Raw genomic sequence first — 57,671 nt, 5'->3', positions numbered from 1 at the left:
ATCCGCTACGTCACCGCCGATACCTCCAGCCTGCTCCGGGTGCTGTTCGAGGTCGTCCTGCACGTGCTGGCCGTAGTGGCCACCGGGTACTGGAATTCACCTCTTGTCTTCGCCTTGATAACTGCGGTCATGGTGGCCGGCTTCGCCCGTGGATTCGGTTTTGCTCTTCGAATCGGCCTGGCATCAGCGATGGCCGTGAGCATCCCGTACCTCGTGGCCAGCGATCCCGTCGAGGAGGTTTGGCGCGAGACGGTGCAATGGACCGCCGAACTCGTCCTGGTGGCCATGATCGCCGGCTACGCCCGTCGGGTCACCGGCGAGGTCGACCGTCAGCACACCATGGCGCTGGATCGGCTGGGACGTCTCACCGACGCCAACCTGCTCCTCCATTCGCTCCACAGCGTCACCCAGACGCTGCCAGCGTCCCTCGACCTCGACGACGCGCTGGACACCACCGTCGGCCGATTGCGAGACCTCTTCGATTTCGATGGGGCCGTGGTCTTCCTTCTCGACGAGACCGACCACATGTGGGTCGTAGCCCGATGGGAAGGTCCCCGTCCAGCTCCCACCTACACCACCGAGTCGCTTCCGGCGGCTGCCGTCGAGGCCATCGAGACCCGTCTCCCGGTGCTCGTCCACCGCCTAATGCCCGACCGCCCTGGCGTCGCCGTGGAGATGGCTTCGGGCCTGTACGCCCCGCTACTGGCACGAGACACCGTGCTCGGACTCATCGCCCTCGAGCACCATGACTCGCACCACTTCGCGCCGCGGGATCACGAGCTGATGCACGGGTTCATGGAGCCGGCCGCCCTGGCCATCGACAACGCCCGATGGTTCGCCCGGCTCCGCACTGTCGGCGCCGATGAGGAGCGCACCAGGATCGCCCGCGACCTTCACGACAGGATCGGTCAGTCCCTCGCCTACCTGGCCTTCGAGCTCGACCGCATCGTCAAGACGAATAGCAAGGGTGACGACATCACCCGGCACCTCGAACGCCTCCGAACCGACGTCCGAGGGGTAATCGGCGAGGTCAGAGACACGCTCTATGACCTCCGAACCGATGTGACCGACGAGAGGGACCTGTCCCAAACCCTCCGGGAGTTTCTCGACCGCGTGCAGGCTCGCAGCGAACTGGACATCCGCCTCGACACCCAGAGCAGCGGCCGCCTTCCCCTCCTCCAGGAGCGAGAGCTGTGGCGAATGGCCCAAGAAGCCGTCACCAACGTCGAGCGCCATGCCAAGGCATCCAAGGTCGCAGTCACCTGGCGTAGTGACGGACAAAGAGCGGTGCTGATCGTTGCCGACGATGGTGTCGGTTTCCCTGCGGGCCGTGCCGGGCGCCTCGACAGCTACGGCATCATCGGCATGCGGGAACGGGCTGCCAGCATCGGGGCATCGCTGGACATCTCCAGCGAGGTTGGGGTCGGAACAACCGTACGCTGCGAGATCAAGGCCGCCTGACCACCTTTGCTTCGGTCAACCTCGGCGCTGCTGCCGTTCTGTCCAGCGCACCGGCCACAACTCGGTATCCTGTCGGCCGGAGATCCGGTTGCTCGGACCTGTGCTCGTGGGGGTCCCCCGCCCCACAGAGGAGAAGCCCCATGACAGTCCGACTGATGCTCGCCGACGACCACCGGATGCTGCGAGAAGGCCTGCGACGCAGCCTTACCGAAGACGGCTTCGACGTGGTCGGTGAGGCATCCGACGGAGAGGAGGCCGTCCGGCTCGCCGGAGACCTCCGTCCCGACGTGATCCTCATGGACGTCACCATGCCCGATGTCGACGGGGTCGAGGCCACCCGGCGGGTTCGCCGCCTCTACCCCGACATCCAGGTCGTCATGCTCACCATGCACGCCGACGAATCGGTCATCTCCGAGGCCCTCCGTGCCGGTGCCGCCGGCTACCTGGTGAAGGACTGCTCCATAGAGGAGATCGCGGCCGCCATCCGCATGGCCGCCAACGACGAGGCCGACCTCTCTCCGACGTTGGCCGGGGCCATGCTGTCGGAGGTACGCCGGATGACACCGGTCCCATCACTGGAGGACAACGAACAGATCGTCACCCGGCGAGAGATCGACGTCCTCCAGTTGATCGCGGACGGCTGCTCCACTCCCGAGGTGGCAGAGCGGCTGTTCATCAGCCAGAAGACCGTTAAGAACCATCTGGCGTCCATCTACCAGAAGCTCGACGCCAGAGACCGTACCCAGGCTGTCCTACAAGCGGTCCGAATGGGAATCGTCCGTCTGAGCTGATCCCAGCCCAAGCCTCTCGACTGTTGGCAGTTGGCAGTTGGCAGTTGGCAGTTGGCAGTTGGCAGTTGGCAGTTGGCAGAGCAAGCCTCGCATCGCATCCAATCGCCGAAAAACTGGGACGGAGGGTGGAGCCAGGCTCCACCCTCCGTCAGGTTCCCTCCACTCCCCCGAATGGACGGAATACTTCTAGAACTCACCCACCCACCCTGTTCTGGGGGGGTTGGATATGCAGATGGACCGCGTGGGCCCGGTCAGCCGTTCAGCTGCACTGAGAGTTGGTGTCACCCATGGCGGCGCCGACACAGTTGGCATTGTTCCCCATCATGCCTTTGCCTCCATTGCCGAAGAACGACACAGCCGAGAACGTCACGACGGCGATCAGAGCGAGCATCAGCGAGTACTCGACGAGCCCCGCCCCCTCTTCGTCCTTGACCTGTCGGATCTTGCTCGAGCGCTTGTGCATTGCGCCCTCCTTTCCGAGTCCTGCCAGAAGTATCGACAGTCAGGGGCGGCGACTCGATAGGTCATCAGGCCCATCGCGATGGCGAATGTCACGCCGCTCCCGGCACATACGGGCCATTAGGCCCATCCCTACTCGGGAAGAGCCACCACCCACGTTTCATCCTCGAAGGCGATCTGCCAATCGGGTGACTCGGCCAGCCACTCACCGAATCGGCTGTCCGAATCCCACAACACCGCTGTAGGCCGTGATTCCTCGAGGATCTGCTGGTAGTTCCCGTTCACATCGATGAGACCGACGTACCAACGCACGACCTCGATCGGGAACATGTCGACTCGGTCGTCTATGAACACCCGGGCCTCATCTGGCCCATAGGCGAACTCCATGTAGTTGCCCACCACGTCACGGCTGATGACCCTGGCCTCTGTCCCCAGGTACCCGTTAGCGTCCATCCAGGCCAAGGCTTCCTGAGGGTAGGGCTCGAAAGCCGTCGGCTGAGCTCTCAACTCGATGATCCCCACCACTACAAGGGCCACCGCCATTGCATGTAGCGCCGGAGCCGCCACCGCTGGGCGTTTGGCTCCGTCGATCCGGCCCAGACCGCTGAGACCCTGGGCGAGCAACGGGGTGAGAACGATGCTGGCCTGGAGGATGTTCCTGGCGCTCACAACAGCTGCGGCCCCGAAAACGAGCAGCGGCAAGACGTTGCGCCACGACCGAGCCCTGATAACCACAAGTACCGCAGTCAGGATCAGCATTGCGATGAACACTCGGTCCACTCCGGCCGTGACCCCGATCCGCTGCCACTCCTTCACGTACTGGAACGCCTCACGCCGCTCCAGCATCTGAACGGGGAACACCAAGATCCGAGGGCCTATCGGATTTACTCCCCCGGCCAGGGTGCCCACCACGACCCACAGGAGGGCGCGCAGCTCGACTCGGGGCTCTTCTCGTACGTCTAGCCAACGCCCAAATGCCAGGAGCACCAACAGGACTGGAGCGAAGGGGAACGAGCCATGTGTGTTCACCCACACCCACATCACCGGGACCAACCACCGTGGATCCAGGCGATCATTGGCCGCTAGGAGCACCAACGCCAGACCAATGGCCCCGAACAGGAATGGACGTTCGGTCCACATCCCCGTCCCCAGCGCCACCACCAACAGACCGGCCAGAAGCCGCCCGACAAGCCCCGAGGCCGCGTCTGTGAGCTTCCACAGCAGGGCTAGGAGAATTCCGACCAACATGGCGGTCAGCAGCCGAAGGCCGTTGAACCCAGCGATCTTCTCGACGGCCGCATAGATGACGCTGGCACCCCAACTCTGAACGGTCCACGGCTCGCCGAACGCGGTCCACGAGTATGGATCGACTGTCGGAACCGATCCCCGCTCGAATATGAGCCTTCCGGTCGCCAGGTGGGTCAGGAAGCTGTTGTCCTGAATGGGTGACAGGCCGATCCTCACGGCAACGAACAGCAACAACATGAACACCACACCATCCAGAGATGGGTTGGCCAACCGGTTGCCCAACGTCAGCAAGCCGACAGCCGACGAGGTCGAATTGGTCAAGTCATCCGATATGGAGCCGGGTGCCGTGGCGATACCTGTCTCGGGTTCGGACCGATCCGGACCTTCATCTGGATCAGCAGATGGCAAGGCTCTCCTCAGAGGCTGTTCATCATCGAGATGATGGCCGGGCCGATCACCACCACGAACAACGCGGGGAACACGCAGAAGACCATCGGGATCAGCATCTTCACCGGTGCCTTCTGGGCCCGTTCCTGGGCAAGCTGGCGACGCTTGATCCGCATCTCGTCGGCCTGGGCCCGAAGGACGCGGCCGATCGAGACACCGAAGGTGTCGGCCTGGAGGATCGCCAGCACGAACGACCTCAGCTCGGGCACGTCACAGCGCCGCTCCATGGCCCGCATGGCGTTGGCCCGGGATGAACCGGCGCGCACCTCACCCAGCATTCGGGCGAACTCCTCAGTCAACGGTCCCGGTACCGCGGCGACCGTCCTATCCAGCGCCTGCTCGAAGCCCAGACCTGCTTCGACGCTGATGACCAGGAGGTCCAAGACGTCGGGCAGCGCACGGCGGATTGCGTTCTGACGTTCCTCCACTCGCCGGTTGATCATGGCGTCGGGACCCAGTACGAACACCACGCTCATCAACAGCGCAGAAGCGAGGCCGGTCATTCCGCTCATGCCGGCGAAGCCGTAGATGAACCACCACACAACCGGTACCAGGGCGATGAGAACCACCCGGAGGGCGAAGAAGCGATCGACTGTGTCCTGATCGCGGTAGCCCGCGGCCATGAACCTAAGTCGAGTCTTCTCCTTGTACCCCTCAGGCGTGAAGCGGTTGCCCAACCCCGACAGCGTGTCGACCACGGGAGCTACCGTGCGCTCACGCATCGGCTTGAGGAGCTCCTGCTCCCGCACGTTGTCAACCTCGTAGCCCTCGAGCTGACGAAGAGACGCCCGCACCGTCGACCGCTCCTCGGCCGAGGAGCCGAGGACGAAGATGATGGCGCCGATACCCGCGCCCAGAAGGATGATTGCTAGGGGAAGCACAAGTTCCTCAGATCTCGATGTTGATGGTCTTCTTCATCCAGATGAAGCCGATGACGGCACTCACGAAGGCCAGCCCGAGCATGGCCTGACCAAGGCCGGTGTTACCCAGCGGGGACATGTACACCGGATTCGATGCCCACATGAACAGGCCGAGGCCGACAGGCAACAGCCCGAGGATGATGGCCGAGATCCGACCCTCTGCGGTGAGTGCGTTCACGTCGCGGCGGAGACGGTCGCGCTGGACCATGGTCTCCGACACCGTCATGAGCAGCTCTGACAGGTTGCCACCCACCTCACGCTGGATTCGGATGGCCATCACCGCCCAAGCAAAGTCAGGGCTGGACATCCGTTCGGCCACGCCGTCCATGGACTCTTCGAGCTCACGTCCGAGTCGGGCCTCGGTGACCACCCGCCGAAGCTCCTTGCCCATCGGCTCGTCCACCTCCTGGGAGACGGCCTCCACACCCTGCATGAGCGAATAGCCAGCTCGAAGAGAACCCGACAAGAGCTGAAGGGTATCGGGGAGCTGGTTCACGAAGGCCTTGGCCCGACGCCCCGCCATGAAGCTGACGATCGCCAGCGGAACGAGCGCCGCCAGCACCCCCAGGACCAAACCTGGGACCATTCCCAGACCGAACAAGCCCATGAGCGTCACCAGGGCGACGCCGGCCACATAGAAGAACAGCGCCTCTGCTGCACGCAGCGGCAGGTCGGCACGTTCCAGGAGCGAGGACACCTTCTCCAAGAAGCCCTGCTTCTCGGCGAACTCCTCGGTCATCTCGACGGCACGCTGCAAGAACGCGGTCTGCGCCAGTGCCTGTTCGTCGGCATCGGCGTCGCCCGGAGCACCTTCGGTGTATGGGCTCAGCACCGACGCCAGACCCGTGTTGCTGCTCCCCGCCAGCTGGATGGCGGCGTACACCAACAACCCGATGGCGACACCCATCACCAGCACTGGCAGGATGGGAGTGGAACGGAGCCAGTCCGGCCCGAATGCCTTCTTGACGGTGACCACCTGAGTGGCACCAGCGCCCTCGGCCTTCGCGCCAGCCACGTAGTTGCGTTCGATCGACTGGGCGCCGATCGTGACCTCGACGTCTACCGCTCCCTGGGACACCTTCGACGCGTAGGTGGCCACGAACTGGCTGTTCATCGTCTTGTCGGCGTTCTCGAACGCCTTGGCGATCTCTGCCGAGGTTCCGGCCTGGAACGAAGCTCCGCCGGCACGGTCGATGATGCTGGCTATGGCGTCTGAATCGACCTCGCCCTCCTTGTGAGTGAGCTCGACGGCGAACAGGGCCGCACCCGAGGAAGCAACCGAGGCGCGGGCACCCGACAATTCGGTTTCGGAGACATCATCTGACCCGTCGGTCACGAGCAGCAGGTTGGGTTGGAGACCGGGACGGCTCTCGAACAGGCTCGTGGCTTTACGAATGCCATCGTTCATCGCAGTACGGGCATCAGCCCTGGCGTTCATACCGTCGAGCGCAGCCTTTATCTGCTCAGGGCTACTGGTGAACGCCGACTCGACGACAACATCGCTACCGAAGCTGACCAGGGCCATCTGGTCTCCCTCGGGAAGGTCGTCGGCCATCTTCTGGATGGCGTCCTTGGCGGCAGTCAGAGCGCCGTCGTCAGCCATGGAGCCCGACAGGTCGACCACGGCCACCGTACCGAGCCGGCGACCTGTCTTTCGCAGGTCTACGAGGTCGTCAACCTTTACAGCAGCACCATTCTCACGAATGGTCAGCTCCTGCAAGGCCTTGGTATCTCCAGTCCACAGGACCGTCATCGCCACGGCCTTCTGGGAAGTGCCGTCGATCCCGCGCACGAGGAAGGTCGGCTCCGGTCCTGATTGCGCCGCCACCGAGGAGATTCCGACCAGCAGCAAGAAGCTGGCGAGCAGCGCGGCGAATACGGCCCTACGGCCGTTACGGGCCATTACCAGGCCCCCGCAGCGCGCTTGGCGAACTGCTCGGGTTGGAAGACTTCTGGTCCGAGGCGGATGCCCTGGTCGGCCAGCTTCTCAGCGAACTTCGGTCGCACACCGGTGGCCTTCAGGTGGCCACGGAAACGGCCGTGCTCATCCACGCCCATTCCGAAGTCGAACAGGAACACGTCCTGAGTGGTGATGACGTCACCTTCCATGCCTTGGATCTCGGTGATGTGGGTGATACGCCTGGTGCCATCCCGGAGTCTGGTGAGCTGCACCACACAGTCGATGGCCGAAGCCATCTGCTCACGGATCGCTCGCACAGGCAGGTCGAAACCTGCCATCAGCACCAGGGTCTCCAGGCGGGCCAGCGTGTCTCGAGGGCTGTTGGCGTGGACGGTGGTGATCGAGCCGTCGTGACCGGTGTTCATGGCCTGGAGCATGTCCAGCGCTTCACCGGCACGACACTCCCCCACCACGATCCGGTCGGGCCTCATACGAAGGGTGTTCTTCACCAGATCTCGAATGGTGATCTGGCCCTTGCCTTCGATGTTCGGTGGCCGGGCCTCGAGGGCCAGCACGTGTTCCTGGTGGAGCTGGAGCTCCTTGGCGTCCTCGACGGTGATGATGCGCTCGTCACCGGGAATGAAGGACGACAACACGTTCAGCGTTGTCGTCTTACCGGTGCCGGTACCACCGGCCACGATGATGTTCAGACGCCCCACCACCACGGCTTGGAGGAAACGGGCCGAGGCCGCGTTCAGCGTCCCGAACCGGATCAGATCGTCGATCTGGTAGGGGTCCTTGGAGAACTTACGGATGGTGAGGAACGGGCCGCCGATGGCCAACGGATGGATCACGGCGTTCACACGGGAGCCGTCGGGTAGACGGGCATCACACAACGGCTGAGCTTCGTCGATTCGCCGACCGACCTGCCCCACAATCTTGTCGATGATCCTCCGCAGGTGGGTCTCGTCCACGAAGCTGGCCCCGGTCTTCTCCACCTTGCCGGAACGTTCGATGAACACCCGGTCGGGACCGTTCACCATCACCTCGGTGATGTCTTCGTCCTTTAGGAGACGGTCGATAGGCCCATAGCCCAAGATGTCGTCAGAGACGTCCTGGATGAGCTGAGCCTTGTCGGCCGCCGACAACGGGGCGCGTTCTACCGCCAGAGCAGCGTGGAGCTGGTCCTGGACGCGGCGACGCAGATCATCCTCCGAGAGCCGCTTGTCGTAGAGGATCGGGCCGAGCTCGTCGATCAGGTGATGGTGGATCTTCTGGCGGAGCTCATCGAGGACCGGATCCCGGCGCTTGTTGACCGTTCCGGCTCCGTTGCCCTGCTGTTCGTGGAGACGCTTGTAGAGGGACACAGGTCCCTATCGGCCTCGCCTCGCCGCGCTAAAGGCAACTCGGCGAGATCCTTGCGACGCTGTCGGCCTGACCCCGGGCGCGACAGAACGTGGGCCCATCGCGGCCCACTCAAAACGCGATCAAACCCTCAGCCGAGCAGCCGCTGGACCCCAGCGATCGGCAGCGCCCGGGTTCAGCGCCAGCCGCGCTTCTTGGCCGCGGGCTCGGTCGACGGCAGGAACAGGTCTGCCACCTGCTCCAGGCTCTTGGCGATCGCCGACTTCGGAGAATCGATGACGACGGGCATACCCTTGTTGACCGACTGCGGCACCACCACATCGCTTGGTATGAGCGCCTCGGCCTTCACCTGGAGGGTGCGCTCCACTTCGCTCACCTCGAGCTTCACCTTGGAGTTGGCCCGGTTGAGGATCAGATGGATCTTCGACATCGGCGTGTTGAGCAAGCGCAGCGTTTGAAGCCCGATCTTGACGTTCTTGATGTTGGGGATGTCCATCCCCGCCACCAAGATCACGTCGTCGGACTCCTCGATCAGCGCCAACACCACCTCGTTGAAGTAGGCGGGTGTGTCGATCACCACGTAGTCACAGAAGGAGCGAAGCAGCCGGATGATCTTGGTCATCTGGTCGGCACCGATCTGATCGGCGAAGGCTGGCTCCAACGGAGCGGGTAGAACCTTCAACCCCGTCTGGGGATGGGTAGAGAGCAACGTCTCGAGGAAGCCGACGTCCAACCGATCGAACGAACCGACGGCGTCGACGATGGTGTGCTGGGGGGCCAGCTTGAGCATCACCGCGATGTCACCGAACTGGAGGTCGGCGTCGACGAGGGCCACGACGCCCTCGGACCGCTGAGCCAGGAGAACACCGAGGTTGGTGGCCATCACAGACTTTCCAGCGCCACCCTTGGTGGAGAACACAGTGATTACCCGCCCCTGTTCACCACTGTCGTCTACGCCACCGAGAGAGGACGACCCCGAGGGCCGGCTGATAACCAGCGTCTGGGCCACCCGGCTGACCGCTTCGTTGAGTTGACCGGTGTCCACCGGCGCACCCAGGACATCCCGCACCCCAGAGCGGATGGCCCGCTGGAACAGATCGGTGGATAGATCCTCTGCGATCAGGATGGCGCCGAGATCAGGCCTGCGGGCCAACATCTGCTCTGCGCCCCCGAGGTCACCGGATCGTGCGCACGTGGGGCCCAGTACCAACATGAACGGGCTCGCCCCGTACCGCTCTTCGACCCCCATCAGGGTCTCCAACGGAATCGCCTGCTCGCCGAGCTGCATCGCCAAACGGCTGCGAATGGCGGGATCGGCCTCTACCACCAGGAGGGGCACGTTCAGTTCGGTGGAGGTGAAGTTCGGCATGGCTCCGGGAGGGGCGGTTGGGTCGGTGACCGGTCGGTCGCCGACCCAACCGTACCCGCTGACAGGCGGGACTAGGACCGGGTCGACGACCTCTGGTTCAGCTAGAGCTGAATGACTGTCAGTTCTCGCCCCGGCTCTCAGGCCCCTTGGGTCCGTACGGGGTGAGCTGGGCCGGATCTTCGGCGGGGATGGTGGCGTTGAAGTCGATCACCTGCTGGGCGACGGGCTGGAAGTCACGAGCCACGAGGCTCAGGTAGAAGTTGCCCTGATCGACCGAGGCGATGTACTGAGCGGCCCGGGTCGGAACCATCACGGTGATGAGACCGGCATCCTGGGCGGCAGCAGGCGAGGCCGGGGCACCTGCGGTGGATCCGTCGGGGTTGGTGGCCACCGCTGCCGCTCCGGCCTGGGGAACGGTGTTCTGACCGACGGCGATGACCTCGACCTTCTGGTACAGGTATCGGGCCTGCTCACCGAACAAGATGTCGGCCGGGTCGACTCCCTCGGGCAGGCCCGCCTCGGGCGAAACCTCCGAGACCTTGCGGATCATGATGTTGATGAAGTCACCGGGCTGGATCAGACCAGCCACACCTCGCACCTGATCGACCTGGAGAGTGATCGCCACCTGGTCCTCGTTGTTGATCCGCGAGAGTCTCTCGGAGAAGGACTGACGGGCGTTGGGGTCCGAGGGATCCACGAACATGTCGTTGAGCACCACCGCGTTGGGCGAGAGCGCGTAGAGCGCCACCTTGCCGGAGATATCCTCAGGGCTGGTGATGGCGTTGGCCGGCACCGCCTTGCGCGGAATCTTGTCCTTCTTGATGTACGCGGCAGCTTCGGCTCCGCTCGTACCTCGGGCAATCGGCTGGCTGACCAGATAGACCGACACCAGTTGGGTGCCCTCATTGGCCTTGTCTTCTACGCCACTGACGTAGTTCCAAACGAGAAAGGCACCCATCGCACCGACGATTACCGCTGCTGCGAGGATGAGAGTCCGGCGTTGGCTCACCGTGAAACCCCTTGGGTTGAGTGGAAGCGCCGATCCCGGATGGGACCGACTGACGACGATTCCCTGTCGGCCCGACCGACCTCACAACTGAGGGTTTCGACCAGATTTCTCCGCCTCCAACCGAGCCTCCCCCGCTCCGAACACCCTTTCGGCCCCTTACATCGCCCTACACCGAAGCCGTGGCCAACCGGGCAGCGACCGAGCGATACAACGAAGATGGCCCCGCCGGAGGGCGGGGCCATCTTCAGTTCACCACCGGGTGAAGCTCCGGATCAGCCTTCCGCGACTGGCTCCTCGGAGGCTTCGACGGTGCCCGACGGGCCAGCTTCGAGGGCCTCAGGGTGTTCGGCGTAGTACTCGGCCCAGGCTTCCTGCGCCTCGGTGGACTCGCCACCGATGTAGTTGCCTTCGTCGTCGTAGGCGTGCTCACCGAAGTGTTCCTGGTACTCGGCCGACACCACGCCGCCCTCGGCAGCCTGCTTGATCGACAGGCTGATCCGCCGACGCTGGAGGTCGAGGTCGATGATCTTGACCCACAGCTCTTCGCCCGGCGTGACCACCTGTTCGGGAAGGTCGACGTGGTGTGCCGACATCTCCGAGATGTGAACCAGACCCTCGATGCCGTCGCCCACCTGGACGAACGAGCCGAACGGGACCAACTTGGTGACCCGGCCGTACACGAGCTCACCAACACGGTGACCCGACGCGAACTCCTGCCACGGATCCTGCTGGGTTGCCTTGAGCGAGAGGCTGATGCGCTCCCGGTCGAGGTCGACCTCGAGCACCTGAACGGTGATCTCGTCTCCGACGGCCACCACCGAACCGGGGTGGTCGACGTGCTTCCACGACAGCTCGGACACGTGGACGAGGCCGTCCATGCCGCCGAGGTCGACGAACGCACCGAAGTTGACGACGCTGGAGACAACGCCATTGCGGATCTCTCCGGGCTTGAGGTTCTCGAGGAACTCCTCGCGCTGTTCCTTCTGGGTCTCCTCCAGCCATGCCCGGCGGGACAGCACCACGTTGTTGCGGTTCTTGTCCAGCTCGATGATCTTGGCTTCGAGGGTGCGCCCGACGTAGGGAGCGAGGTCTCGGACCCGCCGCAGCTCCACCAGGGATGCAGGCAGGAAGCCGCGCAGCCCGATGTCGATGATCAGGCCACCCTTGACGACCTCGATCACCGGGCCGGACACGACGCCGTCCTCTTCCTTCTTCTTCTCGATGTCGCCCCAGGCCCGCTCGTACTGGGCCCGCTTCTTGGACAGGACGAGGCGGCCGTCCTTGTCTTCCTTGGTGAGGACCAGGGCCTCGATCTGGTCGCCGAGGGTCACCACCTCGGACGGGTCTACGTCGTTGCGGATCGACAGCTCACGGCTGGGGATCACACCCTCGGACTTGTAGCCGATGTCCAGCAGGACCTCGTCCTTGTCGACCTTGACGACCGTGCCTTCGACGATCTGGCCATCTTCGACGCTCACCAGCGTGCCGGAGATGGCTTCTTCGAAACTCACATCCAGATCGTTGACGGTGATCTGGCGGGGTACGTACTCCTCGCCTTCGGTGGCGGGACTGAGGGTCGACTGGTCGGACAAGGGGATCTCTTCTCGGTGGACAGGACGTCGAGGGATACAGGACGGTCGAATCGGATGGTTGATGAACCAGGGCGCGAGCGCGCACCAGGAGGAGCCAGGCTACACAGCACCCGACCGGGGTATCCACACGACGACTCCGGTCAGGGAGACACGTGATGGTGGGACGGCGCTGGCAGATCGGCTCGGAGACCGGTCAGACCGGCCGCCGGGCGACCAACAAGAACTCCTCGTGGGTCAGATCCGGAGGGTTACGCCGGTACTCACCGGGACGAACCGACCATGTCGCCTCTGGTTCCAGTCCGGCACTAACAGCCATATATCGAAGCTCTCGAGGCGTGAAACAGGTAGTCCACAGATCGACTTCGGCGTCTTTTCCGGACTCGTCCTTGATCACGGTGCGCTCGTGGTTCACTCCCCGCTCGGCGTCGAAGGATCCCCGTTCGGCGTCCAACCACTGGACCTGGAAGTAGGCGCTGAACGCGCTGAGCACCAGGCGACCACCAGGACGTAGTGCCCGGGCCATGCCGGCCAGAACGGCGGCATCTGGATCCAGCACCACCGGTACGGAACCGCCGTCGGCGAGTCCGAACGCCCCCTGGCAAAGGGAGATCACCGCGTCGAACTCACGGTCGAAGGTGAGAGATCGAGCGTCCCGTCGCTCGAAGGTCGCGCCCGGTGGGGCATCGACCCGAGCCAGGTCGATGAAGCGCTGACTGATGTCAACGCCCACGACCTCGATTCCCATTGCGGCCAAGGCCCGGCTGTGGCGACCCGGTCCGCAGCCGACGTCAAGCAGCCGCATGCCGGGCTCGAGGTTGAGAACCTCGTGGAGGAACGTCACCTCCTGATCGGTGCCCTTGGTGAACGAGTACCGGAGGTAGGCGCCTCCGAGATGGTCGGCCAGGGTCTCGAACCAGTGGTCCCGTTGCGGCTGACCGTCTGTCAACGCTTGTCGCAGTGGGTGTTGATCGACTCGTTGATCTGGGCCGCGTAGTAGTTGAGGTCGGTCCTGAACGTGTTGATGATGTGTTCGGCCAGCGCCAGGTCGTCGATTTCGGGGGTGACCGAGTCGACCAGGTTGATGTACACCCTGGTGTAGCGGTCCATGGCCATGTCGAGACGGGGTGGGGCGTTGATCGTCATGATGGTGGCGTCGGCCTTCCACTTGTCTCGGCCCTGGATGATCACGTCGCGAAGCGGGCCGATGGTCTCGGCCTGGGCTGCTTCCATGAGCTTGGTGTCGAACTCCATGGCTGCCAGCGCTCCCCGGCAGAACTCACGCTTGTCCCTGGGCAGATCGATGGGGTCCACGTCGGCCGTGGTGGTCGTCTCCAGGGCGTCGTCGGACAGGCCTCCGGCCACCGAGCACGGAGGGAGCGCCGAGCCACCGGCTCCTCCAACCGTGGCGGCTGACGTCGAGCTCTGGCCGATCGCACCGGCCCCGATGCCCGAGTTGGCGTCGCAGGGTTCGGTGGTGGTCGTGGTGGAATCCTCGGCCGCGATTTCGTTGGCCGCCACGGTGCTCCCACCGTCGTCCCCCGAGTTCGTGACCATGTAAGCGATGAGCAAGACCACGACGAGTCCGGCGCCGACCAGTGCGAGCACAGATCCGGTGCTGAAGGACCGAGCCGCCGGGTCTACGACCGGAGCCACCGTCTCGGCCACGGCCGGGGTCGGACGCTGCTTGCCGTAGGCAGCCCGCAGCTCGGCCACCTGCTCAGCGGTCAGTGGCGCAGTGGCCGTCACGTCCATGCCCAAGGCCTGAGCGCGGTCCAACAGTGCTGTGGACCGCACTCCAAGTTCCAGGGCCAGCTCGTACAGGAGCACGACGTTCCTCCAGTTCAGACCCGACCAGGATTGGCCGAATCAGGTGGCCCGACCGGTCTAGCAGGCTCCAGCCATCGACAACCGCCGGGCATCATGACGCGAGCCGAAAGGCGGGCCGACCCCCAAGCACGGCAGGCTGGTGACCGAAGTCGGACGAAGGTTCTGCCATGCGGTGTCATGGCGCCTCGTGCATGACCACCTCGGCCCTGCGTGGGGTCAGCACCGAAGCTTCAGAATCGAATCGGTAGCCCGCGGGATGGTCGAAGGACACCAGGTCCTCGGGTTGTCGGGCCCCGGTCTCGACCAGCCATCGAACCAGGGACCCCTTGAGGAGTTTGTTCCAATGGGACACGACTCGACCGCGGCGATCAACAAACCGCACGGTGGTACGACGAGTTGGTCTCGGCGTCATCCAGTCCACCGCGGCGCTGTGCTCGATGGGCAGAAGATCCCAAACCGACGCGCCACGGGCCCGCTCGGCCAGGGCCGCCGACAAGTCCGGCCGCCACCAGGGGGCGACCTTCCCGATCCCATCGACACGGGCCGACATCTTCAGCCGATATAGCGGTATCGGGTCGGTCGGTGCGACTAGGCCCCACAGCCCTGACACCACCAGTACGTCCCGATCCAGTCGGTGACGGGACTGACCCCTCAACGTCGACGCGTCCAACTCCCGGTACAGCACGCCGGTGTATCGCTCTATGGCCGCCAAGGTGGGCCCCGCCGGATCGACCGCGGCCGTGGTGGTGGAGTCGAGGAGAACCCGGCGCTTCGAGTCCAGATCAGTGAGCCTCATCATTCCCTCACGCCAGGGCGGCCCATCTCCCCCCAGTGCCTTTCCTTCCGAGGGTGGGAGGAGTATCAGGGTGCGGCCAGCCATTGGACCAAGGTAGGGAGCGGGACGGAACGCCACGGCATGCGACCGTCCGATCGTTCGTGGTGCCAGGTCGGGGCCCGACTCCCACGCCCACTGGCAACCCCGGCCCCCCGGCCCCGTACGATCACGTCTCATGGCACGGACCGCTCCCGATCAGCTACCCACCGGTGATGAGAAGGTCCAAGCGGTCCAGTCCATGTTCGATGCCATCGCCCCGCGCTATGACCTGGTGAACCGGGTCATGACCTTCCGTATGGACGTGGGATGGAGACGACGGGCGCTGGCTTCGCTTGCTCTCCCCCACGGGTCGGTCGTCTTGGACCTGGCCTGTGGGACGGGTGACCTCTGCGGGGGTCTTCGATCCGCGGGCCTCCGCCCCATCGGTGTTGACATGTCCTTCGGCATGTTGGCCGCTTCCCGCGTCGAGGCTCCGCTGGTCCAGGGTGATGCCCTGTGCCTCCCCGTGGCTGACGGAGTGGTCGACGGCGTCACCTGTGGTTTCGCCCTTCGCAACTTCCGCGAGCTCGGACCGTTCTTCGCCGAACTGGGTCGGGTCGTAAGACCTGCTGGTCGCATCGCCCTGTTAGAGGTAGCCGAGCCGGTCAACCCGGTTCTGCGCTGGGGACATGGCATCTACTTCGGCAAGGTGGTGCCGGTGATCGGTGGCCTGCTTTCGGATCCGGCGGCCTATCGGTACCTGCCTCGGTCCGTCGCCTACCTGCCGCCTGCCGATGTGATGCTCGGCCAGTTGGCGGAGCAGGGCTTCGAACGGGTGGAGCGGCACCTCCTGTCCACCGGGATCGCCCAGCTCATCACCGCCACCAGGACATGACCCGCTCCGCCCCCTTGGTGGCCGTCACCCGGTCACTTGATTTCGATGTCGACCACGTGGCCTTCGCTGGCCCGGACGGAACGCTCTTCAGCCGATCCGGCATCGGTTTCGCCGGTTGTGGTGTCGCCATTCGTGGGCCCCGGGATGCCGTGGTGGGCGAGCTTTCAGGAATGGCTGTGGACAACCCCCTCGCGCTACCTGGCACCGGACCTGTCGCCCTCGGGGCGCTGCCGTTCATGTCGGGTGAGGGTGCCGAACTGGTGGTGCCGTCACTCCTCGTCGGGACCGACGAGGACGGCAACCGCTGGGCCACCGCCGTTGGCCCCTCACCGGAGAATGGCGCCCCACCCGCTGACCCCGAGCGCCAGGTCCAAGATCGCATCCACGCCGTCGCTGAGGGTCCCCGTCCCATCGGGCCCGGGGCCTTCACCGTGTCGGCCCAACGGTCACCCGGCGAGTGGATGCAGGTGGTGGCCGATGCGGTGGCCCGGATCAAGGCCGGTGAGCTCGAGAAGGTGGTCCTTGCGCGGGCGGTCACCGTGAGTGCAGACGCCCCGATTCCGATCCAGTCGATCCTGGCCAGGCTGGCTCGCAGCTACCCCGATTGCTTCTTGTACCTCGTCGACGGCTTCTGCGGTGCAAGTCCCGAGCTGTTGGTCAGCCGGTCCGGCGATGTGGTCAGGGCCCAACCCATGGCTGGGACCGCGCCCCGGGCCGGCGAGCCCGAAGCCGACGACCGTGCCGCCGCGGCGCTTCTCGCATCGGCTGGTTACCGCCACGAACACCAGGTCACCATCGACGCGGTGCACGACACGCTCCTGCAGTTCTCGTCCTATGTGGACTACGAACCGGAGCCGTCGGTTGTAGCCCTATCCAACGTGGTCCATCTGGCCACCAACGTCGAGGGAAGGCTGTCGCACCCGCCGGCCTCGATACTCGAGCTAGTTGATGCCCTGCACCCAACACCAGCGGTCTGTGGTCGTCCAACAGCGGAAGCATTGCGCCTGATAGAGGAGGTCGAGGGCTTCGACCGAGGGCGCTACGCCGGCGCGGTCGGCTGGGTGGATGCGGCCGGCAACGGAGCCTTCGCGGTGAGCATCCGGGGCGCTTCGGTCTCGGGCAACCAGGCAGTGATCGTCGGCGGTAACGGAATCGTGGCCGATTCCGACCCGGCCACCGAACTGGTCGAAACCAGGGCCAAGATGCAAGCCATGCTCTCGGCCATGGTCAGACCCTGAGGACCAGAGCGGATAGGTCCAGTCGTCGTCGCTGTGAGGGTAATCAGACCGAGGCTTCGAGGCTGTCAGAGCACCGATGCGTGCATCGCTCGATGGAGCGCGTCGTGGTCTGCGGCGTTGACGGCCCGATCGGTCTTGATCACTACCAGGTTGGGGCCACCCCGCTCGACGTTGGCGTCCAACGCCTGGCGCAGGGCGCCAACTCCGTGATGGGCCTCGACCGTCGTGACGTGGATGCCGTGGGAGCGGGCCAGCCCCGCGATGTCGGCACCGTGGGGTGTCCCGAACAGGGACTCGAACCGATCGGCGGTCAGCTCTCGAGCTGGGGGCAGGAACGAGAAGATGGCCCCGCCGTCGTTGTCGACCACCACGATCGTGAGGTCGACCTGGCGGCGACTGAGTCCGACCAGAGCATTGGTGTCATGCACGAAAGCCAGGTCCCCCACCAACGCCATGGTCGAGGCTCCGTTGCCGTGACGGGCCAGGGCCACCCCGACCGCAGTCGACACGACTCCGTCGATCCCGTTGGCCCCGCGGTTTGCCATCACCGCCACGTTGTGGGTGGAGCCTCCATACCACTCCAGGTCCCGGATCGGCATAGACGACGACACCACGAGCACCGCGTCCTCCTTCCCGACGATGCTACGAGCAACGGCCCGGGCAACCGCGGGGTCTGTCACCCGTCGATCGTCTGACTCGAGGTGGTGGCTCAACACGTCCTGGGCTGCCACCTCGAGTTGCTGCCAGCGAGCACTCCACCGCTCGTCGCTGGCCTGGCCGAGACGGCCGGCCAGCGTGGCCAGAAACTGAGCCGGATCGGCTCGTAGCACCACGTCGGCATTTCGGTCGGGATCGAGCCATTCGCCATGGGGATGAACTGCGATCTGAGGCACAGCGACCTGAGCCAACCACGCGCCGACCACCTTCGATGCTGGTGACTCCCCCAGCCTGACCACCAGGTCGGGCTGGAGTTCCTCAGCCAGATCACTCAACCGGAGCCACGTATCGGCGGTGGTGATCACCCCAACCTGACCGGTCCGACACCCTGAGCGAGAATCGGCCAGCACCGGCCAACCCATCTCCGCGACCGTGTTCAACACCGTCTCGGGGTTACCACAGCGGGCGCCGGCCACGACCAAGACTCGTCGAGGTTGGCCGACTTCGAGCGCGTCCAGGACGGTATCGACATCCATGGAGCCCCGGACCTCCGGTGCACTGAAGTGGTGCCACACACGCCCCGACGGCCGACCCGGCGGCAACGACACCGGCTGGGCCAGCAGCGGCTCTCGGAACGCCAGGTTCAAGTGCACCGGCCCGGGGCCACGACCGCCGCAGCCCTCGGCCTCCAGCACTGCCCTGGCCCCCAACGACCGCCACGAACCACTCGTGGCCGAACTCGGAGGACCAGGATCCACGAACCACCGGACCGCCGGACCGAAGAGCCGGTTCTGGTCGACGGTCTGAGGGGCACCTACGTCGTGCAGTTCGGGCGGACGGTCTGCCGTCACCGCCACCAGCGGAACACTGGCCTGATGGGCCTCGACGACGGCCGGATGGAGCTCTACCGCCGCGGTCCCGCTGGTGGTGAGGACCACGGCTGGCCGCCCCGAGGCCATGCCGATCCCGAGACCCACGAACGCCGCCGACCGCTCGTCTATGTGGACATGGACGGTGATCTCGGGTCGATCGGCGAGCGCCATCGCCATGGGGGTGGATCGAGACCCTGGTGAGACGACGGCGTGTTCCAAACCGGCCCTGACCCACTCATCGACGAGCGTGGCGCAGAACGTGGCGTTGAGGACTGCGGAGTCTTCGGTCAAGTCGGCCATCACGGACCATCTCACCACAGCCACCTATGTCCGCTACACCACGGTCCTATCCTCAACTCGTGGGGCTGCACCAGGTGACCGAAGGCGATGGCCCGCCGGTGGTGTTGGTTCACGGCTTCACCCAGACCGGGGTGAGCTGGCGCCACGTGGCTCGAAGGCTGGCGTGTGATCACACAGTGATCAGGGTCGACGCACCCGGCCACGGAGGATCATCGGCGATCCAGGCCGACCTGTCCGCCACCGCCGACCTGTTGGCCGAGACCGGTGGACGCGCCACCTACGTTGGCTATTCGATGGGGGCCAGAGCCGTCCTTCGCCTCGCCCTCGACCACCCTGACCTGGTGGCCGGCCTGGTGCTGGTCGGGGCCACCGCCGGTATCGACGATCCCGACGAGAGAGCCGAGCGCCGAAGGCTCGACCATGTCCGGGCCGAGCGGATCGAAAAGCTCGGTGTCGCCGCGTTCCTCGAGGAATGGTTGGCGCAACCCCTGTTCGCCAACCTTCCCGATGATGTAGAGGAACGACGGGCCAGGGCCACCAACACCGCCTCGGGTCTGGCGTCATCTCTTCGGCTCTCAGGCACTGGGACAATGGACCCACCGTGGTGGAGCGCCCTGAGCGAAATCAGGGCACCGACCGTCGCCATGGCCGGCCAGTTGGACCTCAAGTTCGTCAAGCTCGGTCGACGCGTGGCCGACACCGTGCCCGGGGCGAAGCTTGTGACCGTCCCCGGCGCCGGACACGCCGCCCACCTCCACGCCCCCGAGCTGGTGGCCGACAGGGTGCGAGAGGTCTCGGCCCGTTCAGGCTGACAGAACCAGGCCGACCGACAGCAGTGCTCCGAAGAGGGCCTGAACCCGGCCGGTGTCGACCAGAACCGGAATGAGAGCACCGCCCCGGGCTCCCGAGAGGACGGCCACAACCGGACGCTGCGCCGCGAAGACAGCCAGCAACGCCAAGGCGCCGGCAGGCCTTCCCCCTCCGCCGGCCACCAGCGGAACACTGATGAAGCTACCCACCAGAAGACTCACGTAGAACCAGCGGGTGCGGGTATCACCGATTCGAACGGCCAGCGTCCGCTTTCCGACCTCGGTGTCTCCGGGGATGTCGCGAAGGTTGTTGACCACCAGAAGCGAGGTGGCCAGGAAGCCGACCGGAACCGATGCCCCCAACGACAGAGCGGTCAGCTCCCCGGTCTGGACATAGGTCGACCCGGCGGTGGCGACCACCCCGAAGAACACGAAGACGAACAGCTCGCCCATCCCGGCGTAGCCGTAGGGCCGTGGACCGCCGGTGTAGAACCAGCCAGCAGCGATGGCCAGGGCACCGACGACGAACAGCTCGGGACCCACGGCCAGGGCCAGCGCGGCCCCCACCACTGCCGCTACACCGAAGGCGGCTGCCGCCGCCCGTTTAACCGCACCGGGAGCCGCCAAACCCTGACCGACCAGGCGCACCGGGCCAACCCGAAGGTCGTCGGCATCGGTGCCACGGATCCCGTCGCTGTAGTCGTTGGCGTAGTTGGTGGCCACCTGTAGCGCCAAGGAGACGATCAATGCCGCCGCGGCCCGCCACCAGATGAGCCCGCCAGGAACCGTGCCCACCGCCACCGCCGTCCCCACCGCCACGGGCACCACCGCGGCAGGGAGGGTCCGTGGTCGCGCTCCCTGGATCCATAGCGAGGGTCCACGGGGATCAGTCGCTTGGGTCACGGGGTAGAAGTCTGGCCCATGGCGTCTGTGTCACCGGAGCCAAAGGTTGCAATCCCTATTGCCGCCCAGCCGATGCGACCCCTAGATCATGGGACCGATCGAAGGCGCTTCGGTTCGGGGCGCGAATTCGCAGGAAGAATCGGCCGACGTGCGAGCATCGGGTCGTGGCCAGACTTCTCGCACTCGACCTGCCCGCCGGTGCCGAACTGGTCGGCGCGCTGGAGGATGCGTGGGCTTCGGGCGACGCCGTCATGGTCGTGGACCAACGGTTGTCCGCCGAGGCCCGCCACGACCTGATCGACATCGTCCGACCCCATGGCGTGGTCGGACCACACCGTTGGCCCCTCGACTGGGAGCAGCTCCCTGAGCTGCGAGACGGAGATGCCCTAGTGGTCCCCTCCAGCGGAAGTACCGGTGCACCCAAGATGGTGGTGCACACCCGCGCCGGATTGCAGGCCCATGCCGTGGCTGTCCACGAGCGACTCGATGTGGACCCGGCCCGGGACCGGTGGCTGGCGTGCCTACCGCTAGCTCACCTCGGTGGTCTCGGCGTGGTGGTCCGGTCTCTGGTGACCGGCGTCGGGCTCGACCTCATGGACGGTTTCGACGCCGACGCGGTGTCCGGGGCCCCGGGCCGTCTGGGCTCAACGCTCGTCTCGGTCGTACCCACCGTGCTGGACCGCATCGACGTCGGCCGATTCCGACACGTGGTGGTGGGCGGCGCTGCCGACGATGTCGCCAGGCCAGCCAACGTGGTCCGCACCTACGGGCTCACCGGGACCGGCGGCGGCGTCGTGTACGACGGACGCCCCATCGGCGACATCGAGGTCGAAGTCGATGGTTCGGGCATGATCCGCCTGCGGGGTTCAACCCTGGCCCGTGGCGTGCGGGCGCCCAACGGGGACATCACCGCCTTGGTCGACGGTGACGGGTGGATGACCACCGGAGACCGCGGCCGGTGGAGCGGTGACCGGCTGGTGGTGGATGGGCGAGCCGATGATCTGATCATCACCGGCGGAGAGAACGTTTGGCCCGGCCCGGTCGAGTCGGCCCTAGCTGCGCACCCCGAGGTCGCCGATGTGGCGGTGATGGGAAAGGTCGACCCGCGCTGGGGGCAACGGGTGGTGGCCGTGGTGGTCGCCCGTGACCCCGCTCGACCCCCGACCTTGGAGGACCTCCGGGACCACTGCTCCCAGGTGTTGCCCCGGTGGGCGGCTCCCCGCGAGCTGCTACTTGTTCCCTCGATCGCCCGCACATCCCTGGGCAAAGTCCAACGGGACGCGCTCATGCGCTCCGCGTCAGTCGAGCGCTGACCTCTCGGACGCGGATCTCAGTAGGGGTGGGAGATGTAGTCGTGTAGAGCCCGGGCTTCGAACTCAAGCCCGGAGATCCGGTCCTTGACCACGTCACCGATGCTCACGAGGCCGACCAGTCGACCCTCGGACGTGACCGGCACATGGCGGGCACGGCGATCGGTCATGGTGGCCATAAGGTGCTCGATGGTGGTTTCGGGCCGACAGGTGACCACATCGGTGCTCATCACCTCTGAGACCGGGCGAGAAAGCACCGGTGAACCGAGGATGGAGATAGCCAGCACCACGTCTCGTTCGGCCAGAACGCCTTCGATCGACGTTCCGTCGCTGGTCACGACCACCGCCCCGATGCGGTGACGAGCCAAGGTATCGATGGCCTCAGCAGTGGTGGTGTCTGGTCTCACCGTGACCACGTCGGAGCCCTTCTGCTGGAGCAACACGCTGACCTGCATGGGAACCTCCTCGTGCTTTGGGAGTCGCCCCAATGATCGCGCACTCCGTGAGCGTCTGCTCGCCAGATACCCTTTCGCCACCCGATTCGCCGTGGTCCTGTCGAATCCAGACACCGCCTCGGTCTGATCAACCTGCTAGCGAGGACGACCGGACCTATCCGCTCAGGTCCTTGGAGGGACAACTTGCCAAGGCTTTCGAAGCGCCTCGTTTGCGTCGTTGCCGGGATGGTGGCGGTGGCGGGCTCGGTCGCCGTCACCCCCCGAGCCGAGGCGATCGACTCACCTTTGAATCTGCTGGGAACCGTGCGCCATCCGGTGTCGGGCGTCTACATGACAACAGGGACCACCGAGGCGTTCTCGACACCGGCGATCGCCGACATCACCGGCGACGGCAAGGTCGACATGGTGGTGGGCAGTGTCGACGGCCAACTGGAGGCCTACACGCTGCCCCGCCGTCGACTCATTTGGTCGATCTCGATGGGACGGACTGCTATCGAGTCGTCCCCGACCATCGTCGACCTCACCGGTGACGGTAAAAGCGACATCGTCGTGGGAACGATGGATGGGCGGGTCATGACCGTCGACGGTCCGTCGGGACGGGTGGTCCGCGTGTTCAGCGAGCAGTGGCCGCTGCACTGTCCACCGGGTACCGACTGTCGACCCCATGGGTTCTTCGCCACTCCCGCTGTGGCCGACATCGACGGTGACGGAGTCCTCGACATCGTCGCCCCCAGTTGGGATCACACCGTCTATGCGTGGTCCAGCGACGGTCGCTTCCTCTGGCGGCGCTACCTAGAGGACACGCTGTGGTCCAGCCCCGTGGTGGCCGACATCGACCGCAACGGCACTCCCGAGATCATCCTCGGTGGTGACATATGGGCTGGTAATCCGCTGGGGGCACCCGAGGGAGGTTTGGTGTGGATTCTCAACCGTGACGGGTCGACCTACCCCGGCTACCCCCGTTTCGTGCCGTTGCAGACCGTGTGGTCGACCCCGGCGGTGGCCGACATCAACCGCGATGGCTGGCTGGACGTGGTGGTGGGAACCGGAACCCACTTCCCCGATCCCGGTGGTCGATGGGTAGACGCCTTCACGGCCCGGACCGGTCGGTCACTAGCGGGCTGGCCTGTGGCGGTGGCTGGCAGGTCGATGACATCTCCGGCGTTGGGCCAACTCGATGGAGACCCCGGGCTCGAGGTGGTCACGGCATCGGAGGGCGGCTACCTGTACGCGTTCGACACCGACGGCCGCGAGATGTGGCGGAGCTGTGAGTCCGGTCACGCCAACGGATGCTTCGAGCGGTACAGCACCCATGGCGGGGTGGCCATAGCCGACGTCGACGACGACGGCGCCCAAGAGGTGATCGCCAGCCTGGACCACGAGCTGCGCGTGCACGACGGGGCAACAGGCCGCATCGAGGTCGCACGCCGGCTCAGCTCGGGCCTGGCCTTGACCCCAGCGTCGACTCCCGTTGTCGCCGATGTGGAGGGAACCACCCACATCGCCGTCACCTACTTCTTCGAACAGGCCACCCAGGTCGACCTCTTCTCCACGGGCAAGCGCTGGTGTCGGGCCGACTGGCCCACGTTCATGCGTGGATCGCGACGACTCGGCCGGTCCGACAACCTTCCGGGGGCGACGATCCCGTTCCGGTGTCCGGTCGAGTTCGTCGCCCAGCAGTACCGCGACTTCCTGGGACGAAACGCCGACCCGGCGGGGACTGCCCACTGGATGGATCGCCTCGATGCCGGTTGGGGTGGAGCCCGCGTCATCGGCTCGTTCATGAACTCCCCCGAGTACCGCCGAGTGGTGGCACCCGGGGTCAGGGCCCACCTAGCCGTCACCGGCACCTATCCGGTCTCAGCCCAGGCGGTGCGGGACGGCGCGGCCCGCATCCGTTCGGGTGAGTCAGCCTCGACGGTGGCCGACAGTGTGGTGGCGTCGACGGGTACCGACCGACTGCCACCCATCGACTTCGTGGGCCGCGTCTACTCGAACGTCTTCGGCCGAGCACCGTCGTTGGTCGAACTGACCCTTGCCGTACACCGGCTCCAGACCGGCGAGTCCCGGGGTTCGCTGGTTACAGGCTGGACCGAGAGCAGCGTCGGCGTCGGGCGCCTGTCGGCCCCGGTCGATGTGACCATGACCTATCTGGCCATGCTCGACCGGACCCCGGACCCCACTGGGTGGGCCTACTGGGTGAGTGCCACCCGACGAGGCGGGCTGGAGTCGCTCATCGGCGGGGTCCAGGCGTCAGCGGAATACCGCCGCCGGGTGGCTTGACCCGAGCCCGCTGGAGCGACGTCACGTAGCCTAGGCCCAAAGCGCTCGGCGTCTGGCGCTCGGGGCCGAGACCCCTCCGATCAGCGCAGGCCGAGTTTGCGGGAACAGGCGGGCCAGTGTCCCCAGCCTCCGCTGGCTCGAAGGCGTTCACCCATTGCGATCTGGGTCTCTCGGGAGGCTTCGTGGGGATAGCCCACACCACCGACGGCTTGCCACGACGACAACGAGAACTGGAGACCGCCGTAGTAGCCGTTGCCGGTGTTGATCGCCCAGTTCCCACCGGATTCACAACCGGCGAGCGCATCCCAGACGCTGCCGCTGTCTACCGGCGGCGCAACCTGGGGCCGGGCCTCGGCCTCGCGGGCGGCGTCACGGGAGGCCTGCCGAGCCGCTTGCTCCTGGGCCTTGGCCTCAGCTTCGCGCCGAGCCAGTTCGGCTTGGGCCGCTGCTGCCTGGCGGGCCGCTTCCTCCTCGGCGGCCAGGCGAGCCTGCTCGGCCTTGGCGGCCTGGGTGGAGGTAATCGAAGCGCTGAGCCAGCGGGCCGAAGCCTCGGCCTGTTCGGCCGATCCGGCGGCGGCGAAGCCAGCCACTCGGCCGACGACCTCGAGGGCGCCGTCCTCGGTGACCTGGTTCTGGGAGCCGGCGGCGCGCTGGCTCGCCTGCCTCGTCGACACGGGCGCCGCCGCGGGCTGGGCAGCGACCATCGGCGCCGCGAGGGCCGTGAGCGCAATGGCAAGGGCACCGATCCGGGCTGGACGCCGGGTGGCACGTTCGATGAACGTGCCGGCGGTACTCGGGGGTTGGTCAGATGACGCGGTGCGTCGCTTCATGGGGTGGGGCTCCTTCTTCGAGCGATGGAGGGCCGGGGACGTCACTCGCCCACGCCGGTTACCTCCGGGTGAAGGCAGTGTGACAGGTTGCGGAGGAAACCGTAACCCTTTTGTCATGTGGTGATCGTCACTATCGATGATCCGAATAGTTGTCATCACCACTAGCGATTCGCATCTCGCCAAGGTGGGGAGGCCATCAGGCGAGCCAACCCACAAGCACGGCATGGCTGAACCGAGGCAAAGCCTCGGTCTGATCAACCTCGCAGCGACGACGGCCGGACCTGTCCGCTCGCGTCCTAGGCCTGGATCCATCGATGGGTGGGCGGTCTACCAGTGGCCTCGGTGGAGGACCTCTCCCAATGGACTTCGCGGACGCTGCGCCGATCTCCCCCGCTCGATGTCATCGTCGGAGCGGTGGCCGATGGCGATGGTGGCTACCAGGCGGCGATCACTCGGGATGTTGAACTGGCGAGCCACCGCGGCCTCGTGTTCGAACAAGCCGAACAGACATGCCCCCAGGCTGGCGTCGACCGCGGCCAGCAACAGGTTCTGTGCCACCGCCCCGGCATCTACCCACCAATAGGGCACTGACCAGCGTTCGACACCCTCACCCAGTCCGGTGCGGGCCTTGTCTGGCTCGGAGTACCGCTCGACATAGGAGTTGGGCCGTACCACCACCACCACCAGCACCGGTGCCAACAACAGTCCGGGCCACCTGAAACCCGACCGCCGCGGTTCTGGCAGCGTCACATCCCAGTACCTTCCCACCGCAGCTTCGGAGTCGAGCACCAAGAACTCACAAGCCTGGGTGTTACCCGCTGACGGAGCCCGGCGAGCGATGTCGCAAAGATCATCGACCATCCCGTCAGCCAAGGCATCGGGTCGGAACGACCTCACCATCGACCGAGCCCGAACCGCCTGTCGCAGCTCCATCGCTACTTCACCTGACCATCAGCCCGACCGGTTCGGCACAAGACCTGACCATCGGGCCGATCTGGGACGGGAAGACGAACCAACGCCCACCCGCTCCGCCGCTGGCATGCCGCGGGTCAGGCCAACTTCAGGAGGTCGTCGGCCATGGCCCAGCCGAAAGCGATGAGAGCATCGCCTCGGTTGGCGTTCACCTTCACGAAGAAGTCGGCGTATCCGGGGTCGAGCTTCTCGGGACGCAGCGACTCATGGTCTAGCGACTCCGGATAGGCCCCATCGCCGCGAATGATGAAGGAACGCTCGTCGTAGCGGGCCGTTTCGATGCCGAAACGCTTGGCCAGACGGCGGCCCCACGCCCGCTCCTCGCCGGTGGCCACGTAGCCGGGCCTCGGCACGATGTCTGTCAGGTTGCGGAAGGCGTCGTAACCCGACACCGACGGCAGCCTCGTGCCGACCAACACGTCCTCGTCTGGGAACGCGAGCACGGCCCGACGCAGCTGGTCGGTGACCATGGCCCGCAACACCGTGTCCCGCTTGGCGGTGCGCTTGACCGAAGCCAACCCGATTATCACGCTCGGCGTACCGCCGATGCGCTCCAGGGTGCTGAACGAGAACCCCTTGATGCGGTCGTTCTCGCGAGCGAGCGTCACCAGTACCCAGGAGTCCTTGGCCTTGGAGAGCACTCCGACCTCATAACGGCTCGGCCCATCGGCACACAGGTCCGCTAGGTCAGCCAACTCGGCATCGCCTAGTGCTGTGCAGTCTTTGGTCTCGATGTCGATAGCCATGAGCCTGCCTCGACCCCCAGAAGTTGGCGGATTGGTGCCCATCAAGTCCAGTCGACCAGCCCAGCGAACGCAAACCGGGCCGCCATGACCTCGGTCCGCGCGACGAACGTGGAAGTATCGAGGTGCCACGAACCGTGTCCGACCGGAGTCTCATCGTGCCCAAACCCGCTCTCCTCCGACTTACTGCAACCGCCGTCGCCGTGCTTGCCGTTCCTGCTCTGCTCACCGGCTGCAGCGAGAAGGAGAAGACGCCGGCCGAGCAACGACGCGAGCGGGTGGAACGCCGCCTACTGCTGTCGTTCACCGATGAACAGGTGGACTGCATGCTCGACAGGTTCGACAGCCAACTTATGGCAGCTCTGGATCGTGAGTCCGGCCTGCCCGAGGGCCAGACCCTCATCGACTACACCGAGGCGGCTCGAGAGTGCGTGGTCGCCGAAGGCACAGCTACCACGACATCACAGACATCGAACGTTCCGCCGCAGACCGACTCCACCGACTCCACGCAGCCTCAGGCGTCAAACCCCACCGCCGAGGAGGGTGCCACCACTTCGGCTCCCTAAGGTCCTCACGGCTATGGACCCGAGCGGATAGGTCCAGTCGTCGTCGCTGCGAAGGTGATCAGACCGAGGCTTCGCCTCGGTTTAGCCATGCCGTGCTTATGGGTCGGTCCGCCTATCGGCGCACCTCATAAGTCTGGTCGTCGTCGCTGCATGGCTCCCCGCCCGCCTTCTCGACGACCTCAGGTGAGAGCGAAGACCACCGCAGCGGTGGCCCCGAAGACCACCACCACCCGACGCAACACGGCCTCGCTAACCAGTCCCGAGACCCGGGCTCCCACATAGCCGCCTACCAGGGTGGCTGGAGCCCCCACCGCTACCGCCCACCACTCGACCGGACCGAACAGTCCGAAGACAACGAGGCTGACGGTGGCATCGGCAACCGACAACGCCGCCTTGATCGCGTTGAGCCGATGGAAGGGAGCATCGATGGTGACGCCCAGTACCGCCAGCAGCAACACGCCGAGGCCAGCACCGAAATATCCGCCGTAGACGGTGGCCCCAAGCACGCCCGCTGGCGCGGCCCAGCGACTCCGTCCGACGACACCGGCACCAACGGAGGCAACCACCCTGGGCTGGAGTGCGATCAGAACGCTGGCAACCCCGAGAAGTACAGGGACGACGATGTCGAACGAAGCCTCCGACGTGGCAAGCAACAGGCTGCACCCGAGTGTGGAACCGGCCACCGTTGCCGCCACCAGCGGGGGGATGCGACGGCGTTCCTCGAGGACCTCGCCCCGAAATCCGACAACACCACCGACGTAACCAGGAAGGGTGATGACCGAGTTGGTGACGTTGGCCGCCAACGCACCCATGCCAGTCGCAGTCAGCGCCGGGAACAACAGAAGGGATCCGCCGCCGGCCATCGAGTTGACCACACCGCAGCCGAACGCGGCGAGCGCCACCACCACCAGGTCGACCGACATGGCGGCCCAGGCTAGGCACGTGCCGGGCGACACCAGCGACCACTGTCCGAGACCGAAAGAATGCGAGCCGATTGCGGTCTGATCAACCTGGTCGCGACGACGACTGGACCTATCCGCTCGGGTCCTAGGCCAGGATCGAGACTGGGAGACGTCTTGCGAACTCGTTGACGCACCGAGGCCGTCGGCGGGCCGGCAAGCCGTTGGAGGGCCGGACCTTCACAGGTTCCGACCCTCCAACGTGGAGGTGGCGCCGGGAATCGAACCCGGGTACAGGGCTTTGCAGGCCCTTGCCTAAGCCACTCGGCCACGCCACCGTGACCGGGACACTCTAGATGCCCGATGGGGCCCATCAGCACAATAGAAGGCGCGACCAGCGGCAGCCTTGTACGCTCTGGGATACGAGGCCCTCGTACGGAGAGTCTCAAACACAGAGAGAGAAATGCATTGGCAACTGGCACCGTGAAGTTCTTCAACGCCGAGAAGGGCTACGGATTCATCACCCGAGAAGAGGGCGCAGACGTTTTCGTCCACTTCTCCAACATCCAGGGCTCCGGCTACAAGACGCTCGAAGAGGGCCAGAACGTCAAGTTCGACATCGCCCCCGGCCGCAAGGGCGACGAGGCACAGAACGTGCGGGTCGTCTGACCGACAACGTTCGACAAGCCTGAAGTAGCCACCGGCTCCGGCCGGTGGCTACTTCACTTTTGGGCCGTGCCGACGGACCACCTCCGGTTCGCGTCACGGCCTAGCCCGATGGACACCCAACCGGCCAGGGTCGCCCCCGGCCCGGGCTCCAGCAGGCAAACTGTTTCCCGTCCGAGCCGTCGAGGAGGCCCCAGTGACTGAGACCACCACCTGCCCCACCTGCGCGGCGTCGCTGCCTGCAGCGGCGGCGTTCTGCACCAACTGCGGCACGAAGCTCACGCCTGCTCCGCCGCCACTACCCGATCCGACCGTGGTCGGCGGACCGATGCCAACCGACCCCACTCAGGCGTTCCAAGCTCCTCCTACGTCGGTCACACCTCCGCCGCCACCCGCAGAACCGTCACCGACCGGTTCGATGCCATGGCAACCCGCCGACGACCCGAACAGCCCTTGGGCCCAGACACCGACCGAGCCCGCCACCCCGACGCAAGCCCAGACCCCAGGTGGGCCACCCACCGAGACCAACGTGCCCGCGTGGGTTCACGCCGCCCAGGCACTCACGACAACACCGCCTGCCCCGCCGGCGCCGCCCACCGCCGTGACCGGGGCTGGTTTCCCGCCCCCTGCGACCGCACCAGCCTCGTCACCAAATGCGGGAGGTTCTCCGGCCGGCGCGATCCTGGCTCTTATTGGGGGCGTCCTCACGCTCGTCGGCACCTTCCTTCCTTGGGTCACGAACAACCTCTCCGATGCTGGACTCAGTGGGTGGGACCTCACCAGCGGCAGCAAGGGCTTCCTGCTACCAGACGGCAGTCTGTTGACCTTTGATTCTCCAGATCCGTATGCACTCCTCGCACTAGGAGCCCTGGCCCTATTCGTGGGTGTCATGTCGTTCGGGCCTGCTACACGAAAGGTGGCCAGGGTCCTGGCCGTCGTGTCAGGCCTGGTGGTGATCGCACTCCTGGTACGAGACTGGATGTCTCTGGCCCAGGTGGTCACAGACCAGGCTCCGACCAGCTTCGAGGTCTCCAGCGCTTTCGGCTTCTATGTGACGATCGCCGGCGGTGCAATCACCGCGCTGAGCGCCCTGATGCCATCCAAACGCTGAACCCGATCAGCCCGGGGCCTAGGTTCCTGCACACCTCGAACCAACATGGGCCTTTCGGCCCAGATGGATGAAAATCCCTCAAAACGACTTCAGGTAGGCCGAACCCAACGATCGGGAACAGTCCGAGAACGCTCCTCGCCAAGGAAGGCTGAGAAATGGGTCGTATCGCCAGGTCCGCTTTCGGGGTCATCGCCGTCGTACCTCTGCTTCTTACGTCCTGCGGTGGTGGAGGATCAGACGGGGCCAATGTCGACGTTCCCGACCTGAGCGCAGATCCGGTGGAGAGCGGCTTCAACCCCGACGTCAAGCCGACCCGTGGCGGACAGCTCGTATACGGCCTCGAGGCCGACACCACCACCTTCTGTCTGCCAGAGGCCCAATTGGCCATCTCTGGCATCCAGATCGCCAGGGCGATCTTCGACCCCTTAGTGGTACCGGATGGCGACGGGCGCTACTCCCCCTACCTGGCCAAATCTGTCGAGGCCAGCGACGACTTCAAGACCTGGACCATCGAGCTTCGCCCAGGCATCACCTTCCACGACGGAAGCAAGCTCACCGCCGAGGTCCTGAAGAACAACCTCGACGCGTACCGCGGAAAGTACTCCTCGCGGGCCGCGCTCCTCATCGCCTTCGTGTTCGAGGACATCGAGTCGGTCGAAGTCGTCGGCGACCTGTCTGTGCAGGTCAAGACGAAGGTTCCATGGGTGGCATTCCCCGCCGCCCTGTACAGCTCAGGCCGCATCGGAATCGTTGCCCAGGCTCAACTCGATGCCAGCAAGGAAGACTGTGGCCTCAAGCCCATCGGCACCGGGCCGTTCAAGCTCAACGATTGGCAGCAGGGCCAGAGCGTCAAGCTGATCCGCAACGACAAGTACTGGTTGAAGGCCCCTGATGGCAAGCCATACCCCTACGTGGATTCGATCGACTTCCGACCCATCTCCAGCGACGGAAGTCGAGTGGCAGCGCTGCGGAGCGGCGAAATCAACATCATGCACTCCAGTGCATCGGCTGACATCGCCCGCAACCTGACCCGTTTGAGCTCGGACCGAGCGGCCAACATGATCGTCAGCGATGAATACACCGAGACCGCGTACTTCATGCTCAACACCACCCGAGGGCCCTTCAGCGAGCAGGCAACTCGGGTCGCAGCCGCACAGGCGATCGACCGAGAGAAGCTCAACGAGATATCGAACTTTGGTTTCCCCGAACTGGCCAGCGGACCGTTCGCCAGCGAGGTCCTCGGCCACCTGAAGGACAACGGGTTTCCCAAATACGACCCCGCAGCGGCCAAGGCCTACGTCGACAAGCTCAAGGCCTCCGGAGGCGACACCGCCTTCACGCTGGTGTCGACCAACAACCCCTCGACCCTTGGGATCTCGATCCTGGCCAAGGAGATGCTCGAAAAGGCGGGGTTCACGGTCACAGTCGAGGTGGAGGAACAGGTCGACCTGATCCAGAGGGCCATCGACAAGGACTTCGACATGATGTACTTCCGCAACCAACCCGGAGATGACCCCGATTCCAACCAGATCTGGTGGAGCGGGGCCAGCATCGTCAACTTCAACGGCTTCCAAGATCAAGCGATCGACGACAACCTGAACGAAGGACGAACGGTCTCATCAGAGAAGGCTCGGCGTGAAGCCTACGAGGCGGTCAACCGCCGATTGGGTGAACAGGCCTACAACATCTACCTGTTCTTCCAACCCTGGGCCGTTGCCATGGCTCCCAACATCCACGGCGTCCTCGGGCCGGACCTACCCGCCGGCGATCCCCCATCTCAGCGCCTGGTCACCGGCCACCCGCTGATCGGTCTGTGGATCGAAGGCGCGAGCCAGGCGAGCACCGCCGAGTAGCGCCGATTAGCGCCGAGTAGCGCCGAGTAGCGCCGACGCTCATGCCTCGCCTGCATCGACACGACGAGGTGGACCGCATTCGAACAGTCGAGGGATGTCGACGACACGAAACCCGCGCTCGGTTAGGCCTTGAAGTAGAGCAGGCAAAGCCGCGATGGTCCTGGATCGGTCGCTGCGCTTGCTCTCGGGAAGATCGACGGCTCCGCTGCCGTCGTGGGCCAACAGGACATCGCCCGGCATGGCGCCCGCCACCATCCGAGCGACGGCGCGGTCCGGGCTCTGATCTCTCAAGTGTCGCTCCACCGAGGTCGTCCAGAACACGCTTTGGTAGTCCTGAGCGGTGATGAACGCGCCCACGACCTCGTCGGTCATCCCATAGGGCGGTCTGACCAGCGACGGCACCGGTGCCCCCGCGGCACGCAGGTCAGCCGCGCCCCGCAGGATCTCCTCGAAGGCTTCCTCGGCGGCCAACAGGTCGAGCGCCCGATGACTCCGTGTGTGGTTGCCGATCGAGTGGCCACCGCTTTGCACCGCCATGACGAGCTCGGGGTGGGCCAAAGCGTTCAACCCAACCTGAAAGAAGGTGCCGTGGCTGCGGTGTAGGGCCAACACGTCCAAGACATCGGTGGTGTACCGAGCGTCTGGACCATCATCGAAGCTGATTGCCACCACCTTCTCGTCGGTGTCCACCCCGAACACGGCGTTCGGTTCTACTGCCATGCGTCGGCCAAGGTTGGTGGTGCGTGGTCTCCGCCCGAGCACCTTGTCCACCGGCGACCCGGGGCCATCAGACCCGAGTCGTTCCAGAACCACTCCCCCGCCGAACGCACAGGCAGCAACCCCGCCGCACAGGGCCAAAACCTGACGCCGTGAAAACGCGGTCCTCCCCTGTGGCTCGGGTTGTGCAACAGGAGTTGACATCGCCGAGAAAGGGTAACGACCTCGGCGACACCATCAACTCTGCGAACGCGTCCGCTACGAGCGCCTGAGTCGCGACCCCGTTGAGCTCAGCTCGTCGGAGCACGGAAGCCACCTCGACGAAGTAGTGCTCGGGTACCCACCCACGCATCGACACCCTTGGCCAGACCTTGTCGAGCCTCGCTACCTGCCGGCACCCGCGAACACGTAGGCGTCCGGTCCGAGCTTTACCTCCGCCCGGACAGCTCGCTCAACCTCGGACCGGTAGAGCAGCCCGAAGGCCGAAACGGCGAAAGGCCCCCGAAGGGGCCTTCCACCAGCACTTCTATGGAGCGGACGACCGGATTCGAACCGGCGACCCTCACCTTGGCAAGGTGCTCGGGAACAGGGTCGTTCAGGCCCGGTAACCGTTGTGCCACAAGGGTTCACCGGCGACTCCTCCCTGGTTGGGCACAATTCTGGGCACAATTCCGCTGGATCGGGCCTTCCGGTGCGTCCCGTACCCACGGGTGTCGAGCTGTGGTGGCGTGTAGCTTGTCGGGCTTCTCGCAACACCCTTCGCTGAAGCTCGCAGCGGTCCTACCGTGGTCACCATGGCGTTCGAGCGCATCACGACCGACCCGGCCCGCATGGGCGGTGTTCCCTGCATCCGCGACCTCCGCTTCCCGGTCGCGACCGTGGTCGCCATGGTCGCCGACGGAATGACCGTCGAGGAGATCCTCGCCGAGCACCCTGACCTCGAGGCCGAAGACGTGACCGAGAGCCTCCGCTACGCCGCCGTCGCTTGAGAGGCCGTCGAGTCCGGGATCAGTCTGAGAGAACCTACCCGGCCAACCCACCCACACCGCTCCGCCCCACGCGCTCCCGTTGCGTATCCTCGTGAGATGGAACTCCGGCCGGGCGTGGCCATCGACGATGAGGTGTTGGCCGACTTCGCCGCTCGTCACGGCATCCAACGCCTCTCCGCCTTCGGATCGGTTTTGCGCACCGACTTCAACGCCAAGAGCGACGTAGACCTCCTGGTCGAGTTCGAACCCAACCGGACGCCCGGCCTGTTTGGCATAGCCGCGATGGAGCTGGAGCTGGGTGCCGCGCTCGGCAGGGAGGTCGAGCTCCGCACCTACGGGGACCTGAGTCGTCACTTCCGCGACCAGGTGCGCGAGACGGCCGTCGATCTCTATGCGGCCTGACGACACCATCCGGCTGCTCCACCTTCGCGAGGCTGCCACCACTGCGCTCCGTTTCACCGAGGGCCGTACCAGATCCGACCTCGACGACGACGAGATGCTTCGGCTCGCCTTGACCAAGCTCATCGAGATCGTGGGAGAAGCCGCCAAGCAGGTGAGCATCGAAGGCAAGGCGGAGTACCCCGCTGTGCCATGGTCCGCCGCCTCCCGGATGCGCGATCGGCTCGTCCACCACTACTTCGACATCGACATCGATGTCTTGTGGGCCACGATCAGCCACGACCTTCCCGCAGTCCTCGCCGCCTTGGACGAACCACGCCCCTGACAGCCCACCGCGATCCGACCCCGCCCGCTCAACAACCACTGGTCGCTCGCTCCATCGTGATCGACGTTCCCGATCGGCCGACCGGCTCGAACCCGAGCCGCTCATAGAGCCGGACAGCCGGTGATCTTGGGTCGACACTGAGACTGACGCGCAGGACCCCTCGTGCAGCTGCGTGGTCCAGCACCATCTCGATCAGGGTCGTCCCCAAGCCCCTCCCTCTCGCTGGATCCGTCACTGCGACTGTCAGCTCAGGCACGTCGTCGTCGACCCAGCCGTAGCCAGGAGCGTCGCGGGGAAAGACCCGTACCCAGCAAGCGCCGACCGGGACCTCACCGTCGAGAGCTACAACACCAAAGTCTCCACAGGCGGCTCCGAACCCTCGAAGTAGTGCCCGAGCTGGGGTTCGTCGAGGATGGACTCGGGGAAAGGATCCTCGCCCTCGTGCACGTAGAGCGCCTTGTAGAGGCATCGATCGACTTCGACTTCGACAGTCGCCAGTTGGCTGGCGAAGGACTCGATGCGTGCTTCGCGTTCCTTCGAACCGTGGGACGAGCGCTCGAGAAGCCGGTCCTGTTGAAGCACGAAGGCGTCGATGCCTGGGCGCTCGCGAAGTATGACCCTGAAGTCGACGACATCGTCGCCGAGGACCGCCGCCCCGGATAGCGATGGTCAACGCGTCAGAGCAGCGGGAGCACTGTGCCGATGACGAGTTCCCCGGCTTCATCGATGTCGTAACCCTCGGGCCACGCGCCGACGAGCGGGATCAGGTCTCGGCGGAACCCTTCGTCGTCCAGCTTCTCGCGCAGGTTGAGTTCGGCTCGGCGAGCGGTGTAGCCGTCCGGTCGGTAGGGACCGAAGCAAGCGACGAGATCCTCCGGGGTGACGCCGAGTCGGGTGATGGCCAGCCAGAGGTCGAAGAGGTCACGGCCCTTCGAGCGTTGGAACAGGGCGCGGATCTTTGTGGCGACGAGCTCGGCCAGATCGAAGGTCTGCACCTCGGCGTTACCGTTGAACCACGGCGACTCGAGCCCGTACGGCACGCGCGTCAGCGGCCGGGCCGGGGCCCGTTCGAAGGTGTTCACCTCGACCTTGACGCGCATCGTCCCTGCCCCTGACTCGAACGGTGCCCGCAGGAAAATCTTGGGGTGGCGGCCAATCTTGGTCCGAACCTCCATGCCCAGCCGCTCGCCGATCGCCGACACAGCACGCGTGAGATCACCGATGCCCCCACCGCTTCGCCGGACGTAGTCGAGATCCTCGCTGTAGCGGGCCAATCCGGTGTCGTAGAGCTTGTGCAGACAGGTGCCTCCTCGGAACACCAACTCGTCACCGAGGTAGGGGGTCCTGTGCGATCTCGACGATGAGGCGCGAGAGAACTAGGTCCTGCTCGACCTGGTCGCCGCCGATCCAGGGGACGACGGTGGACCAGTACGTGAGCTGCGTCGAGGTGATCACACGTCCGGCTCGATCTCTCGGTTCACGATGAGGCGCCACCGCTGATCGATGGTGCCCCGTCGACCAGCCTGCGAATCGAGCGCCGTGACCGACCCTGAGCCCACCAACGCCGCGAGGGGCCCCGAGTCGAAGTCCTCGGTGAAGGTGTCGAGCAGCCAACCCAGCCGATGCACGGTCGCCACGGGAAAGTGCTCGGCGACCTTCGCCAGTTCGATGGGGTCGAGCATCTGGTCCTCGACCAGTTCGACGAGGATGGTGGCGACGTTGTCGAGGCCCGCAGAATCGAGCGGTCGAGTGACCAAGTCGAGGGCGGTGGCCTCGGGCGTGGAAACAAGGATGTCGCCGGTGCGGGTGCGACTCGTCACCGTGGGGATGTCGTCGATTCGTCGGTTCACGAAGAAGCGGAGACGCGCCCTCCCGTGATCACGATTGCGGAGCATCTTGTCGACCATCACCTGGAACACCTGAGGCCGCTGGTGGGCAGCACCATGGATCTCAGCCGCCGACAACAGGCCGACGTAATAGCGGCGGTCGAGGTGGCGCATCATCTGGTCAATGAACTCGGCGGCCGGGATCGACCCACCCCACACCCAATACTCAAGCGGAATCGGTACGTAGAACCCCTGGGCCGGCGAGAACACCTCGCCCTTTCGAATCAGCCGCTGTAGCCCCTGGTGCGCCGCAGGGCGCGAGCCACCGACGAGATCCGCGGCCTCCTCGGTGGTGAACGACGTCGTCCCACGAGAGAGCAGGTAGTCAGGCAGTTCGTGCCAGGTCAGCGTCTGCATGCGCAAAACAGGCTCCCCCATTCGGCCTTCCGCTGTCAAATGATTGCGGGATCCCTTGCTTTTCATCAGTTCTAGCAACTGACCGACACCTCGCACCCCAGCCGCGGTGTCCCCGTCCCGCATCGCGAGTCTCGACGCTACGAGCCTGCGGCCTTCATCCCCCGCTCCACCCTCCCCACCGACCAGCAGTGCGCCGACCTGTTCACCGCCATGGCCGACCAGGGCAACGAACGGTGGGCGATCGTCATGGCCCTCATCCACCGATCCGGACTCCGCTGGGGCGAACTCACCGGCCTCCAAGCCGGCGACCTCTAGTTCGAACCGAACCGCATCGTCCACGTCCGCCGAGCCGTCGAGCAGACCTCCGCCGGACCGCCCACGCTCAAGACCGCGAAGAACGGCAAGACCCGCACCACCTTCTTCCCGAAGAGCCTCGCCGTCGACCTCGCTCAACTCGTCGACGCCGTCCACAACGAGCACGGCCCGACCGGCCCCCTCCTCCCGAACCACCGCGGCGGCATCGCCCGCCGGTCCTCGTTCCAACAGGTCTGGATCAAGGCCGCCGAGAACGCCGGCTGGCCCATGAACGCTCCCCCACGCCGCACCGCCGGCTACGGGACAAAGGACAAGGGTTGGCGCTGGACCGGCTCGGCCAAGTGGACCGTCCACGACCTCCGCCACGTCGCAGCCTGCTGGATGCTCTTCGACCTCGGCCTCAACCCCGCCATCGTCGCCGAGAAGCTCGGCCACGCCGACCCCGCCTTCACCGTCAAGCGCTACGTAGGCATCCGAGGCAACCCCGACGCACGAGCCACCGCCCTCACCGACAACTGGTGACGCGCTGAGCAGGCGAGCACCATGTCGGGCGTGCTGCCCCGCACTCGTGGTTCACTTCGCGGGTGGAAGTTGACCTCGCTCAGGCCTTCGCCGTGTTCGGTGAGCAGGACTCAGCCTGCCGCTCCTACTGCGTCGCCGTAGAAGGTGCTCGCCTATTCGTGAAGGTGGCAACGACGGCTGTTGCCGCGGAGTCGCTGCGGCGCGCGATCACCTTCCACCGATCGGTGACGCACCCGGTCATCGTCGCTCCGATCCACATGCAGGATCGAGGTGACAACGACGTTCGCTTGGTCTAGCCGTGGCACGACGGAGAGGTGCTCAACGCCGCCACCCGCCACGGCAGCGACCGGTCCGGGCTGGTTCGATTCCAGACCCAACCGCTTGATGTCGTGCTCGGCGCCGCGGCGTCGATCCTCGATGCCCACCTGGCGGTGGCAGCGGCCGGGTTCGTGGCCGTCGATCTCTACGACGGCACCCTTCTCTGGGACGAAGCTACGGAGACCATGCGGCTCATCGACCTCGACGAATACCGACCTGGGCCATTCGCGGTCTCCGGTGAGCGGCTCCCCGGATCGCTGCACTACATGGCCCCCGAGGAGCTACGCCAAGGCGGGCTCACCGATGAGCGCACCACGGTTTTCGGGCTCGGCCGGGCGCTTCACCATCTACTCGCCGGGCCCGACCGTTGGCGGGGATCATTTCACCAACGAGACGTCATCGCCGGTGCGACCCGCACCGACCCAGACCTCCGCTTCGCCTCCGTCGCCGAGTTCGTGGCCGCTTGGACAGAGAGCTCGGCACCGCCCGTCGCGTAGCCGCAACAGCAGGGGACCACCGCGATCAAGTGCAGTGCGCCCAGGAGCCGTCTCTCACCGACACGGCCTTGTCTATCGCATGTCGGTTGGCACGCCACGCCGAAAAGGTCCTATGACGCTCGTCACATTTCTGCACAAATCCTGGCACAGAACGCACGGGTACTGGAAGGAACGCCCTGGTACGGGAGGTGACCATCGGGACGCTCGAACCGTCCGCCCAGGCCCCCAAACCGCTTGTCGAACGACGAAACCCCCTGCCTGAGCAGGGGGTTTCGCTCCGGAGCGGACGACCGGATTCGAACCGGCGACCCTCACCTTGGCAAGGTGCGGCTTCGGTCGTTTGTCGGACGACGAACGCCCAGGTCAGCAGTGGTATCGGCCCGCCGACCGGGCACCTCTGGCACAACTTCTGGCACAGACGCCGCCAGTCGACGGATCCGTACCTGTGCATCCCATCGTATCCTGCTCCGTCGGCGACCTCGCCCGATGGTGATCAGAAGGAGCCGACCCACAGGTCGTGATCGCCGATGGTCGTGACCGCGCTCCAGCCGACGGTCGTGAGGAGCCGTTGGCTGCGGACGTTCTCGACGTGAACCAACCCGGCGATGCGGTCGCCGCTTCGGTCCACCGTGCCCAGGTGATCCAGCGTGAGGTCGAAGATCTGCCGACCTACGCCGGAGTGCTGATAGTCGATGGCTACAGCGAGGACCTCGAGCCAGATCCCTTCGAGGTCCACGCGAACGATGTCCTGCCATGCGACCACGGCGACGAGATCGTCACTGTCCTCCACGAGCGCCAGCGCGCGCCGTTGGAAGGTGGTTCTGGGAACGTCGTTCATCCAGCCGATGGCACGAGTCGTGATCCACGCTTCGACCTCGTCCTCGTACGACTGCCCGCTCGAGCAGGAGAAGCCGGCGAGACGACTCGCGTCTCCTGCCGTCGTGTCGAGCAGCCGCAGTATCACCCGGCCGCGGCGACCGGGCGCGACAGCCGCTCCCGCTCCGCCGGCGTCAGGAGGTGCGGCCCACCGGGCACCCGCTCGTTCAGATCTGCCTCCGGATCGAACGCGGCACGAACCCACACGGTCGTGGCGCCACCCGACAACTCCTCGGTATCCACGACCACGAGGGCACCCGCCCACGCCATCGGCGAACCGGACGGAGCCGGGATCGGCAGCGACCGCCCCTCCTCGTCGACAACGAAGGCGACCCGACCGGATACGTCAGCGACCCGACCAGCGAACGTGTCGATGCGGAGATCCGGCAAGAGCCGAGCGCGCGCCGATGCAGTCAGCGTGGCCAACCGGGTGAGTGCCCCACCCGTTCCGAGATCGATCTCGGCCGGATCTGGATCGGGTCCGCCGTGTTCGGCCAGCCACTCCGCGACGAACCTGGCCGCTCGGTGGCCGGCGAGCTTGGTGGCCGCCGCGTGAACGGCCCCTGCCGCCGCCAGGTCGCCCACCCTGACGAGCCGGGCCACATCGACCATGAGCGACGAGTACCAGACGACCCGACCATCGGCGCCCCGAACCGAACGCGGAACGACGGTGATGGGCTCGGCGGCCAAGCCCTTGTCTCGAAGCGAGCGCAGCGACGAGTCCGCACGAAGGTGCCCTCCAGGACGGAGCACACCAGCAAGCTCCGTGGAGGTCGTGAGCGGCCAAGCGAGGATCATCCCAAGATCATAGCCTCTGAATCAGCGAATTGCAGGGTCAGAAGGAGAGGGGGAACAGCGATGGACACCCGAACCGACCCACCATCGTTGCGGTGGAGGCCGACGGGCGCTTCACCTACGAGGTGATAGGCGAGCACGACGGCCTGCAGGTCGGGACCTGGTCGGTCGACGGTTTGCAGCTCGAGCTGGCGATCCCCTGGGATGACGACGGCCGAAAACGGCTTCTATAGGTGGGTCCACGATGGGGACGCCATCCCGCCAACCCTTGTCCGAGGCCGGAGAACGAACAGGCGCTCGATGTCGAGATCAGCGAAGATCGAGTCACGATCGTGCAGCGAGACGACCACAGGCCGGGCGGCCCGAGCTACGACTGGCGGGTCGTCTGCACCCGGGAGTCGACCGACCCGGGGAACATCCCATGACGCCGGCGTCTGAACCCTGCTGAGCCACGACGCATTGGCTCCCAACACAGGTCGACGTCGACCTCAGCCTCGCCCCCAGCCTCTGGATCTGCTCGGCGTCTCAAGGCGACAAGGCGTACCAGATGGCGTATGCGGCAGGTTCTTCGGGGGTGGCGACGCACACGGTGAGAGCGACGTCGCCATCGGTTCCTGCGGGGATCTCGATGGTCAGGGTGTTCGTTCGGAAGTCAAGCGTTGACGGCACCTCCGAGCCGTTGATGAATGCCCGAACACCTCCCTCGACGGGAGTTGCGGCCAACGTGACCGACTGACCGGGTTCGACAGTGGAGCCCCCAGCCGGCGTGACCCGTTTCGCCGGACTCGGCAGGCGAATGATGATCGGGGAACCGTCGTCGGCACGACCCGTGACAAAGGCCGTTGCTCGGGGTCGACCGTCCCTTCCTTCGGCGAGGAGGGTCACGATCGGTGCCGCAACCTCGAAACCGGTCGAAGGAGAGACGAACACCAATGGGGCAGGATCATCGATGAGCCAGCCGTGCTCCTCGCGGAAGCGATCCAGCAGTGCACTGATCTCTGCGCTCTCGTCGGCATCTGGGTAGCCCGACCACAACTCCGCAGCGCCCGCCAGATCATCGGTCCGAAGCCGGTCGAGGAACCGAAGAACCACTTCCTGTGCACCCTCAGCGTCCCCTGGGGCCAGCGTCGGACCACCTGGAACAGCGAAACCGGACGACTGTGCGGGATCTGGCTCGGCTGGGGAAAGGTCGTCGGGCGGCGTGTATGCCATGCCGATGTCCACCGGTTCAGGGTTTCCCGATTCCCGTTGAATCGTTCCGCCCCATGTGACGATCTCCGAGCCCGTCCAAACCGCAACAGCCGGCACGATGGAGTCGCCTCGGTCCTCGACGCGATGCCATGTACCGGCTGCGGGATCCAGGAGTCGGTCGTCGTCGACGACCCATCGTCCGGCGGTGCCGGCGTAGCTGGTGCGACCCCCGATGCCCGGGCGGGCCTCGGCCGGCAGGGCTGTCCAGGTCCCCGAGCCCACGTCGAGGACGCCGCCCGTGGCGAATCCGTTCGATCGACCGGTGCCCAGGTTGACGACCAAGCCCTCTAGCGCGACCCACGAGCCGCCGTTGTTGTCGATTTCGGAGCGGGAGAGCTGACGCCATCCGTCGGAGCCGAGCACTGCTGCCTGCCACAAGCCGTTGGGGGGTTGGCCGGGCTGGTCGTAACGACTTCCGAGGAGCACCAGCTCGCTTCCGGTCCACACCAACGCACGGTCGCTGAGACGGCCGATCGGATCGGGATCCACGGGAATCCAGGAGTCCGTGTTGGGTTGATAGCGCCACGCGGTCAGATCCGAGCCGCCGTTGGGCGCGATACCGACCCACGAATCCCCGGTCCACGCCATGCTCCGAAGTTCGTTGTCGGGCGGGCTCGCTCGGCGGGTCCACCGGTCAGCGGCCGGGTCGTAGGAGAGCAGTGCGTCGGGCGCGTTTGTCACGTCTGCGAGCACGAGCATCTCGCTTCCGGTCCATGTGGCGACGCCCCTGACGAAGGGGACTGGTGCGTCGGCCATCGGTCGCCAGAGATCCGCCCCAGGGTCGTAGGCCGCGCCGTCCGCTCGGGGCTCCAGCGCACGCAGGCAGTCAGCGCTCGCCGAGCATGGCGGCGTGCTCGATCCTCCGGCAATGAGAACCTCCTCGCCGGTCCATGCGGCCACGCCCTGGTCACGCTGCTCCAGCGGCGAGCTGGCGATGGGACGCCAAGACCCCGAGGTCGGGTCGTCGATGGTCGGTCCGACATCCGCGATCCGAATCGTCGGCGGTCGGTCCGGCCACCACGTGATCTGGGTCGTCGTCGCCGGTGATGCTCAGCAGCCCGCCGACGAGACCAACGATGACGATCGCTGCGGCCGCACCCCCGAACCGACGGCGGCGTCTCACATGCTCACGCCCACGGCGGACCGTTCGGTCCAGCGCCTCCGCCGTGCGAACCGAGACCTCGGGCAGACCTGTCGAGTCGAGGACGTCGTCAACGCTCATCGGTCACCTCCTCGCGCTCACCGAGCGCTGCAGCAAGCGTGGACTTGGCACGGTGGAGGTGGACCCGCACGGTCGCTGCGCTACACCCGAGCGACTCCGCCACCTCAGCGGTTGACCAACTGGCCAGGTGGTACAGCACGACGCAGGCGCGCTGCCTGGCCGGCAGGTCCTGCAGCAGCCGGACCAGATCGACGTTCTTGGCTGCGGTGTCCGCAGGATCGGCACCCGGCGATGGTTCGGGAACCGGGCGACGGTTGCGCTCAGCGAGGCGTACCGCGTCACGAATGGCAACCCTTCGTACCCAGGCTCCCGGTTGGTCGTATCCACCGATGCGGCGCCAACGGGTGAACGCCTTGAGGAACGCCTCCTGGGCAACGGCTTCTGCGTCCTCGACCGACCCGACGATCGGCGCCACGACCCGGACCACGCGCGCGTAGTCGGCAAGGAACACCTCCTCGAAGTCCGATCGCAGTCCATCCACTGATCTACACAGTCGCAGGCTGACCAGGACGTTTACCGCGTCCGGAAGAAATTCAGCCGCAACACGCGGTTCAAGCCGCCTTTCTCGGCCTACAAGGGCATGGAGCAGCAGACGAGTGCATTCGCGCAAACGGGTGGGCGAACACGACCTCTGGCACGACCGTTCGCACGACCCCGGTGTGGATGGTGGTCGTCGTGATGCGGGTGACGACGCTCAAGGTGCCAGCCGCGAAGGTGGGCCGGCTGCTCGCCTACTACGCGGGGCTCGCCGAGGACCCGGAGCGGCCGGGCCCGGCGCGTGGGCCGGTGGACTACTACCTGGATCCGGATGAGCCGCCGGGCCGCTGGTGGGGTGATGGCTGTGCCGCTCTCGGACTGGCCGGCCCGGTGGACGGGGCGGACCTGCGGTCCTTGCTCGAGGCCGAGGACCCCCGAACCGGTGACCGGCTGGGTCGCCGGTTCGGGAACGCATCTGCCCGGGGGTTCGATGCGACGTTCTCGGCACCCAAGTCGGTGTCGGTGCTGTGGGCCCTGTCGCCGGACCCGTGGGTGCGGGCCGAGGTGCTCGCCGCCCACGACGCGGCCGTCGATGCAGCGATGGGCTGGTTCCAACGCCATGGGGCGGTGACCCGCCGGGGCACCGATGGGTTGTTCCAGGTCGACACGCTCGGGGTCACCGCGGCGCTGTTCCGCCAGCACACGTCGCGGACCGTCGATCCTCAACTCCACACCCATGCGGTGATCTCATCGAAGGTGCAGGACGAGAGCGGCGGCTGGTTCGCTCTTGATGCCCGGTTCCTGAAGCGTCAGCAGCGCACCATCGGCTGGATCTACGACGCCGCCCTTCGGGGTGAGCTGACCGCTCGGCTCGGGGTCGAGTGGCGTGAGCACGACGGGATGGTCGAGGACCTGGCCTGCATCTCGGCCGATCTCCGTGACGGGTTCTCCAAGCGCAGCAACCAGGTCGCCGAGAAGCACAGCGAGCTCATCCGCCGGTGGAGCGCCAGCCATGACGGCGCCGATCCAGATACGAGGACCATCGCGTCCCTGGAACGAGACGCTGCAAAGAAGTCCAGGCCCGACAAGGAGCACGGGATCGACGCGGCCGTGCTCCGGGCTGAGTGGGTCGACGAGGCTCGACGGCTCGGTCACGACCCGGAACACCTCATCGCCAAGGCGATCACCTTCCAGGGGTGGCCCGACGGTCGAGTCCACGACGAGGACCTGATCGACGAAGCACTGCTTCATGCCAGCGATGAGGCGTCGACGTGGCTGCGAGCCGATCTGGCTCGTCACCTCGCCACGATCATCGAACCCTACCGGTGCCCGACCGCCGTAGCGGTCGTCGAGGAGATCGACCGCCTGGCCACCCTGGCCGAGAAGCGCTGCACCGCCCTCGGCCCCGAACGCAACGACACCAGCCGACACAGGAGGGACGGGCGACCCCTCACCGAGCACGTCACCGACCGACGGTTCACCAACCCGGGGGTCTTCCGACAGGAGGAAGAGCTTCAAGCTTGGGCCGCCAGCCATACCCGCCCGGTCGGATCGACCGCTGATCCTCAGCGAGCTGCGGCCCTGGCCATCGCCGGGCACGATCAGCTCGTGGTCGTGGTGGGACCGGCAGGCACGGGCAAGACCCACACGACCGCGGTCGCGGTCGGGGTGCTGCAGGCACGTGGCCGACCGGTGGTCGGGCTCGCGCCCTCGGGCAAGGCCGCCGACGTCCTCGCCACCGAAGCCCACTGCCCCACCGACACCGTCGCCGGGTTCCTCACCCGCAACCGGGGCCGGCCGACACCCTGGCCTGCGGGCACCACGGTTCTCCTCGACGAAGCGGGCATGGCCGCGACCGCGGATCTGGCTCGGCTCGTCGACCTCGTGCGCCTCAACCGATGGCGGCTCGTCGCCGTGGGCGACCCGGCAGCTCGCGTGCGCCCGGGGGCGCCCCTGGGCGACCCCCCACCCGCCCACCCCCCGGCCCCACTGGGAAGCGCCCAGCCTCGGCTCCGCCCGGCGACCCCGCAGCCCCCCCCCCCCTCGCCCACCCAGCTGGTCGCCACCCCGTCGCCCGAGCACACCAGAACCATGGGGCCGCCGGCCGACCGGATCACCACGAACACCGCCGAGACTGCGGCCCATAACCTCCGGCTCCGCCATCCCCGGCCAGGGCCGCGGCACCACCGGGCGACCCGCCACCCGCGCAACGATCCACAGCCCCCCCCAGGGCGAGAAGGTGCGACCGCCAGCCTGGACCGTCGCCGCCACCCCCCGACGGGCGATCACCGCCCCACGGGCGCCCCCCCCCCGGCCCGCCACGCGACGGCTGGGCGGTCACCGGGTACGGCAACCAGGGCGACACCGTCGACATCGGAATCGCCGTCCTCGAAGGCTCCGCCAGCCGCAACCATGCGTACGTAGCCATGACCCGAGGTCGTCAAGCCAACCATGCGCTCGTCGTCGACGCCGACGACACCACCGACCCCGCCGATCGTCTCACCGACATCATCACCAGGCCCAGCACCGTCGAGTCCGCGCTCGCCGTCCAAGCACGTCTCCACCGTGAAGCCGGCATCGAGCCGTCCGCCGACCAACGTCGGGTCCAGCGCCCCAGCCGGCCCGAGACTTCCCCACCCGAGCCGTCCCCGCAGAGTGAAGCCGACCGACTCCACCAAGAGAAGGTCGACGCCGCCCGAGCGCGCCTCGACCGCGCTCAACACCGACTCACCCACTCCAGCCCCGACCGCGGGCTCGGCCTGTGACCGGTCGACCCGCCCACAGACACTCAGCGCTACCCTTGGATCGTCACCGGCTCGCTGCCCGCATGGTGACGACCGGCGAACCAAGGGCGGCCTCCTGACACCCAGCACCGACGTGCTGCCGTCCGAGGGGGTCGCCCCGTGGCGAAACGCACCCGCAAGCCCATTGCCGTGTTCGAGCACGGCACCCGCATCTACGCACCCGTGGAAGGCGAACGACGACACCGCATCGTCGCCCGCGACGCCGCCACCGGCGAGCGCCTGTTCATCGCCGCCGGGTCCGAACAGGCGGCCCGGCTCCGCGCCCGCGAGATCGAGGAGCGACTCGAAGCAGCCGCGTCGATCCGTGAACCCGACCGGTGGTCTCGCACCGTCGAGGACCTCGCCTGCCGCTACGTCGACGACCACCTCACCACGAAGTCGAACCGGTACCGGGAGAAGCACGAGTACCTCCTCCGAGCGTGGATCCTCCCCACCATCGGCAGCCGGCCGGTGATCGAGTGGAACTCCGCCGAGAGCGACCGAGTCCTCGCCTCGGTCCGCAGGGCCGGACGCTCCGACGCGCTCGTCCAGGACGTCGGCAGCGCCATGCGCGCTCTCGTCACCTACGCCCGGCGCCTCCGCTGGCTCACCGCCGCGACGACGACCCCATGTGGCTCGTCAGCTACTCCCCAAGTCCGCCCGCCAAGGCGAGACCGCAGCCTTCATCCCCCGCTCCACCCTCCCCACCGACGATCAATGCGCTGCGTTGTTCGCGGCCATGGCCGAACAGGGACACGGACGCTGGGCCCTCGCCATGCGACTCACCCATCGAGCGGGGCTCCGCTGGGGCGAGCTCACCGGCCTCCTAGCCGGCGACATCGAGTTCGAGCCGAACCGGATCGTGCACGTCCACCGAGCTGTCGAGCAGACCTCCGCCGGCCCACCGACGCTCAAGACCCCGAAGAACGGCAAGACCCGAACGACGATCTTCCCCAAGAGCCTCGCCGACGACCTCGCCCAACTCGTCGCCGACGTCACCGCCGAACACGGCCCCACCGGCCTGCTGTTCCCGAACCGCCGCAGTGGCATCGCCCGCCGGTCGTCGTTCCAACAGGTCTGGATCAAGGCCGCCGACGCCGCAGGCTGGCCGATGACCGCGCCCCTACGCCGCACCACCGGCTACGGCGAGCACGACAAGGGCTGGCGGTGGACCGGCTCGGCCAGGTGGACCGTCCACGACCTCCGCCACGTCGCCGCCTGTTGGATGCTCTTCGACCTCGGCCTCGACCCCGCCATCGTCGCCGAGAAGCTCGGCCACGCCGACCCCGCCTTCACGGTCAAGCGCTACGTAGGCGTGAGGGGCAACCCCGACCAACGGGCGACCGAGGTCACCGAGGGCTGGTGACTGGTGGACAACCGCCGCTTCCCCAATACGCCCGGAACTGGCGTCCGGGGGCAGTCGACTTAGGAGGCGAGCCGATAGGCGAGCCGACCAGACAAGCACGGTGGGTGAACCGAGGCGCCAGCCGAGGTCCGACAACATCGACGCGACGACGGGCGGACCTATCCGCTCGAGTTCTTAGGCTCCGGTACGTGGCGCGGATCGAGACGAGCGACGCACGGGCTCTTGGGGTGAGCGGAGGAGCCAGAAGCGTCCGTCTGACCTTCGCCGTCGCTCTCGGACTTGTCGCCATGGTGTTGGTTGCGCTTGGGATCCAAGCGGCGCAGCGGGAGCCGACATGTGGTGGGGTGACCATGGGGCCTGGGGATACCTGCGAAGTCGGAGTTCAGCAGGACGGGTCGTTCACGACATACCCCGAAGGCCGCGCGGAGGACCAAGACGCCAGCCAGAGATTCCTCGTTGTCGGCGGTCTGTCGGCGGTATGCGCGGCCGGTCTTGTCGCAGCGGGAGGCACTCGACGGCCCAGTGTTTCCCAGCGGACTTCCGACTAGCGCCTCCGATCGGGTGCCACGAAAGTGCCGGTCTCCACAGGACCGCAAGCCATCGGTAGGACCCCCCTGTGAACGCGAGTTCTCAGGGGCTCACTACTCCCTCGGGGTCAACGTGCGGGCGGATCAGATCGGGCAACCTGGACGGATGCGACCTGACCGCTCCCGCAACGCCGAGGAACCGATGTCCCCTGGCAATCGTCGAACCAGCGTGTGCCACAGAACCTTGCTCGTCGGCATCGCCATCACCGTCGCCCTCGCCGCTTGCTCGAAAGATGACACCGCAGATCCGCTGAGCGGGTGCGATCCAGGACGGCTGAGAATTTCGCCGCCAGAGGTCATCGTCGATGAGCGAGCCTCCCAGATGGGATTGCTGTTCATCTCGCATCGGTCTTGTGGCTTCTCCGCTGACGGGTCCGGCTACCTGGGCGGAGACCCACCTGTCGTCCCTGTGGCTTCCGCTCTCGAGGTCCGCGTGCCCTCCGGCTTCGAGACCAGCTACTCCCTCGAGGCCTACGACGAGCACCGCGCGGCGCTCACGGATGTGGCGACCGACGATGATCAGACTTTCGCTATCGGTCGCCCAGATCCCGGCTGCTACGACCTGGTCGTCGACGTACTCAAAGGCGACCACCAGGGCCGGTGGGAGACCCGGCTCGATGTTGCGGGCGGAGGGTGCCCGTCAGAGAACCGGTGAACTTCTCGCGCTCTGCGCCGGTTGGCCGTGAGCACCAGCCCGGGTAGGGGACGCCGTGGCTGAGCTCTGTGAGAATGCCGACGTGCGCCGAATCCTGCTTGTGATCGCCCTTTCATTGCTGGTCGGGTGTGGTGACGAGACTCCGAGCGCCTCAATCGAGGATTTCTGTTCCATCGTGCGGGAGCTTGAGGGCGCCTCGGATGCATCGCTCGCCGCCGTCTTCGGTCAGGGGTTTGATGCACCAGTGCTGACGCCTTCGCAGGTCGAAGAGGCGTTCGATCGCCTGCGAGGCATCCAGGGCCGCCTGAGCGAGGCGGCACCCGACGATGCACCGGAGGCGATCGACCGCTACGTCGACATTCGTTCCGACTACATGGATGCAGTAGCGGAGCGCGGTTTCGACCCCGACCCCGCCACCCTCGACGGGGACGATCCCCGAGTTCTGGCCTGGCAGGACGAATCGACACGGGTCCTCGAGGAGGAGATCGGCAGCTACGCCGAGTCGACCTGCCAGCCTGATTGAGGGCCTCGTCGGCGAGGATCACTCAGGTGACGACGCCTCGGGGATCGTCGAGCCGACGACCGGCCGCGCGCCCGGCATTCCTGATGTGCCGGACGGTGATGGCGATGCTGTTCTGTCGAGCCAATGTTGCGCCTCGCGTGACGCTCGACACATTTCTGGCACAAGTTCTGGCACAGATCGCATCGGTACGGGAGAGAACTCGCTGGTACGGGAGGTGCCTGGAGAGACGGCTCCGCTCCCCTGTCAGTCCACGGAACGGCAGGTCAGAACGACGAAACCCCCTGCCTGAGCAGGGGGTTTCGCTCCGAGCGGACGACCGGATTCGAACCGGCGACCCTCACCTTGGCAAGGTGATGCTCTACCAACTGAGCCACGTCCGCGTGGGTTGGTCACCCTAGCAAAGGGCTTCCTGGCACCCAAAACACGCTGGGGTTCACCCGCCGGATCGAGCTCTGATCCTCTGAGCCATCTCCACGGCCAGCGGGCGATCGGCGATCTTGTCGACCACGATCTGACGGCCCTGGTTGATCAGGGTGAGGCTGGCGGTCTTGTCGTCCTGCCATCCCTGAACTTGAAGCGCCGAGTCGAGGGCGAAACGCTCCACCACCGGACGCCACTGGCGCTCATCGGCCAGGACCAGAGCCCGATCCGTGAGCACCAGTACCGCGACGTTGGCATCGAGCTTGCCGACCACCACCGACTCGACCACCTCGTCTGGTTCCAGGACCGCTCCCGCCACCGCAAATGCGACACGAGCGTGCTTCCGCGGTGTGTTCCCAACGCGGGATGCTGCCGTGCCCAGCCCGTTGGGGTCGCTCGGCCCGGTGGGCATCGGTACCGCCGGGGGTGGCATTGGCGCCGGGATGGCGCCGGGCTGGGGACCCGCCTGACGGCACGCCGACAAGCGCGGGCGGAGCAAAGCCAGCAGGTGGAGGCGGGGTCGAACCCGATGGTGACGGCGGGACCGAGCCTCCCGGAGGCGGGGGTGGAACCGAGCCTCCCGGAGGAGGTGGGGCCAGCCCTGGAGGCGGCGGAACCAGGCCCGGCGCCGGAGGGGGCGCCATGCCGGGCGCCGGAGGGGGCGCCATGCCCGGGGCTGGAGGCGCAAATGCCCCGGGGGGAGGTGGAGGAACTGCACCGACTGGCGGGGGCGGAACCATTCCCGAGGGAGGAGGTGGAGCAACCCAGCCACCCGATGGTGGTGGCGGCACCGGCGCAGGGGGCGGCGGATCCAGGCCCGGAACGGGAGGTACGACTCGGACGGCGGCGGCGTCACCGAGGCCTCGAACGGTGGTGGCGGCACCGACGCCGGAGGCGGCGGAACCACATCCGGTGGCAAAGCCGTTGTTGAGGTAGGCGTGAAATCCGTCGGCAGCGCTTGTGACAAGGCAGGCTCGGGCTGGGCCGCTTCCGCCTCGGCCGTTGGAGGGGTCCATGTCACAGGCTCGGCCTCAGTTCCTTCCGGGCCAGCGGAACCAAGGGAGCCAGCATCCACCGGGCCAGACTGGTCCGGTTGTGAAGGCGGAATCATCTCGTCGGCAGATCCCGGGGATGGGACGTCGCCCACCGGCGACGGTTCGCCGAGGGTCGTGGGCGTGACCTCGGCAGCGGTCACCTCCTCCACCGCGGTCGGGGCCGCAGCCGCGTTCTCCGCGAGACCCCCGTCGGTCTCCGGTGCCAACTCATCATCGAACTGGACTGGGGCCGGGAACGTAGGGGACCCAGGTTCGCCGAACACGGGGGCAGCGTCTGACACTGGAGGGGGCACCGGCACCGGGACCGGTTCGGAGGGAATCTCGATGTCGATCTCCGCCTCACCGAGGAGCACCGAATCCATCGGCGGTGGAGGCGGAATCACGGGGTCGCTAATCACCGGCGGGGGTGGCATCGGCGGTGCCGGAGGAACAAGCCCACCCGTCGTGGGCGGGGGCGGCGGCAATGCGAAATCGGGAAGGGGCGGGGGTACGGCCCCTACGCCACCAGGCAGAGGAGGCACCGCTGCGCTCGAGGGCGGCGGCAGCACCTCACCGGTGGGCGGCGGCGGCGGAGGGGCCACCGCACTCGGCGGTGGCGGGGGTGGCACGACACCACCGACGGGAGGAGGCGGTGGGGGCGCCACGCCGGCGGGGGGCGGAGGAGGTGCCAGACCAGCGGGCGGCGGAGGCGGCGTGCCGAACCCTGGCGGGGGTGGCGGTGCCACCCCCGATGCGGCCGGCGGCGGTGGTGCCGCTGCCGGCTGTAGCGGCGAACCGCAACCCATGCAGAACTTCGAGGTTTCCTCGTTCTCTACTGCACACGTGGGACAGATCATGTGGTGAGCCCTCTCGCCTCCGGCACCGTTGGGCGCAGCGTAGGTGACGGGCCGCACCGTCGTGACCAGAACTGCGGTCTGACAACCGCGATCGTCGGACCCCAGGTCCAGACCATTCGAGCCGAATCCAGTCGTCCTCGCTGCGAGGCTGTGAAGACCGAGGCTCTGCCTCGATTCGCCATGCCGTGCTTCTGGGTCGGCCCGCCTACCGGCTCGCCTCCTAGAGACTTTCGTCGGCGGAAAGTGCCTTGGTGATCAGCTGCTTCCCTTCAGCCGACAGCGAGATCATCTTGACTGCTTCGAGGGCTTGCTCGCTCATCTTGGCTGCGGTCCGGCGCAGAACCTCGATGATCTTGGCCTCACCAAGCTGTAGGGCCAGCTCGTCGAACTGGAGCTCCATAAACACCAGGCACAGAGCGTCCTCGTGAAGCTGAGCTCGCGGATCATCGCTGCGCAGCCGTTCCTTGGCGACGATCGCCACCGCCTCGGCCACCACCGGATCTGGACATCTGGCGTCGGTCAAGATCGCCCGGAGCTCCTCGGCCTGTCGGACCTTTTGGGCCGATCGCCACTTCAGGTAACCGGCCCTGCCTTCTGGGTAGTCGGTGCGGGGTGACACCCACCGGCGCAGGTGATGGGCTCGGGCTGCGATCAACTGCGCAGGTGTGGCATCAGGGTCGAGTACCAGCGCCCAATGCCCCATGCGATCGGCGTGCACCAGCTCCTTGGCCCGCAGCTCCCCGTCAAAGTTCACGGTGACCGGATCCGCGCTGTTCGCCGCATCGATCGCTTCGATCGCATCCCTGAACCACTGGGGCTGTGACAGAGCCATCGACGACACGGTCATCGGGCCTTCACCGGTCCCCGAACAGCCGATCAAGGTCGAGCACCAGATCCGGGTCCTCCACAGGCTCCGATTCGGGCACAGCCGCCGTCAGAGCATCCACGGGTTCAGCCGCCTCATCGAGGAGGTGCGTCGGCGGGGCAGCGACGAGTTCGGGCTCCGGTGGCGAGACCTCGATCAGACGAGCGTCCATGGGCTCGGGTTCCGGGAAGGCTTCGAGGTGTTCGGGGAGGGGCTCGGGTTCCGGGAAGGCTTCGAGGAGTTCGGGGAGGGGCTCAGGTTCGGGCTCGGGTCGTGGAGGTTCCAGGTCAGCCGCAGGCTTCCTCGGCTCTGGGGTTTCGGAGGCGGAGGGTTCGACGATCGGGGTCCCCGTCGGCTCGGATTCGGGTTCGAGTTCACTCTGATCGTCAACTCCAGACGCGCCTGTCTCGGGCTGGTCGAGGGAGGTTCCCAAGCGGTTGGGCGTGTCGTGTTGGGCGACCATGCCTCCCCGTTCGCGTCGCCCCCCGCTCGAGCGACGGACCTCGGCCCTTCGGTGACCGACACCGGTCTGCACCGGTCGAGTCTGGCGCCAGTATCTGATCGTCAGGACGCTCAGCGCCACCGCCACTGCCACCAAGCCGGCCACGACCGCCCACACCTTTCGGTTCTCGGCCTCGGAGCTACCCAACTCCTCCTCTACCACTGGGACAGATGTGGACCCGACCGTCGTGGTCGCACTCGTCTGGGCCTGCTGCTCGGCGACCAAGACCGAGAGGGGAAGCGACGAGGCCGGAGCCGGCGACATCACCGTGAGCGTCGTCGCCAGGACCAAACCGGAGGCCAGAGTCACCAACGACCATCGCGTGTGCCGGTCACGACCGACCCGGGCTCCGGGCTGATGACGAGGTGCGGTGCGGTCGGCGGTCACGGGAACTGGATCGTACCGGCGGTGGCCCAGACCTCGTGAACCCGGGACGCCGCTCAACGTTGGTGATGCGGACACCAGTAGGTGGTTCGCCCGCCGATGGTCTGGCGGCGCAACGGGGTGGCGTCGCTGGGGCAGGTGCCGTCGCGATGGCGCTGTGGGTGTAGGTCCCCCTGGTTCGAACCACCCCGTGAACCGAGCACCGCAACCGTTGATCGCACCGTCTCGGCCAGGTGATCGACCTCGTTGGAGCGGAGACCGCCAGCCGGGCGGTCAGGGCGGAGACCAGCTCGCCACAACGACTCGTCCACCAGCAGGTTTCCCAGCCCCGCCAGTCGGGACTGATCGAGGAGGCGGGCCTTGAGCGGACTGGACGAACCGGCAAGCGCACGCTGGAGCTGGGCGGCTGTCACCGATGCTGCGTCGGGACCGAGGCGCCGCACGTCTGGGTCGAGCTCGACACCACCCAATCGACGAGGATCGGTGACGCGCAGACGACGTCGGTCGTCGAGAACCAGCGCAGAACCGATCCCAGGCTGGGTCGTCCCGACCGGGCGCGTACTCCAGTCGATCGATCGGCCCGTCGTCGTCGAGGAGCAGCCGTCCCGTCATCCCGAACCTGAGACCCAGCAACGGTCGGGTCTCACCTACCGATACGGTCAGCAGCTTGCCTATCCGTCTCGTGCCCGCAACGGTGGCCCCGGTGAGAGCATCGGTCACCTCCAGCGCTGTGACCCCCTTCAAGAACCACTCGTCGGGGGTCTCGACGTGTTCGATGCGACACCCGACGACGGTCTCGGCCAGCAGCCGGTAGGCCTCAACCTCCAACAGCTCGGGCATCGACCTGGCTCAGCTCGTCGCTCGGTCGAGGGCCTGCGCGAAGTCGGCCACCACGTCGTCTGGATGCTCCAGCCCCACCGACACGCGAATGGTGCCCTGACCGATGCCATTTGCTGCCAGCTCATCGGGCAGGAGGTTCACATGGGTAGTCGAGGCCGGGTGGGTCACCAGCGTCTCGGGTCCCCCCAGAGAGGTGGCGTGCTGGGCGATCCTCACGGCCTCCACGAACCGCCGTCCCCCCTCCAGGCCGCCAGCCACATCGAAGGTGACGAGGCTTCCCCCCGACTCCATCTGACGGCAGGCCAGATCGTATTGAGGGTGAGACGGCAGGCCGGGGTAGCGAACCTCGGACACGTCCTGGCGTTGTTCCAACGTCGAGGACAGGGCCAGAGCTGTATCGCACTGCTGTCGGAGCCGGACCGGCAAGGTTCGGATTCCACGAGTGGCGTTGAGCGCATCGAAGGGTGATGCGCACGCTCCTTGGAGTACCGCGAATCCCCAGAGCCAGTCGATCAGCTCCCGACTTCCGGCCACCACCCCGATGGTGGCGTCGTTGTGCCCGGCAATTCCCTTGGTGGCCGAGTGCACCACCAAGTCGACGCCGTGCTCCAGGGGGCGCTGCAACAACGGTGTGGCGAACGTACTGTCGACAACGGTGACCGGGCCCCGAATCGCACCCACTGCGCTCAGGTCGACCAGATCGAGGCGAGGATTGGCCGGTGTCTCGGCGAACACCATCGTGGTCTTGCCCGGGCGAATCGCAGCGGCAAAGGCGTCGGGGTCGGTGCCATCCACGAACGTCACGTCGATACCGAACCGGGGGCAGACCGCCTGGAATAGGAGCTGAGTGGCGGCATAGAGCTGGCGTTGGGCCACGATGTGGTCCCCCGCTGAACACAGGCCGAGCACCACACCGCTCACCGCGCCCATGCCAGAAGCGAAGGCACGAGCGGCTTCAGCACCTTCGAGGTTCGCCACCAGTTCCTCGAAGCCACTGACGGTCGGATTTCCGTAGCGGCCATAGAAGCGGTCGGGCCCCACCGTGGTGGCCATCGCCCGTGCCTCGTCGACGGTTGCCGCCGAGAAGGTCGACGTGGCCCACAGGACCGGGGCCAGGGAGCGGTCATCACCGACACGCCCAGCCCTGATGGCTCGGGTCTGGGCATGGAGGGCTTGAGGCTCGGTGGGGTCAGTGGGCTCGGTGACGGTCATTTCGGGTCGGACTCCAGGAATGGGACGAGGGCGGTGGCCACCTGTTGGTGGTCGATGAGGAAGGCGTCGTGGCCGTGAGGGCTGTCGATCTCGTGGAACTGGGCGCGTCCGCCCGCGGCCACCACCCCCTGGGCCAGCTCCCGTTGTTGGTATTCGGGGTAGAGGATGTCCGAGGTGATGCCCATGGAAAGTACCGGGGCCGTGATCCGGGCCAACGCTGCTCGCATGCTGCCCCGACCCCTGGACAGGTCGTGAAGGTCCATGGCCTTGGTGAGAAGCAGGTACGAATTGGCGTCGAACCGACGAGCCAACTTGGCTCCGTGGTAGTCGAGGTAACGCTCGACCTCGAAGCGTTGCCACAGCTCTATGCGGTCGGCGAGAGGGTCGACCGGCGCCCGGCCGAAGCGGTCGGTGAACACGTCGTCGCTCCGGAAGGTCACCTGGGACACCATGCGGGCCAGCGACAACCCGGCATGGGGACCGTCGCCGGGCTTGGCGTCGTAGTACCAACCGTTGCGCCACTTGGGATCGAGAGCGATGGCCCGACGCCCGGTGCTCCACCACGCGATCTGCTGGGCCGAGGCGGCCGCACACGAAGCGATAGCCACCAGCCGACCAACCCGGTCGGGGTACATGACGCCCCACTCCAACACCTGCATTCCCCCCATCGACCCTCCGATGACCGCGTGCCATTGACCGATGCCCAAAGCGTCGGCCAGCCGCGCTTGGGTTCGGACGATGTCACGCATGGTGACCACCGGGAAGTCCGGCCCGTAGCAGTGCGGCTCGTCGGGACGCGGAGATGCCGGGCCAGAGGTCCCCTGGCATCCCCCGAGCACGTTGGCACAGACCACGAACCACCGTTGCGTGTCGATGGCCTGGCCCGGTCCGATCAGGTCGTCCCACCAACCCGGTGTGGGATGCCCGTTGCCCGCTGGCCCCGACGCATGGGAGTCACCGGTCAACGCATGGCACACCAGGATGGCGTTGGTGCCATCGGGGTCTAGGTTGCCAAAGGTCTCGAACGCGACCGTGACGTCGCGGAGCTGACCGCCCCCTTCCAGCACGAAGGGTCGGTCGACCGCCATCCGCATGAACTGGCGCTGACCGAGCGGATCGCCTGGCCGCCACGCCCCGGTGGCGGGCAGGGTGGATGCGTGGGGCTGGATCCACGGTGGGGGCGACAACGGGGACCCGTCGGCCCAGTGGGCGACGCTGTGGTCCATCGACTCATCCTCCTGCTCGGGGGGCGGGTCACCGGGTGCCTGCGCCGGGCGAACCCGGACACTTCGTTGCCGACCTGCGCCGACCACATCCCCACCCGAGGGTGGGAGGGCACCTTGGGTGTCCGTCCCAGGTTGCCGGACCCGGTCTCCCGGGCCGCTCATGATGACGACCTAGAGCGTAGGTCAAAGCCGAGACCATCGATGCAACGAGTTGTCGCGCGCTCCTAACGGCTGGTTCTGGTCATCCGTTCCGGAAGGCGCGACCGCCACCAACGCTCGAGTTCGGTGTCGGGTCGCCGCCCGAAAGCGGCCGCCATGGACGAAGCGAACAAGTCGATGTGACCGGCGCTCAACGCCCGAGCACCGGCATCCCACGACTCCTCGTCAATCGGTGTGGGTAGGGCCAGCAGCGACGCAACGGTTGCCCGGATAGCACAGGCCGACCTGCCGGCCCCCGCGCCCCAACCCATTAGGACCGATGTGGCCACCGGGGAGCAGACGACTGCCGCCACCCTCCACAAGAAGACTTCGTCGGTTTCCGGATCTACCTCCTCGGTTTTGACCATGCCGTGCGCAAGGGTCGGCTCGCCTATCTGCTCGCCTCCCAGGAGTCCCATTCCTTCGTTGACCCGACGACGGAGGACGACGGTGGGCGTCGATGGCAGCCACGAACCGATCAGATCCACCGCCGCTTCGCCTACCCGGGTCTGGCTGGCCACCACTACCTTCGGGCCCCGGGTCGACGCCGCCCACACCGCGGCCCGCCCGCCAGCTGCGGCCAACGCCGCCCGATCCACCACGGGTCGAGACCACGACTGGCCCCCGAATCGGGTCGCACGCTCACCCCACCACAGCCCCGGATCGACCAGGCCCGAGGTGACTAGGGGTGCCAGCGTCGCGGCAGGTC

54 protein-coding genes, 2 tRNA genes, 3 pseudogenes and 1 riboswitch (1 of these 60 running past the window's edge) are annotated in these 57,671 nt (G+C 66.4%); of the genes and pseudogenes, 23 read left to right on the top strand and 36 right to left on the bottom strand.

The features are described 5' to 3' along the window. Window positions 1-1,461, top strand: partial view of a GAF domain-containing sensor histidine kinase gene (locus IPG97_08915; GenBank protein ID MBK6856648.1) — the 3' portion only. Its footprint begins 249 nt before the window's first position; 1,461 of the gene's 1,710 nt are visible here — the last part of the coding sequence; its start codon lies beyond the left edge, outside the window; its stop codon occupies window positions 1,459-1,461. 140 nt (window positions 1,462-1,601) lie between these two features. Next, on the top strand, window positions 1,602-2,252 hold the full coding sequence (locus IPG97_08910; protein MBK6856647.1) for a response regulator transcription factor: 651 nt from the start codon (window positions 1,602-1,604) through the stop codon (window positions 2,250-2,252). 349 nt (window positions 2,253-2,601) lie between these two features. On the opposite strand, the pseudogene IPG97_08905 reads toward IPG97_08910, so the two are convergent. The 11 genes and pseudogenes from IPG97_08905 to IPG97_08855 form a co-directional block, all read right to left on the bottom strand. Next, window positions 2,602-2,715, bottom strand: a pseudogene (locus tag IPG97_08905) (Flp family type IVb pilin). Window positions 2,716-2,843: 128 nt separating this feature from the next. Next, a complete protein-coding gene (locus tag IPG97_08900; protein MBK6856646.1) occupies window positions 2,844-4,280 on the bottom strand; it encodes a hypothetical protein in 1,437 nt (478 codons plus the stop codon). Between the two features lie 95 nt (window positions 4,281-4,375). Next, window positions 4,376-5,287, bottom strand: a complete 912-nt coding sequence (locus tag IPG97_08895) for a type II secretion system F family protein (GenBank protein ID MBK6856645.1) — start codon at window positions 5,285-5,287, stop codon at window positions 4,376-4,378. A 7-nt stretch (window positions 5,288-5,294) separates the two neighbouring features. Then, on the bottom strand, window positions 5,295-7,229 hold the full coding sequence (locus IPG97_08890; GenBank protein MBK6856644.1) for a type II secretion system F family protein: 1,935 nt from the start codon (window positions 7,227-7,229) through the stop codon (window positions 5,295-5,297). Further along, window positions 7,229-8,593 carry a CpaF family protein gene (locus IPG97_08885; protein MBK6856643.1) on the bottom strand — a complete coding sequence of 455 codons (1,365 nt, stop codon included), beginning with the start codon at window positions 8,591-8,593 and terminating at the stop codon, window positions 7,229-7,231. The genes IPG97_08890 and IPG97_08885 overlap by 1 nt, the downstream gene beginning before the upstream one ends. A 173-nt stretch (window positions 8,594-8,766) precedes the next feature. After that, complete coding sequence (locus IPG97_08880; protein ID MBK6856642.1) at window positions 8,767-9,960, bottom strand: P-loop NTPase; 1,194 nt, start codon at window positions 9,958-9,960, stop codon at window positions 8,767-8,769. Between the two features lie 118 nt (window positions 9,961-10,078). Further along, entirely contained in the window at window positions 10,079-10,918 is an 840-nt protein-coding gene (locus IPG97_08875) for a hypothetical protein (GenBank protein MBK6856641.1), read from the bottom strand. A 323-nt stretch (window positions 10,919-11,241) separates the two neighbouring features. Further along, entirely contained in the window at window positions 11,242-12,561 is a 1,320-nt protein-coding gene (gene rpsA, locus IPG97_08870) for a 30S ribosomal protein S1 (protein MBK6856640.1), read from the bottom strand. 193 nt (window positions 12,562-12,754) lie between these two features. Next, window positions 12,755-13,519, bottom strand: a complete 765-nt coding sequence (locus IPG97_08865; GenBank protein MBK6856639.1) for a class I SAM-dependent methyltransferase — start codon at window positions 13,517-13,519, stop codon at window positions 12,755-12,757. Continuing rightward, window positions 13,504-14,388: a translation initiation factor IF-2 N-terminal domain-containing protein gene (locus IPG97_08860; protein MBK6856638.1), complete on the bottom strand. Its 885-nt coding sequence runs from the start codon at window positions 14,386-14,388 to the stop codon at window positions 13,504-13,506. The genes IPG97_08865 and IPG97_08860 overlap by 16 nt, the downstream gene beginning before the upstream one ends. A gap of 175 nt (window positions 14,389-14,563) precedes the next feature. Further along, the gene (locus IPG97_08855) at window positions 14,564-15,268 is read right to left on the bottom strand and encodes a YaaA family protein (GenBank protein ID MBK6856637.1); all 705 of its coding nucleotides are present in this window, start codon (window positions 15,266-15,268) and stop codon (window positions 14,564-14,566) included. Between the two features lie 130 nt (window positions 15,269-15,398). On the opposite strand from IPG97_08855, the gene IPG97_08850 reads away from it, so the two are divergent. Beyond that, entirely contained in the window at window positions 15,399-16,097 is a 699-nt protein-coding gene (locus IPG97_08850; GenBank protein MBK6856636.1) for a ubiquinone/menaquinone biosynthesis methyltransferase, read from the top strand. Then, complete coding sequence (locus IPG97_08845) at window positions 16,094-17,335, top strand: isochorismate synthase (GenBank protein MBK6856635.1); 1,242 nt, start codon at window positions 16,094-16,096, stop codon at window positions 17,333-17,335. Before IPG97_08850 ends, IPG97_08845 begins: the two co-directional genes overlap by 4 nt. A 65-nt stretch (window positions 17,336-17,400) precedes the next feature. Here the strand turns inward: IPG97_08845 and menD are convergent, their stop codons facing one another. Next, complete coding sequence (menD, locus tag IPG97_08840) at window positions 17,401-19,179, bottom strand: 2-succinyl-5-enolpyruvyl-6-hydroxy-3-cyclohexene-1-carboxylic-acid synthase (protein MBK6856634.1); 1,779 nt, start codon at window positions 19,177-19,179, stop codon at window positions 17,401-17,403. A 44-nt stretch (window positions 19,180-19,223) separates the two neighbouring features. Here menD and IPG97_08835 point away from each other — a divergent pair, with 44 nt between their 5' ends. After that, entirely contained in the window at window positions 19,224-19,976 is a 753-nt protein-coding gene (locus IPG97_08835; protein MBK6856633.1) for an alpha/beta fold hydrolase, read from the top strand. On the opposite strand, the gene IPG97_08830 is transcribed toward IPG97_08835, so the two are convergent. After that, window positions 19,968-20,876, bottom strand: coding sequence for a 1,4-dihydroxy-2-naphthoate polyprenyltransferase (locus tag IPG97_08830; GenBank protein ID MBK6856632.1), 909 nt, complete (start codon window positions 20,874-20,876; stop codon window positions 19,968-19,970). The two genes, IPG97_08835 and IPG97_08830, sit on opposite strands and share 9 nt — an antisense overlap. Before the next feature lie 164 nt (window positions 20,877-21,040). On the opposite strand from IPG97_08830, the gene IPG97_08825 reads away from it, so the two are divergent. Further along, on the top strand, window positions 21,041-22,189 hold the full coding sequence (locus IPG97_08825; GenBank protein ID MBK6856631.1) for an AMP-binding protein: 1,149 nt from the start codon (window positions 21,041-21,043) through the stop codon (window positions 22,187-22,189). A 17-nt stretch (window positions 22,190-22,206) separates the two neighbouring features. Here IPG97_08825 and IPG97_08820 read toward each other — a convergent pair whose 3' ends face one another. Next, the gene (locus tag IPG97_08820) at window positions 22,207-22,641 is read right to left on the bottom strand and encodes a CBS domain-containing protein (protein MBK6856630.1); all 435 of its coding nucleotides are present in this window, start codon (window positions 22,639-22,641) and stop codon (window positions 22,207-22,209) included. Window positions 22,642-22,824: 183 nt separating this feature from the next. Between IPG97_08820 and IPG97_08815 the strand changes: the two genes are divergently transcribed. Further along, window positions 22,825-24,924, top strand: coding sequence for a VCBS repeat-containing protein (locus IPG97_08815; protein ID MBK6856629.1), 2,100 nt, complete (start codon window positions 22,825-22,827; stop codon window positions 24,922-24,924). 80 nt (window positions 24,925-25,004) lie between these two features. Here IPG97_08815 and IPG97_08810 read toward each other — a convergent pair whose 3' ends face one another. The 3 genes from IPG97_08810 to IPG97_08800 all read right to left on the bottom strand — a co-directional run bounded on the left by IPG97_08810 (window position 25,005) and on the right by IPG97_08800 (window position 27,472). After that, complete coding sequence (locus IPG97_08810) at window positions 25,005-25,628, bottom strand: transglycosylase family protein (GenBank protein MBK6856628.1); 624 nt, start codon at window positions 25,626-25,628, stop codon at window positions 25,005-25,007. Between the two features lie 453 nt (window positions 25,629-26,081). Next, window positions 26,082-26,687: a nitroreductase family protein gene (locus IPG97_08805; protein MBK6856627.1), complete on the bottom strand. Its 606-nt coding sequence runs from the start codon at window positions 26,685-26,687 to the stop codon at window positions 26,082-26,084. Window positions 26,688-26,803: 116 nt separating this feature from the next. Further along, window positions 26,804-27,472, bottom strand: a complete 669-nt coding sequence (locus IPG97_08800) for a hypothetical protein (GenBank protein ID MBK6856626.1) — start codon at window positions 27,470-27,472, stop codon at window positions 26,804-26,806. A gap of 134 nt (window positions 27,473-27,606) precedes the next feature. On the opposite strand from IPG97_08800, the gene IPG97_08795 reads away from it, so the two are divergent. After that, window positions 27,607-28,035, top strand: coding sequence for a hypothetical protein (locus tag IPG97_08795; protein MBK6856625.1), 429 nt, complete (start codon window positions 27,607-27,609; stop codon window positions 28,033-28,035). 179 nt (window positions 28,036-28,214) lie between these two features. Here IPG97_08795 and IPG97_08790 read toward each other — a convergent pair whose 3' ends face one another. Together IPG97_08790 and IPG97_08785 are read right to left on the bottom strand one after the other, a co-directional pair. Next, window positions 28,215-28,958, bottom strand: a complete 744-nt coding sequence (locus tag IPG97_08790) for a sulfite exporter TauE/SafE family protein (protein ID MBK6856624.1) — start codon at window positions 28,956-28,958, stop codon at window positions 28,215-28,217. A 239-nt stretch (window positions 28,959-29,197) separates the two neighbouring features. Further along, window positions 29,198-29,272 (bottom strand) — tRNA-Cys (locus IPG97_08785). Window positions 29,273-29,402: 130 nt separating this feature from the next. Here IPG97_08785 and IPG97_08780 point away from each other — a divergent pair. The 3 genes from IPG97_08780 to IPG97_08770 all read left to right on the top strand — a co-directional run bounded on the left by IPG97_08780 (window position 29,403) and on the right by IPG97_08770 (window position 32,564). Further along, window positions 29,403-29,603, top strand: coding sequence for a cold-shock protein (locus IPG97_08780; protein ID MBK6856623.1), 201 nt, complete (start codon window positions 29,403-29,405; stop codon window positions 29,601-29,603). A gap of 193 nt (window positions 29,604-29,796) precedes the next feature. Beyond that, window positions 29,797-30,711, top strand: a complete 915-nt coding sequence (locus tag IPG97_08775; GenBank protein MBK6856622.1) for a hypothetical protein — start codon at window positions 29,797-29,799, stop codon at window positions 30,709-30,711. A gap of 155 nt (window positions 30,712-30,866) precedes the next feature. After that, window positions 30,867-32,564, top strand: a complete 1,698-nt coding sequence (locus IPG97_08770) for an ABC transporter substrate-binding protein (GenBank protein ID MBK6856621.1) — start codon at window positions 30,867-30,869, stop codon at window positions 32,562-32,564. A 39-nt stretch (window positions 32,565-32,603) separates the two neighbouring features. Here IPG97_08770 and IPG97_08765 read toward each other — a convergent pair whose 3' ends face one another. After that, entirely contained in the window at window positions 32,604-33,284 is a 681-nt protein-coding gene (locus tag IPG97_08765) for a polysaccharide deacetylase family protein (GenBank protein ID MBK6856620.1), read from the bottom strand. Between the two features lie 791 nt (window positions 33,285-34,075). Here IPG97_08765 and IPG97_08760 point away from each other — a divergent pair. The 3 genes from IPG97_08760 (at window position 34,076) to IPG97_08750 (ending at window position 34,994) form a co-directional block, all read left to right on the top strand. Further along, window positions 34,076-34,270 (top strand): DUF433 domain-containing protein, encoded by a 195-nt coding sequence (locus IPG97_08760; protein MBK6856619.1) that lies wholly within the window; start codon window positions 34,076-34,078, stop codon window positions 34,268-34,270. 96 nt (window positions 34,271-34,366) lie between these two features. Continuing rightward, the gene (locus tag IPG97_08755) at window positions 34,367-34,672 is read left to right on the top strand and encodes a nucleotidyltransferase domain-containing protein (protein MBK6856618.1); all 306 of its coding nucleotides are present in this window, start codon (window positions 34,367-34,369) and stop codon (window positions 34,670-34,672) included. Next, complete coding sequence (locus tag IPG97_08750; GenBank protein ID MBK6856617.1) at window positions 34,662-34,994, top strand: DUF86 domain-containing protein; 333 nt, start codon at window positions 34,662-34,664, stop codon at window positions 34,992-34,994. Before IPG97_08755 ends, IPG97_08750 begins: the two co-directional genes overlap by 11 nt. Window positions 34,995-35,022: 28 nt before the next feature. Here IPG97_08750 and IPG97_08745 read toward each other — a convergent pair whose 3' ends face one another. Continuing rightward, on the bottom strand, window positions 35,023-35,463 hold the full coding sequence (locus IPG97_08745) for a GNAT family N-acetyltransferase (GenBank protein MBK6856616.1): 441 nt from the start codon (window positions 35,461-35,463) through the stop codon (window positions 35,023-35,025). Between IPG97_08745 and IPG97_08740 the strand changes: the two genes are divergently transcribed. Continuing rightward, window positions 35,382-35,657 carry a hypothetical protein gene (locus IPG97_08740; protein ID MBK6856615.1) on the top strand — a complete coding sequence of 92 codons (276 nt, stop codon included), beginning with the start codon at window positions 35,382-35,384 and terminating at the stop codon, window positions 35,655-35,657. The two genes, IPG97_08745 and IPG97_08740, sit on opposite strands and share 82 nt — an antisense overlap. Before the next feature lie 14 nt (window positions 35,658-35,671). On the opposite strand, the pseudogene IPG97_08735 reads toward IPG97_08740, so the two are convergent. Continuing rightward, a pseudogene (locus tag IPG97_08735) lies at window positions 35,672-36,449 on the bottom strand (nucleotidyl transferase AbiEii/AbiGii toxin family protein). Next, a complete protein-coding gene (locus IPG97_08730) occupies window positions 36,446-37,780 on the bottom strand; it encodes a type IV toxin-antitoxin system AbiEi family antitoxin (protein ID MBK6856614.1) in 1,335 nt (444 codons plus the stop codon). The pseudogene IPG97_08735 and the gene IPG97_08730 overlap by 4 nt, the downstream one beginning before the upstream one ends. A 39-nt stretch (window positions 37,781-37,819) precedes the next feature. Between IPG97_08730 and IPG97_08725 the strand changes: the two genes are divergently transcribed. Continuing rightward, the gene (locus tag IPG97_08725; protein MBK6856613.1) at window positions 37,820-38,074 is read left to right on the top strand and encodes a hypothetical protein; all 255 of its coding nucleotides are present in this window, start codon (window positions 37,820-37,822) and stop codon (window positions 38,072-38,074) included. A 62-nt stretch (window positions 38,075-38,136) separates the two neighbouring features. Continuing rightward, window positions 38,137-38,889, top strand: a pseudogene (locus IPG97_08720) (serine/threonine protein kinase). A 493-nt stretch (window positions 38,890-39,382) separates the two neighbouring features. On the opposite strand, the gene IPG97_08715 reads toward IPG97_08720, so the two are convergent. Together IPG97_08715 and IPG97_08710 are read right to left on the bottom strand one after the other, a co-directional pair. Then, complete coding sequence (locus IPG97_08715; protein ID MBK6856612.1) at window positions 39,383-39,727, bottom strand: GNAT family N-acetyltransferase; 345 nt, start codon at window positions 39,725-39,727, stop codon at window positions 39,383-39,385. A 122-nt stretch (window positions 39,728-39,849) separates the two neighbouring features. Further along, entirely contained in the window at window positions 39,850-40,563 is a 714-nt protein-coding gene (locus tag IPG97_08710) for a hypothetical protein (GenBank protein ID MBK6856611.1), read from the bottom strand. Window positions 40,564-40,655: 92 nt separating this feature from the next. On the opposite strand from IPG97_08710, the gene IPG97_08705 reads away from it, so the two are divergent. Further along, on the top strand, window positions 40,656-40,793 hold the full coding sequence (locus tag IPG97_08705) for a hypothetical protein (protein ID MBK6856610.1): 138 nt from the start codon (window positions 40,656-40,658) through the stop codon (window positions 40,791-40,793). A gap of 292 nt (window positions 40,794-41,085) precedes the next feature. On the opposite strand, the gene IPG97_08700 is transcribed toward IPG97_08705, so the two are convergent. The 3 genes from IPG97_08700 to IPG97_08690 all read right to left on the bottom strand — a co-directional run bounded on the left by IPG97_08700 (window position 41,086) and on the right by IPG97_08690 (window position 43,514). Next, window positions 41,086-42,567, bottom strand: a complete 1,482-nt coding sequence (locus IPG97_08700) for a hypothetical protein (protein MBK6856609.1) — start codon at window positions 42,565-42,567, stop codon at window positions 41,086-41,088. A gap of 151 nt (window positions 42,568-42,718) precedes the next feature. Beyond that, complete coding sequence (locus tag IPG97_08695; GenBank protein ID MBK6856608.1) at window positions 42,719-43,033, bottom strand: hypothetical protein; 315 nt, start codon at window positions 43,031-43,033, stop codon at window positions 42,719-42,721. After that, on the bottom strand, window positions 43,023-43,514 hold the full coding sequence (locus IPG97_08690) for a sigma-70 family RNA polymerase sigma factor (protein ID MBK6856607.1): 492 nt from the start codon (window positions 43,512-43,514) through the stop codon (window positions 43,023-43,025). Before IPG97_08690 ends, IPG97_08695 begins: the two co-directional genes overlap by 11 nt. Before the next feature lie 182 nt (window positions 43,515-43,696). Here IPG97_08690 and IPG97_08685 point away from each other — a divergent pair, with 182 nt between their 5' ends. The 5 genes from IPG97_08685 to IPG97_08665 all read left to right on the top strand — a co-directional run bounded on the left by IPG97_08685 (window position 43,697) and on the right by IPG97_08665 (window position 49,424). Further along, the gene (locus IPG97_08685; protein MBK6856606.1) at window positions 43,697-45,934 is read left to right on the top strand and encodes a relaxase domain-containing protein; all 2,238 of its coding nucleotides are present in this window, start codon (window positions 43,697-43,699) and stop codon (window positions 45,932-45,934) included. Window positions 45,935-45,936: 2 nt separating this feature from the next. Then, window positions 45,937-46,275 carry a hypothetical protein gene (locus tag IPG97_08680; GenBank protein MBK6856605.1) on the top strand — a complete coding sequence of 113 codons (339 nt, stop codon included), beginning with the start codon at window positions 45,937-45,939 and terminating at the stop codon, window positions 46,273-46,275. 649 nt (window positions 46,276-46,924) lie between these two features. After that, the gene (locus tag IPG97_08675; protein MBK6856604.1) at window positions 46,925-47,659 is read left to right on the top strand and encodes a tyrosine-type recombinase/integrase; all 735 of its coding nucleotides are present in this window, start codon (window positions 46,925-46,927) and stop codon (window positions 47,657-47,659) included. Between the two features lie 693 nt (window positions 47,660-48,352). Continuing rightward, window positions 48,353-48,901, top strand: coding sequence for a hypothetical protein (locus IPG97_08670; protein ID MBK6856603.1), 549 nt, complete (start codon window positions 48,353-48,355; stop codon window positions 48,899-48,901). Between the two features lie 55 nt (window positions 48,902-48,956). Next, entirely contained in the window at window positions 48,957-49,424 is a 468-nt protein-coding gene (locus tag IPG97_08665) for a hypothetical protein (GenBank protein ID MBK6856602.1), read from the top strand. 307 nt (window positions 49,425-49,731) lie between these two features. Here the strand turns inward: IPG97_08665 and IPG97_08660 are convergent. The 8 genes from IPG97_08660 to IPG97_08625 all read right to left on the bottom strand — a co-directional run. Continuing rightward, window positions 49,732-49,804 (bottom strand) — tRNA-Gly (locus IPG97_08660). A 53-nt stretch (window positions 49,805-49,857) separates the two neighbouring features. Further along, window positions 49,858-51,261 carry a hypothetical protein gene (locus IPG97_08655; GenBank protein ID MBK6856601.1) on the bottom strand — a complete coding sequence of 468 codons (1,404 nt, stop codon included), beginning with the start codon at window positions 51,259-51,261 and terminating at the stop codon, window positions 49,858-49,860. 694 nt (window positions 51,262-51,955) lie between these two features. Continuing rightward, window positions 51,956-52,567 carry a DUF4202 domain-containing protein gene (locus IPG97_08650; protein ID MBK6856600.1) on the bottom strand — a complete coding sequence of 204 codons (612 nt, stop codon included), beginning with the start codon at window positions 52,565-52,567 and terminating at the stop codon, window positions 51,956-51,958. A gap of 22 nt (window positions 52,568-52,589) precedes the next feature. Beyond that, complete coding sequence (locus IPG97_08645) at window positions 52,590-53,489, bottom strand: hypothetical protein (protein MBK6856599.1); 900 nt, start codon at window positions 53,487-53,489, stop codon at window positions 52,590-52,592. A 270-nt stretch (window positions 53,490-53,759) separates the two neighbouring features. Continuing rightward, the gene (locus tag IPG97_08640; protein MBK6856598.1) at window positions 53,760-54,326 is read right to left on the bottom strand and encodes a hypothetical protein; all 567 of its coding nucleotides are present in this window, start codon (window positions 54,324-54,326) and stop codon (window positions 53,760-53,762) included. Window positions 54,327-54,335: 9 nt separating this feature from the next. Then, on the bottom strand, window positions 54,336-55,538 hold the full coding sequence (locus IPG97_08635; protein MBK6856597.1) for a PLP-dependent transferase: 1,203 nt from the start codon (window positions 55,536-55,538) through the stop codon (window positions 54,336-54,338). Next, window positions 55,535-56,764 (bottom strand): homoserine O-acetyltransferase, encoded by a 1,230-nt coding sequence (locus tag IPG97_08630; GenBank protein ID MBK6856596.1) that lies wholly within the window; start codon window positions 56,762-56,764, stop codon window positions 55,535-55,537. Before IPG97_08630 ends, IPG97_08635 begins: the two co-directional genes overlap by 4 nt. A gap of 52 nt (window positions 56,765-56,816) precedes the next feature. After that, window positions 56,817-56,936: riboswitch (SAM riboswitch) on the bottom strand. A 52-nt stretch (window positions 56,937-56,988) separates the two neighbouring features. Next, on the bottom strand, window positions 56,989-57,671 hold a 683-nt coding region (locus tag IPG97_08625), incomplete at its 5' end, for a hypothetical protein (GenBank protein MBK6856595.1).

This window comes from Microthrixaceae bacterium (genome assembly GCA_016702505.1).
GTDB lineage: Bacteria > Actinomycetota > Acidimicrobiia > Acidimicrobiales > Iamiaceae > Aquihabitans.
Note: the sequence above shows the minus strand (reverse complement) of the source record. Positions and strands in the feature narration are given on the sequence as shown.

Coding starts and splice junctions, on each gene's coding strand:
- IPG97_08910 (MBK6856647.1), top strand. CDS start 1,602: ATGACAGTCCGACTGATGCTCGCCGACGACCACCGGATGCTGCGAGAA.
- IPG97_08890 (MBK6856644.1), bottom strand. CDS start 7,229: ATGGCCCGTAACGGCCGTAGGGCCGTATTCGCCGCGCTGCTCGCCAGC.
- IPG97_08880 (MBK6856642.1), bottom strand. CDS start 9,960: ATGCCGAACTTCACCTCCACCGAACTGAACGTGCCCCTCCTGGTGGTA.
- IPG97_08875 (MBK6856641.1), bottom strand. CDS start 10,918: ATGGGTGCCTTTCTCGTTTGGAACTACGTCAGTGGCGTAGAAGACAAG.
- IPG97_08855 (MBK6856637.1), bottom strand. CDS start 15,268: ATGGCTGGCCGCACCCTGATACTCCTCCCACCCTCGGAAGGAAAGGCA.
- IPG97_08850 (MBK6856636.1), top strand. CDS start 15,399: ATGGCACGGACCGCTCCCGATCAGCTACCCACCGGTGATGAGAAGGTC.
- IPG97_08845 (MBK6856635.1), top strand. CDS start 16,094: ATGACCCGCTCCGCCCCCTTGGTGGCCGTCACCCGGTCACTTGATTTC.
- IPG97_08820 (MBK6856630.1), bottom strand. CDS start 22,641: ATGCAGGTCAGCGTGTTGCTCCAGCAGAAGGGCTCCGACGTGGTCACG.
- IPG97_08810 (MBK6856628.1), bottom strand. CDS start 25,628: ATGGTCGCTGCCCAGCCCGCGGCGGCGCCCGTGTCGACGAGGCAGGCG.
- IPG97_08805 (MBK6856627.1), bottom strand. CDS start 26,687: ATGGAGCTGCGACAGGCGGTTCGGGCTCGGTCGATGGTGAGGTCGTTC.
- IPG97_08800 (MBK6856626.1), bottom strand. CDS start 27,472: ATGGCTATCGACATCGAGACCAAAGACTGCACAGCACTAGGCGATGCC.
- IPG97_08790 (MBK6856624.1), bottom strand. CDS start 28,958: ATGTCGGTCGACCTGGTGGTGGTGGCGCTCGCCGCGTTCGGCTGCGGT.
- IPG97_08770 (MBK6856621.1), top strand. CDS start 30,867: ATGGGTCGTATCGCCAGGTCCGCTTTCGGGGTCATCGCCGTCGTACCT.
- IPG97_08765 (MBK6856620.1), bottom strand. CDS start 33,284: ATGGCAGTAGAACCGAACGCCGTGTTCGGGGTGGACACCGACGAGAAG.
- IPG97_08760 (MBK6856619.1), top strand. CDS start 34,076: ATGGCGTTCGAGCGCATCACGACCGACCCGGCCCGCATGGGCGGTGTT.
- IPG97_08755 (MBK6856618.1), top strand. CDS start 34,367: ATGGAACTCCGGCCGGGCGTGGCCATCGACGATGAGGTGTTGGCCGAC.
- IPG97_08750 (MBK6856617.1), top strand. CDS start 34,662: ATGCGGCCTGACGACACCATCCGGCTGCTCCACCTTCGCGAGGCTGCC.
- IPG97_08745 (MBK6856616.1), bottom strand. CDS start 35,463: ATGCCTCTACAAGGCGCTCTACGTGCACGAGGGCGAGGATCCTTTCCC.
- IPG97_08725 (MBK6856613.1), top strand. CDS start 37,820: ATGAACGCTCCCCCACGCCGCACCGCCGGCTACGGGACAAAGGACAAG.
- IPG97_08715 (MBK6856612.1), bottom strand. CDS start 39,727: ATGAACGACGTTCCCAGAACCACCTTCCAACGGCGCGCGCTGGCGCTC.
- IPG97_08710 (MBK6856611.1), bottom strand. CDS start 40,563: ATGATCCTCGCTTGGCCGCTCACGACCTCCACGGAGCTTGCTGGTGTG.
- IPG97_08700 (MBK6856609.1), bottom strand. CDS start 42,567: ATGGCCGACGCACCAGTCCCCTTCGTCAGGGGCGTCGCCACATGGACC.
- IPG97_08695 (MBK6856608.1), bottom strand. CDS start 43,033: ATGAGCGTTGACGACGTCCTCGACTCGACAGGTCTGCCCGAGGTCTCG.
- IPG97_08685 (MBK6856606.1), top strand. CDS start 43,697: ATGGTGGTCGTCGTGATGCGGGTGACGACGCTCAAGGTGCCAGCCGCG.
- IPG97_08680 (MBK6856605.1), top strand. CDS start 45,937: ATGACCCGAGGTCGTCAAGCCAACCATGCGCTCGTCGTCGACGCCGAC.
- IPG97_08670 (MBK6856603.1), top strand. CDS start 48,353: ATGCGACCTGACCGCTCCCGCAACGCCGAGGAACCGATGTCCCCTGGC.
- IPG97_08655 (MBK6856601.1), bottom strand. CDS start 51,261: ATGGATTCGGTGCTCCTCGGTGAGGCGGAGATCGACATCGAGATTCCC.
- IPG97_08650 (MBK6856600.1), bottom strand. CDS start 52,567: ATGGCTCTGTCACAGCCCCAGTGGTTCAGGGATGCGATCGAAGCGATC.
- IPG97_08640 (MBK6856598.1), bottom strand. CDS start 54,326: ATGCCCGAGCTGTTGGAGGTTGAGGCCTACCGGCTGCTGGCCGAGACC.
- IPG97_08635 (MBK6856597.1), bottom strand. CDS start 55,538: ATGACCGTCACCGAGCCCACTGACCCCACCGAGCCTCAAGCCCTCCAT.
- IPG97_08630 (MBK6856596.1), bottom strand. CDS start 56,764: ATGGACCACAGCGTCGCCCACTGGGCCGACGGGTCCCCGTTGTCGCCC.